We start from the raw sequence: 56,830 nt of genomic DNA, 5'->3' as shown, positions 1-56,830 counted from the left end.
CGAAAGTCGTGGAAAAGAGCGTGCCGGCACCGGCACCGATGGCGGTTGGCACGCTGGAAATCCCTGCTGGCGGCCAGCCTTCGAATTACGAACCGGCCCATGCCCATATCGATATTCCAGAGGAAACCAAGCCAGTCAAAACACCGGCGGCGCCTTCTTATGCGCAACATACAGAACCTATGGTTGCACCGCTGGAGTTTAATCTGGCCGGCATGAATCTGGATCTGGACAGCGCAGTTCATGCGCATGCTCCAGCGACAAGCGCCGCATTTGCAGCCGTAACGAGTGACGCTGCCGTATCTGCTGCAGCCAATCCCGAAATGGCGACCAAGCTGGACCTGGCCGTTGCGTACAAGGAGATCGGCGACAAGGAAGGTGCGCGCGAACTGCTGGAAGAAGTATTGAAGGGCGGCAGTGAAGAGCAGGTCGATGCAGCGAAGACATTGCTGGCCAAGCTGTAATCGGCACGGAACTGGCATGTAAGCTAGTACAATAACCGTAGCATTTTGCTTTCGACGGGCGCAGCGTTATGCTGGCGCCCGTTTTCTTTTTTAATTAAATGGAGTTCGATTGAAACGTATCGTTCTCGGCGTGCAGTACGACGGCACACCTTGGCAAGGATGGCAGACCCAGCCTAACGGCAAGACCGTGCAGGACCGGCTGGAAGCGGCTTTGCAAAAATTCACGCAAGGCCCGGTAGATACTATTTGTGCCGGCCGTACCGACTCCGGTGTGCATGCGCTCGAGCAGGTGGTGCATTTCGATACGCATCTGTCGCGTGAAATATCTTCCTGGGTGCGCGGCTTGAATGCCTTCCTGCCGTCATCGATCGCCGTGCGCTGGGCGCATGAGCTACCTGAGCTGCCTGCGCCTGTTGAAGGAGATGTGGCGGATCGCGGAGCCAGGGATCAATTCCACGCGCGCTTTAGCGCCACTGCCAGAACTTACCACTACGTGCTGTACAACAATCCGGTCCGCTCACCGCTGCTGGAAGGCAAGGCAGGTTGGGTGTTCCGGCCGTTGGAACTGGAGCTGATGCGACAGGCTGCGCAGCATTTGGTCGGTACCCACGATTTTTCGGCGTTCCGCGCAGTGGAGTGCCAGGCCAAGTCGCCGGTACGCACGATGGACGAAGTTCGCATCGAGCGGCGCGGCGACCTGATCGTATTCAGCTTGCGCGCCAACGCTTTCTTGCATCATATGGTGCGCAATATCATCGGCTCCCTGATCTATGTCGGCAACGGGAACAAACCGCCGGAATGGATTACAGAGTTGCTGTTGCAGCGCGATCGCGGACTGGCCGCGCCGACTTTCATGCCCGACGGCTTGTATCTGGCGCAAGTGGCTTATGATCCGAAATGGCAGCTACCCCAGCAGGCGACCGGGTTGACGCCCTGGTTATAGGTGTTCACGATTGAGTTGTTAAATTATTATGTTCTCAAGATGATATATTGGGCATAGCATCAATGATGTTTTTTTGATTAGACAAAACCCTATGAACCACCGTACCAGAGTCAAAATCTGCGGCCTGACCCGGGAGCAGGATGTACAAGCCGCCATCGCTGCAGGCGCGGACGCCCTTGGTTTCGTGTTCTACCCGAAGAGCCCGCGCTACGTCACCCCGCAGCAGGCCGCCAGGCTGATTGCGACGGTGCCGCCGTTCATCACCACGGTAGGTCTGTTTGTCAACGCCGAGCCGGCGCAGTTGCAAGAGATAGTGGCGCAGGCGCCGGTATCGCTGTTGCAGTTCCATGGCGACGAAACCGTGGAGCGCAGCGATTCCCTGGCGCAATCGGTAAACCGGCCATTTATACGTGCCATGCGGATTGGTAGTGCTACTGTGGCTGCCGATTTGCTAGAATACGCTCAGGCGTATCGTTCCGGCAGCCGTTTGTTTGCCGGACTGCTGCTGGATACCCTGGTTGAAGCTTATGGTGGCAGTGGAAAGGTATTTGATTGGTCTCTCATCCCAAAAGAACTCGCGCCTCAGGTCGTTTTAAGTGGTGGCTTGAGCGTGCACAATGCGACTGACGCGGTAAAGCGCGTACGTCCCTTTGCGGTCGACATCAGCAGTGGCGTCGAGCAAGACAAGGGCATCAAGGACGCCGCCAGGATTCGCGCATTTATTGACGCGATACGACAGGCGGACGCCGATCACGATCAGTTAGGTTAGAGAGATACACCATGAAAGAATTCACCCCCCTCGAGCAATATGCCGAGCGCCAGCCGCTCGCCAGTACCTCCTTGCATCAAAGCGCCCAGTACAACTTGCCTGACGCCAAAGGCCATTTCGGCATGTACGGCGGCAGCTTCGTATCGGAAACCCTGACCCTGGCGCTGAGCGAGTTGCAACAGGCTTACGCCAAATATCAAAACGAGCCGCAATTCCTGGCTGAATTTCACAGCGAGCTGAAACACTATGTCGGCCGCCCCAGTCCGGTTTACCACGCCAAACGCTGGTCCGAGCAGATGGGCGGCGCGCAGATCTATTTCAAGCGCGAGGATTTGAATCATACCGGCGCCCACAAGATCAACAATGTGATCGGCCAGGCGTTGCTGGCCAAACGCATGGGCAAGCCGCGCGTGATCGCCGAAACCGGCGCCGGCCAGCACGGCGTTGCAACCGCCACCATCTGTGCGCGCTTTGGCCTAGAATGCGTGGTCTACATGGGCAGCGAAGACGTCAAGCGGCAAATGCAGAACGTGTATCGGATGAACCTGCTGGGCGCCAAGGTGGTGCCGGTCGAATCCGGTTCGAAGACCTTGAAAGACGCGTTGAATGAAGCCATGCGCGACTGGGTCACCAATGTTGAAGATACTTTTTACATCATCGGCACGGTCGCCGGCCCGCATCCGTACCCGATGATGGTGCGCGATTTCCAGTCGGTGATCGGCAATGAATGCCTGACGCAAATGCCGGAAATGACCGGGCGCCAGCCTGACCATGTGATCGCCTGTGTCGGTGGCGGTTCGAATGCGATGGGGATTTTCTATCCCTACATCGATCATCACGACGTTGCCCTGGTAGGTGTGGAAGCTGCCGGCGAGGGACTTGCCAGCGGCAAGCACTCAGCCTCGCTGACGCTGGGTTCGCCGGGTGTGCTGCATGGCAATCGTACTTATCTGCTGCAGGATGCGAATGGCCAGATCATCGAAACCCATTCGATTTCAGCCGGTCTCGATTATCCGGGAGTCGGGCCGGAACACGCATGGTTGAAAGATACTGGCCGCGCTACTTATGAAACCGTGACCGACGATGAAGCGCTGGCGGCATTTCATACCTGTTGCCGCATTGAAGGCATCATCCCGGCGCTGGAGTCCAGCCATGCCTTGGCCTATGCGGCCAGGCTGGCTGCGACCCTGCCAAAGGATAAGATCATCCTGGCCAATTTGTCGGGCCGCGGCGACAAAGACATGCATACCGTTGCCGAACGGTTGAAGCTGGCTTAACAAGGTTAGCCGAGATTCCGTCCGCAGCAGTCAGGTCTGCTGTGGACGGGCAAACAACCACAACGCATTCCCTCGCATTTCCTATCTATAGATCCTATGTCACGAATCCAGACCACCTTCGCAGCACTCGCCGCAAGCAATAAAAAAGGGCTGATCCCTTTCATCACCGCCGGCGATCCGGCGCCGGAACTGACCGTGCCGCTGATGCATGCGCTGGTCAGGGGCGGCGCCGATATCCTGGAACTGGGAGTGCCGTTTTCTGATCCAATGGCGGAAGGCCCTGTGATCCAGCGTGCTTGCGAACGGGCGTTGAAATTCGGCGTGAGCTTGCATGACGTACTGGGTTATGTGCGCGAGTTCAGGCAAACCAATACCGGCACGCCGGTGGTATTGATGGGTTACGCCAATCCTTTGGAGCGGATGGGCGTCGATGCCTTTATCGCCGCCGCCAAGGAGGCAGGGGTTGACGGCAGTATCGTGGTTGATTATCCACCGGAAGAGTGCGAAGAATTTGCCGAAAAAATGCAGGCTAACGGCATGGATCCGATTTTCCTGCTGGCGCCGACCTCGACTGAAGAGCGCATAGCGCAGGTAGCAAAGGTCGGCAGCGGATTCACGTATTATGTTTCATTGAAGGGCGTCACCGGCGCCGCCAATATCGATACCGGCGAAGTCGCAGCCAAAGTGGCGGCGATCCGCAAACATGTCAAATTGCCAATCGGCGTCGGTTTTGGCATTCGTGATGCGGTAACTGCCAAGGCCGTGGCACAAGTATCGGATGCGGTAGTGATCGGTAGCCGGATCATCCAGGAATTGGAAAATACGCCGCGTGAGCAGGCTGTGGCGGCGGTAGAGAGCTTCTTGTCAGGGATACGGAAAGCGCTGGACGAGTAATTTAGATGTCGAAATGAAAATATTCCCCGAATCAACTGGTTTGATTAGCTATTTCGCTGATTTGGGGATGAAGGTACAATTCGGCAAGAAAAAAATCTGAAGGAGGTCACTCTATGAGTTGGCTAGAAAAATTACTACCCCCACGTATTCAGCGCAGCGACTCGGCAACCCGTAAATCGATCCCTGAGGGATTGTGGGTCAAATGCCCGTCGTGCGAAGCGGTTTTGTATCGCACCGACCTGGAGTCGAACATTCATGTTTGCCCGAAGTGCGACCATCACATGCGGATCCGTGCGCGTGAGCGCCTGGACGCCTTGCTGGATGCAGGCGGACGCTATGAAATCGGCCAGGAAACCCTGCCGATCGATACCCTCAAATTCAAAGACAGCAAAAAATACCCGGACCGTCTGAAAGCAGCCATGGACGCCACCGGCGAAACCGATGCGCTGATCGTGCTGGGTGGTTCCATCATGACGTTGCCAGTGGTTGTGGCGGCGTTTGAGTTTGAATTCATGGGCGGCTCCATGGGTTCGGTGGTAGGTGAGCGCTTTGTGCGCGGCGCGCAGGTTGCGCTGGAGCAAAAGGTGCCATTTATCTGCATCACCGCTACCGGCGGCGCCCGTATGCAAGAAGGCTTGTTGTCCCTGATGCAGATGGCCAAGACCACTTCGATGCTGACTAAGCTGTCGGAAAAGAAATTGCCATTCATCAGCGTCCTGACCGATCCGACCATGGGCGGCGTTTCCGCCTCTTTCGCCTTCATGGGTGATGTCGTGATCGCTGAACCAAAGGCGCTGATCGGTTTTGCCGGCCCGCGTGTGATTGAGAATACCGTACGTGAAAAGCTGCCTGAAGGCTTCCAGCGCGCTGAGTTCCTGGTCACCAAGGGCGCAGTCGACATGATTGTCGACCGTCGCAAGATGCGCGAAGAAATTGCCCGTTTGTTGGCGTTGTTGCAAGATCAGCCGGCTGAATCCATCGCTTGATGTGAATTTGGTTATGGGCCTGAACTGTTGCCGGTTCAGGCCTTTTGCTTTTAGTTGGATGTCAAAATGTCAAATATTTCCGCCAAGCCTGTGACACTGGCCAACTGGCTCGCTCTGCTTGAGTCACGCCATTTCAAAACCATCGACATGGGCCTGGACCGGGTGGTGCAGGTGAAGGAACGGCTTCAGCTGCAATTCGCCTGTCCGGTTATCATGGTTGCCGGCACCAATGGCAAAGGCTCGACCTGCGCCATGCTGGAATCGATCCTGCTGCGTGCCGGTTACAAGGTCGGCCTGTATATCAAACCGCATTTCCTCGATTTCAACGAGCGCGCGCGCATCAATGGCGAATCGGCATCGGATGCTGCCCTGATCGCCAGTTTCGAGGCGGTAGAGGCGCAACGCGGCGACATCTCCCTGACTTATTTTGAATTTACTACGCTGGCCATCATGCATCTGCTGGCAGCGGCCAAGCTCGATGTAGTGATCCTGGAAGTCGGCCTGGGCGGACGCCTGGATGCGGTTAATATTGTCGATGCAGATGTGTCGATCGTCACCAGCGTCGATATCGACCATACCGAATACCTAGGCGATACGCGCGAGAAAATCGGTTTTGAGAAGGCCGGTATTTTCCGCGCCGGTAAAGCCGCGATCTGCAGCGATCCGGTGCCGCCGCAATCATTGATCGATCATGCCAACGCGATCGGCGCCGATCTTTGGTTGCTGGGGCGCGATTTCAATTATACCGGTGACAAGCAGCAATGGAATTACGGTGGCCGCGGCCAGCGCCGCAATTCACTGGGCTATCCCAGCCTGCGCGGCGCTAACCAGCTGTTGAATGCCTCGGCGGCATTGGCTGCGCTGGAGGCGCTGCGGCAGGAGTTGCCGGTGAGTGCGCAAGAGGTGCGCAGCGGTTTTGTCATGATGGATTTGCCGGGTCGCTTCCAGGTCTTGCCGGGACAGCCACTGGTGATTCTGGATGTCGCTCACAATCCGCATGCGGCAGCGACCCTGGCCCAGAATCTCGACAATATGGGCTTTCATCCGTACACCTTTGCCGTATTCGGCGCCATGCTGGACAAGGATATCGAAGGCATTGTTGCGCAATTGAAGACGCGCATCGATCATTGGTGTCTGACGGCATTACCGTTGCCGCGTGCCGCCACTGGCGAGCAGTTGAAAGAGCGTTTGCTGGAGGCCGGTGTCCATCCGGAAGACGGGTTGAATGCGCAATCCAGCATCGTATCTTTCGATTCTCCCGCAGAAGCCTATGCAAATGCATTAAGTAGAGCAGGTGAGAATGATAGAATTGTGGTTTTCGGATCGTTCCTGACAGTGGCCGGTGTAATGGCGGCCCGAAAGTCTGGATTTCACTGACGATTTATGAGCGGGTATGATTTGTATCCGCCGCTCACTAGCTAGCAAAAAATATCGCATGGGTTTGTTCTCTTTTCTTCGCAAAAACAAGCAGCAAACAGACCCTGACCAGGGCGTTTATCGTTCAAAGGCGGATACCGGATTCGGTCCTGGCGCGGAACAGGGCGAACTGCCCTTGCGCTCGCGCAAAGCCAAGGCAAACAAGGCCGGCAACCAGCCGAATGAAGCGGTCGATCCGGTCTTGCCGGAAAAGAAGCGGGCCCGGCGCCGGCTGGTGGGAGCTGTAGCCCTCGTGCTGGCGGTAGTGATCGTGTTGCCGATGATCCTCGATTCCGAGCCGAAGTCGCTGCCTAACGATATTGCAATTCAGATTCCGTCGCGCGATAAGGTGGATGCAAGCGCAGGTGCAGGCACGGGCGCAAATGCCTCGGCCAGCGCGGCATCGGTCAGCAATAGCAGCGGTCTTGATCAACAGGAAGAAATAGTCGATCCGGCCAGCACTACTCCGGTTGCGCCAACACCGGCACCACCGCCAGCGGCTGTAGCCAAACCTGCCGTGTCCGACAATGCTGGCAATGCGACTGCAACCCCGCCTAAGGTGGTTGCAGCGGTGCCACCGGAGGTCGCGCCTAAACCAGAACCTAAACCAAAGTCAGAAACTAAGCCAGAACCGAAGCCGGAAGCCAAGCCAAAGCCTAAAGCCGAGCCAAGCCAGGTCGCCGATAAACAGGATGACGCAGCGCGGGCGCAAGCGATTCTGGAAGGGCGGGGCGCAGCCGCGCCGGCAGCCGACAAGAAGCCTGGAAAATTCGTGCTGCAGGTAGCCGCACTGGCAACGCAAGACAAAGTCGATGAGCTGCAAGGCAAGCTGAAAGATGCGGGTATTCATTCATATACACAGAAAGTCCCAACCCAGGCGGGTGATCGCATCCGTGTCCGCGTTGGCCCGTTCAGTAGCAAGGAAGAAGCTGAAAAAACGCGCGCCAAGCTGGCCAAGCTGGGTTTGAGCGGCAGTTTGATTCCTGGTTGATAACGAGCTGGCGGACAAGTGGCTTGATTTTGGCCGTATCCGGCGCCATATAGGTCACTGATCAAAGATATGCAGACAACGATGCGGACAGCGTGACAATTTTCGATTATCTGGTGTTATTCGTACTGATCTGCTCGGTCGTGATCAGCACTTTGCGCGGCTTGGTAAAGGAAATCCTGTCATTGGCAAGTTGGGTCGTAGCCTTGGTGGTCGCCAACGCGTATGGTGAAAATCTGGCAAAATTGCTCCCCGAAGTGATTCCTGGAAATGTAACGCGTTTAATTGTGGCTTTCCTGGCATTGTTTATTGGCGTAAGGTTATTAATGATGTTGTTGAGCATGGCGCTGGAAGCCGTGATCAAAGCCAGCGGTTTGGGACTGGTGGATCATGGACTGGGTGTCTTGTTCGGCGTGGCGCGTGGCCTGGTGATTGTGTTGGCGGTGGTTTTGGTATGCGGTGCTACAGCAATTCCGCAACAGCCTTTATGGCGCGATGCGCTGCTGAGCCCGATGGCGGAGACTGCTGCACGGACTGTCATACCCTATTTGCCGGGTGAGTTCGCCAGCCATCTGAAGTTTTGAATTTGCTTTACGGGATTTGTGCAGGATTTCGCCGGCACGGTATGGCGAAGTTGCATAAGTCCCATTGAGTAGTCCCGGATTGTTTATTGTTTAGGAGTCCACCATGTGTGGCATAGTCGGCATCGCTTCCCACAACCCCGCTAATCAGCTCATTTATGACGCCTTGTTGCTTTTGCAACATCGTGGTCAGGATGCGGCGGGGATCGCTACCAATCACGGCAACGGATTTTTCATGCATAAGGCCAACGGCCTGGTGCGCGACGTCTTCCGTACCCGCAACATGCGCTCGCTGCCAGGTAATTTTGGCATCGGCCAGGTGCGTTATCCGACCGCAGGCACCGCCAGCGCGGAAGAGGCGCAACCGTTTTACGTCAATGCGCCGTTCGGCATCATCCTGGCGCACAATGGCAACCTGACCAACGCCGAGCAGCTGAAAATCGAGATGTTCAAAAACGATAGACGGCATATCAACACCGATTCCGACACAGAAGTGTTGCTGAACGTTCTGGCGCATGAAATCCAGCAAGCAACCATCGGCTACTCGCTCGATCCTGGCGTCTTGTTCAAGGCCGTGGCAAGCGTCCACAAACGTGTGCGCGGTTCCTACGCCGTGGTGGCGCAGATTGCCGGCCATGGTTTGCTGGCATTCCGCGATCCGTACGGGATCCGGCCGCTGTGCATCGGCCTCAACGAAACCGACAAGGGCACCGAATACGTCATCGCCAGCGAGTCCGTCGCACTGGAAGGCCTGGGTTTCCGCTTCCTGCGCGATGTGATGCCGGGCGAAGCGATTTTCATCGACATCGACGGCCAGATGTATAACCAGCAATGCGCTGACAATCCGACCCTGAATCCTTGCGCCTTCGAATTCGTGTACCTGGCCCGTCCTGATTCGATCATCGACGGCGCATCGGTGTACGCAACCCGCCTGAAAATGGGCGAGTACCTGGCCGACAAGATCAAGCGTGAATTTCCAGGCGGCGACATCGATGTGGTCATGCCGATTCCCGATTCGTCCCGTCCTGCGGCAATCCAGCTGGCGCTCAAGCTGAATATCGAATACCGCGAAGGTTTCATCAAGAACCGTTACATCGGCCGCACCTTCCTGATGCCTGGGCAGGCAATCCGCAAGAAATCGGTACGCCAGAAGCTCAATGCGATCGGCTCCGAGTTCAAGGGCAAGACCGTGCTGCTGGTCGACGATTCGATCGTGCGCGGCACTACCAGCCGTGAAATCGTGCAAATGGCGCGTGATTCCGGCGCCAAGCGCGTGATCTTTGCCTCGGCAGCGCCACCGGTCAAGTTCCCCAACGTCTACGGCATCGACATGCCGACCCGCGGCGAACTGATCGCCTACGGTCGCACCGATGAGGAAGTTTGCCGCGAAATTACCGCCGATGCATTGGTGTATCAGGATATCGACGCCCTCAAGCGTTCGATTTCCGACGTCAATCCTATGCTGCGCAATTTCGAAGCATCCTGCTTTGACGGCAACTACATCACCGGCGACATTTCGCGCGACTACCTCGACCGTATCGAGTTCGCACGCAATAATCCAAAGCCGGAAAGTGAAGATGCGGTGCGTTCACAGTTGAATCTGAGCCTGGCGCAAGTCGACTGATTGTCCGGTAGTGAAGTAGGGTGGGCACAGCATGCCCATCCTGCGCGCCAAAGCTCTTAAATAAGCATTGATCAAATATGACTTCAAGATACGGCTTCACCACCACCATCCTGCACAGCGACCGGCAAAAAACCATCGAGCACGGCGCACCGCACAAGCCCATCCACACCTCGGTAACCTGGGGGTACAGCGATGCGCGCCAGCTGGCCGAAGTATTCCAGGGCAAGCAGTCCGGCTACCGCTATGGTCGCCAAGGCAACCCGACCGTCGCCGCGCTTGAAGACAAGGTAACCAAAATGGAAGGGGCTCTCGCCACCATCTGTTTCGCTTCCGGCATGGCGGCAATCGGCGTGCTGGTGCAAGCCTTGCTGCGCGAAGGCGATCACGTGGTGTCGTCGGTATTCTTGTTCGGGAACACTGCCAGCCTGTGGCAAACGTACGTTGGCCAGGGCGGTAAAGTGAGCATGGTCGACGCTACCGATGTGGCGCAGATGGAAGCCGCATTGACGCCGGCGACACGCATGGTGTTTGTTGAAACCATCGCCAATCCACGCACTCAGGTTGCCGACCTCAAGCGCATCGGCGATTTGTGTCGCGAGCGTGGAATTTTATTCGTGGTGGATAACACCATGACCTCACCCTATCTGTTCCAGCCGAAATCGGTGGGCGCCGGACTGGTGGTCAATTCCCTGACCAAATCGATCGGCGGCCATGGCAATGCATTGGGCGGTGCGCTTACCGATACCGGCTTGTATGACTGGAGCTGCTATCCCAACATTCTGGATGCCTACAAACGCAATCCGCAGCCGCAATGGGGCATGGCGCAGATCCGCGCCAAAGGCTTGCGCGACTTTGGCGCATCTCTCGGGCCAGAAGCTGCCCACCATATCGCCGTCGGCGCAGAAACCGTGGCGTTGCGGATGGAGCGTAGCAGCGCCAGTGCACTCGCTGTGGCGCAGATGCTGGAAGCCGATCCGCGGGTAGCGGCAGTACACTACCCGGGCTTGAAATCACATCCGCAGCACGCGTTGGCAGCCGATCTGTTCCGCGCATCGGGTTATCTGTTCAGTTTTGAATTGAAGCCGGAGATCGATTGTTTCGATTACCTGAACCGGTTGAGGCTGGCGATTTCCGGTACCCATCTGGGTGACAACCGCACCCTGGTCATCGCCGTTGCCCATACCATTTTCTATGAGATGGGGGCAGAGCGCCGCGCTGCCATGGGCATCAGCGAATCGCTGATCCGGGTATCGATCGGGATTGAAGATACGGCAGACCTGGTGGAAGATTTCCGGCAAGCGCTGCAGGCTTGATCTGGCAGGACTATAAAGCGGGGTGGGCATATTTTGTCCACCCCGTTTGCATTTCAGATGGTGTTGCGGTCCAGCCATTTCGGCACGTGTTGCGGCACAAACGACCTGAATCGTTGCAGCAGGTCCACAGGCTGCGCTTCCGCTATCAGGATTTCCGCCTGTTCGCCTTTCAGGAAGCGTTGCGACACCATGTGCTGGATGAACTGCAGCAAACCGTCGTAAAAACCGTCGACGTTCAGCAAGCCGATCGGTTTCTGGTGGAAGCCCAATTGGGCCCAGGTAAATACCTCAAACAATTCTTCCAGCGTGCCGACGCCGCCCGGCATCGCGATAAAGCCATCGGACAGGTCGGCCATCGTCGCTTTGCGCTCATGCATGTCCTTGACGATATGCAGCTGAGTCAGACCTTTATGGCCGAGTTCTTTTTTCAGTAGTGCCTCCGGGATCACGCCGGTGGCCTGGCCGCCCAGGCGCATGACTTCATCGGCAATGATTCCCATCAGGCCGACATTGCCGCCGCCGTATACCAGCGCGATATCCTGTTCGACCATGGCTTGCGCCAGCCCGCGCGCTGCTTGTGCATAGACCGGCGTAGCGCCGGGAGAAGAGCCGCAATAAATACAGAGAGATTTCATCAGACGTTGTTTTGCAAATATTTGGTTTTCAATTGTTCAAAATGGACCAGCGTTTCGCCGCGCAGATAGGGCTGCATCAGCGCCAGCACCTGGTAACAGCCGCTGGCCAGAGCATGTTCGACTACAGCTTGTTCCGTATATTGGCGAGGATTCAGGACGTACTGGTATGACAGCCAGTAACTGGCAACCACCACCATGTTGGACGCCAGGGCGTCGATCTCGGCCGGAGTGGCATGTAGCGCCTTATCTTCATGCAAGCCATGGCACAGCTCTTTGACCACCGCAATCTTGTGACCGAAGATTTCCTTGAAATGGAGCTCCAGGGTGCGATTGCGGGACAACAGGTCGTTGAGGTCGCGATAGAAGAAGCGATAGCGCCAGATCAGCTGGAACATGTGGTGCAGATAATGCCAGACGTCGATCATGGTAGGGCGCTGACCTTGCGTCATTGCCAGCATGCGGCTGATTTCTTCCTCGAACGTGACGAAAATCGAATTGACGATATCGTCCTTGTTGCGGAAATGGTAGTACAGGTTTCCCGGCGAGATCTTCATCTCGTCGGCGATGATGGTGGTCGTGATATTGGGTTCGCCGAACTCGTTGAAGAGTCGCAGCGACAGATCCATGATTTTTTCGCGGGTGCGACGCGGCGCCTTTTGCTCCATGACTTATTTTCTTTCTGATATCCAGTCCGCAATGCTGTTTTACCAATTGGTAAATAGCTTCAGTGAAGATTGTATATTGCTTCCTGCCTATCGACGTAATTTGCGTTGCTGAAATGATAGTAATCATATTTACTTGACTAGGCGTGGATCTTTGTTTCTTCCATTTCTTGACGTGCCTAATCATCGCACCCATCCTTCTGCTGTTATAAAATGGAGCGCCTGGTGCCAATATCCGGGCAACGCTTTACATATTAAAAGGTCAGCATGTCAGAGTCTCCTCCGCAACGTCCCGATACCCCATGCGTGGCGGTTTGTTCCACCACTTTCGACGACGTCTGTCGCGGTTGCGGCCGTACCGTCAACGAAGTTGCCCACTGGGTCTTCATGACCGAGGAAGAGAAAACCAAGGTCTGGCAACGAATTACCGCCGAAGGCTATCCACGCCGGCAAGGATAGCTGCAGATCTTGACTGCTTGCGGCGGATTGGCGCCGTTATCGACGAGTCGCATCGATGCCATTCGCCGCAGGCGATCGACAGCAATGCCATCCCTTAGTCGATCTGATCAAAATCGATCTTGTCTTCTCTGTAATATTTTGCGCCAGTCACCAGGATTATGTTGTTTTCGATCACCAATATGACTGTAACTGAATGAAAATGATCCGGTTTACGCCGTTCTTTATGTTAAAACTTGCTGTATATTTCGGCGTAAAACAAGCTCTGTCATAAGGGATTGCAAGAAAAGGTTACCGATAGTGATAGGGCATGGTTAATAATGTTTCTCTGCGGCATATAGCCGTGTATGGCTTATAATGCCGCGCGAAATGCAGGGCTTATGATTGAAATTACGACTGGAATTGCCATCGGCTCAACTCCCAAGATTGCTGGCAGGACAGGAATCGATTTGATGGGTGTTGGAGAATGGTGAGATGAAACTCAGGGGTGTCAGGTTTTCAATTGTATCTGACGCGGCATGGGCGCCTGGACTGGATACGGCTGCAGCATGGCTGACGTGGGCCAACGATCCATACGTCATTGCCGGCAGTGGCGAAGCCGCCGTTTCCGCCATGCCTGCCATGTTGCGCCGGCGTGCGGGCGCCATGGGCAAAATGGCATTGGAAGCGGCTTACCGTTGCCTCGATGGCAAGGCCGATGTGCCAACCGTATTTTGTTCTCGCCACGGAGAATGCGTGCGTTCGGTAGAGTTGCTGGCCGATCTGGCGCAAGGTCAACCTCTGTCTCCCACCTCTTTCAGTTTGTCAGTCCACAATGCTGCTGCCGGCTTGTTTTCCATTGCCCGTCAGGATCAGGCCAGTCACGCGGCCCTGGCGGCCGGCCACAGTGGCGTGGAGCATGCCGTAATTGAAGCCTGCGGCTTGCTTGCGGACGGTGCGGCCGAGGTGTTGCTGGTGGTTTATGACGGTTTTTTGCCGGAGATATTTGAAGAATTTCAGGATTGCCAGGAGCAGCCATTTGCCTGGGCCTGGTTAATACAATCAGCAGAGCTGGCAGGCACGGAATCGCGGAATACCCGTGGTACCCGTAGTACCATTTCTCTGTCCTGGAGCGGGCAGGCTGGAGTTGAAACGGATGCAATGGAACAGAAACCAGCAATCGGCCGGCAACCCGCCGGTTTGGAAGTGTTGGCTTTTTATCTGCGTCAGGACCCCGAGCTGATCCGCACGGTCGATGGCCGCCGATGGTGCTGGAGGCGTCTTGGTTAAGCGTGCAAATCGCTATTGGCGCGTGCTGGCAACCGGTTTCAGCTTTGTGCTGTTTGCAGTTGGCGGCCTGCTTTTGCGTGTCACGGTTTTCCCGGTAATGAATCTGTTGATTTGGGAGCGGCAACTGCGCATAGTGGCAGCGCGCCGTGTGATTCGGCTGGCATTTCGCGGCTTTGTTGGATGCATGCGATGGCTGGGTGTATTGAACTACGAAATCAGCGGACTGGAACGATTGGAGCGGCAAGGTTTATTGATCCTGGCAAACCACCCGACCTTGATTGATACCGTGTTCCTGATGGCTTTTGTCAAACGTGCGGATTGCATAGTCAAAGGCCGGCTCTGGGATAATCCGTTTACGCGCGGACCGGTCAGAGCCGCCGGCTACATCAGCAACGACCGCGGCAGCGAACTGATCGAAGATTGCATCAGCTCCTTGCGGCGCGGCAGCAACCTGATTGTTTTCCCGGAGGGCACCCGCACTGCCGGTGACGGCCAGATCAGCTTGAAACGCGGCGCGGCGAATATCGCCGTGCGCAGCTTGTCAAATGTGACGCCGGTAATAATCCGTTGCCTGCCGCCGACTTTGGGCAAGGGCAGCAAGTGGTGGCAGGTGCCGCCGGTAGCGGCGCATTTCAGCATTGAAGTGAAAGAGGATATAGAAGTACACGAATTTTTGGTAAAAGCCGGTAGCGAAGTATTGGCAGCAAGGCATTTAACTGCCCATCTGCAAGATTATTTTAGGAAAGAAAGCCAGGGCTATGCAGCAGCTTGAAGAAGAAGTGAAGCAGATCATCATCGATGTTCTGCAGTTGGAAGATATCACTACGGCCGATATCGTCACCGACGCGCCGTTGTTTGTCGACGGTCTCGGGCTGGATTCGATCGACGCGCTGGAATTGGGCGTGGCGATCCAAAAGCGCTACGGCATTTCATTGTCGGCAGACTCGGCGGAGACGCGTAACCATTTTGCATCGGTACGCGCGCTGGCTGCGATGATTGCCAGCAATAGAAAGAAGTGACGGTGTGAAATGATATTGACCAACTCCATGAGCAAGGAAGAAATTTACCTGTGGCTGGTGAATGTGTTGCATGAAATGTTCGAAGTCGACAAGGACCAGGTGACGCCGCAAGCCAATCTGTATACAGATCTGGATATCGATAGCATCGATGCGGTAGATCTGGTGGTCAAGCTCAAGCAGCTTACCGGCAAGCGTTTGCAGCCGGACGTGTTCAAGGCCGTCCGTACCGTGCAAGACGTGGTCGACGCGCTGGCCGACCTGCTGGCAGAGGATGGCAAGTAAGATTGCCAGGGATCTTCAGACAGGATGCAGAATATACCCGATACCAGGCTCAAGTTCAGACTTAGGCGCTTCGTCCCCACACTGGTGAGCTTGCTGGTCACCTTGCTCTATCCGCTCGCGATCTGGTTCGGACACGGGCGGGTCGAGCCGCGCTTGCTGGCGCTGTTGCTGGTGGTGGCAGCTGCCACCCGCCTGCCGACCCTGAAACTGAATCGCGCCAGCCGCTGGTGGCTGGCCGGCGCCTTGCTGTTGGCGGCGCTGGCGATATGGAACAATGCGCTGCTGCCGTTGAAGCTATATCCGGTGCTGGTCAATCTCGGTATGCTGGCGGTGTTCGGCTACAGTTTGTATGCGCCGCCATCGGTGATCGAACGCATGGCCCGCCTGAGCGATCCGGCTTTACCGGCCTACGTGATTGCGTATACACGCCGGGTTACCCAGGTATGGTGCGTCTTTTTCGTCCTCAATGGCACGTTGGCCCTGCTGACAGCCATTTGGGCCTCTGCCGCCGTCTGGTCGTTCTATAACGGCGTCCTGGCTTATGTGCTGATGGGCTGCTTGTTTGCCGGTGAATATCTGGTGCGGAGCATTATCCGGCGCCGTCATCGTCGACTCGATGCACAACAGGCCCGGCAAGCGGATGGGCAACATGTTTAATCCTCCTGATTTGCTGACGTTACTGAGTGCGCCATCCGATCGCAATCCGGGGCAGGGCCAGGATCAGGAGCGCCCGTTCGCATGGCGCGACGGCAAACCGCTCAGCCATGCCTGGCTGGTTGCGCAGGTTGCCGCGTGGCGGCGCTTGCTGTCACGCCAGGCAGGATCGCGCTTCGCCCTGTATTCAAGCGATAGCGCCACCTTTTCCTGCATCTTGCTGGGCGCATGGCAAGCCGACAAGACGATTTATTTGCCGGGCGATGTGCTGCCTGCCACCTGCGCCAATCTGAGCACGCTGGTAGATGGCTACCTGGGTGAGTTCCCGCCCCAATATGCGCCGTTGACCCTCGATATCGACGACGCTAATGCTAACGATAGCCACAACCATAGCCACGCAGAACCCGAATTCAAAGCGTTGCTGCCGGATTTTCCCGGATTGGTGATCTATACCTCGGGTAGCACCGGCGAGCCGCAAGCCGTACCAAAATTTTTGTCTCAGCTAGCCACCGAAGTGGCGTCTCTGGAACAGTTGTTTGGCGCCAGAATCGGCAACGCCGATGTCGTCTCCACGGTCTCGCACCAGCATATTTACGGATTACTGTTCAAGATACTGTGGCCCTTGACCAACGGCCGTGCAATACACGCGCAGCAAATCGCTTATCTGGAAGAGCTTCAGCCGCAGCCCGATGACAAACCGGTCATCCTGATATCAAGTCCTGCCCACCTGAGGCGGCTACCCGCTACGTTTACACGGGATCAGGTTGCTTCGATAGGCGTTATATTTTCATCTGGCGGTCCGCTGGAGGCAGAGGTTGCCGTGGCTGCCGGAGCGCTGTTGGGATCGATCCCGGTTGAGGTGTTCGGTAGTTCTGAAACCGGTGGCGTGGCCTGGCGCCAACGTGTCGCCGGCGCAGACGACAGCTGGCAAGTGATGCCTGCGATTACCTGGCGCGTCGGCGTTAACGACGACGTGCTTGAAATCTGCTCGCCGCATTTGCCCAACTCCGATTGGTACGCATTGGCCGATCAGGTGCAGCTTATCGACCCGCAGCGTTTTCGATTGAAAGGGCGCGTCGATCGTATCGTCAAAGTTGAAGAAAAACGCATTTCTCTGGATGGGTTGGAACGGCAGCTGAAGACAATGACGCAAGTGGCAGATGCGCGCGTTTTGTTGATCGGGCAGCCAGAGTCGCAACATAAGTCGCAACAACGGCAGCGGATTGCCGCCTTCGTTGTGCTGTCCGCTGCTGGCCTGCAAGTTCTGGCAACGCAGGGCAAGCTGGCCTTGAACCGTATGCTGCGCAACGGCATGGCGCATGCGGTGGAAGCGGTTGCGTTGCCGCGTAGCTGGCGTTATCTGGACGCGATGCCGGTCAACACACAAGGCAAGATCACCCGCGCCGATTTGCTGGCGCTGCTGGAATCGTCGGCGCCGGCCAGCCCAAGCGCGGCCGGGCTTCCGCGCAAGCCGCACGTGCGTCTGCTGGAACAGGAAACCGATCGCGTATTGCTGGAGTTGACCGTGCCAGCCGATCTCCTGTATTTCAATGGCCACTTTGATGGCGCACCGATTTTGCCTGGCGTAGTGCAACTCGATTGGGCGATCAGTTATGGACGCCAGTATTTTCCATTGGCGCCGCATTTCCTCGGCATGCTCGGCTTGAAATTTCAACGTGTGATTTTGCCGGGTGCGGTGGTGCAACTGGAGTTGCTGCACGATACTCAAAAAAGCAGTCTGGCGTTTCGTATGATGTCGGCAACCGGGCCGCATGCCAGCGGCCGCATCACGTTTGGAGCAGGCCATGCAGCAAGCTGAATTCAGGCCATGCGCGGTAATCCCGGTCTACGACCATGAACATGCCATCGGTACGGTGCTGACGGCGGTACTGGCGCATGGCTTGCCTTGCGTGCTGGTGGACGATGCCAGTTCGGCCTCGTGTGCGGCGGTGCTTGACGCATTGGTAGCCGCTCATCCGGGACAGGTCACCTTGTTGCGCCATGCCGTCAATCGCGGCAAGGGCGGCGCTGTGTTGACGGGGGTTCGGCATGTTGCCGCCGCAGGTTATACCCACATGCTGCAGATCGATGCCGACGGTCAGCACAACACCGACGATATCCCGCGGTTTTTGCAGCAGGCCGCTGCCCAGCCGCAAAGCGTGATCGCCGGTTGTCCGCAATATGACGATAGCGTGCCGTCGGTGCGTTTTTATGGACGCTATCTGACGCACGTCTGGGTCTGGATCAATACCTTGTCGTTGGATATCAAGGATTCGATGTGCGGATTCCGCGTCTATCCCTTGCCGTCCTTGATGCACCTGGTGCGGCATAAGCGCATCGGCGAGCGGATGGATTTCGATACCGATGTACTGGTGCGTCTGCACTGGGATGGCGTGCCTGTCGTCAATCTGCCGACGCGTGTGACTTATCCCATGGACGGGGTGTCGCATTTTCGCCTTGGCCGCGACAATTTGCTGATAACACGTATGCACGCAACCTTGTTCATTGGCATGCTGATACGTGCGCCGCGCTTGCTAGGGCGTCGTCTGTGGTTGGCGCGAGGCCGATCTTGAGCGCCAGCCAGCAGCATTGGGCGGAGATCAACGAAGCCAGCTTCGTGGGTGGCATGCGGCTGTTGTTCGCGATCTACCGGATCGCCGGCCGCTGGCCGTTTCGCCTGGTGCTGTACCCGGTGCTAGTCTGGTATTTGCTGAGCAAGCCGGCCGCCCGTCGCGCTTCCATGCTTTATTTGCAGCGGCTTTGCGATTTTAATCCGGTCGTAGCCAGGCTCAACCGGATTCGACCGGACTGGCGCGGGGTGTTCCGGCATTTTGCTGCTTTTGCCGAAAATATCCTCGACAAGATGTTGTTGTGGGGTGGCTTGTTCAAGACTGCCGACGTGGTTTCGTTCGGCCGTGAGCAGATGCAGGAAAGCATAGAGGCGCAGCGTGGCGGTCTGCTGATTTGCGCGCATCTGGGCAATCTTGAGTTGTGCCGGGTGCTGTCGCGCCAGCGTCACGCGTTGCGAATTACGGTGCTGGTGCATACCAAGCACGCCCAGGCGTTTAACCGGCTGCTGGCAAAACTTGATCCGGACAGCCAGTTGAACCTGATGCAGGTTACCGAGATGACACCCGCTACCGCCATGCTGCTGGCGGAGAAAGTAGGGCGCGGCGAGTTTGTCGCGATTGCCGGCGACCGCATCCCGGTGGCGGCCGTGCCACGCGTCGCATATGCCTCGTTCCTGGGTGAAACGGCGGCCTTCCCGGTTGGCCCTTATGTATTGGCCAGCCTGTTGCAATGCCCCGTCTACCTGCTGTTCTCGATGACAAAAAACGGCCGCTCCGAATGTCATTTCGAATTGTTTCGGGAAACGATTCAACTACCGCGCAAGAGCCGCGACGAAGTCCTCCATGAACTGGCCGCCGCCTATGCGGCAAGGCTGGAGTATTTTTGCTTGAAAGCTCCGCTGCAATGGTTCAATTTTTACGATTTTTGGCATTTATCCGGGTATAAAGATGCATCTCGCTGAACTGAAAGACACGTCTGCCATAGCATCGCAGGCGGCGACACCACGCACCGTCCGTTTCGACCAGGGCCGGTTAACGGTCGAAGACATTGTCGACATCGCTTCGGGATCGGCCAAGGTCGTGTTGTCCGACGAACCGGCATTCCGCGCCGCGATTAGCCGCGGCGCCGACTTCCTCGATCGCCTGCTACGTGAAGACGGCACCATCTACGGCGTAACCACCGGCTACGGCGACTCCTGTACCGTCACCGTCCCGCCCGAACTAATCGCAGAATTGCCGCATCATTTGTACACCTATCATGGCTGCGGTTTGGGCGAATTGTTTACCCCGGCGCAAACCAGGGCCATCATGGCGGCGCGGCTGGCGTCGCTTAGCAAGGGATACTCCGGCGTCAGTGTCGGCCTGCTGGAACAGATAGCCCGCTTGCTTAAAGAGGATTTGCTGCCCTTGATCCCGTCAGAAGGATCGGTCGGCGCCAGTGGCGACCTGACGCCGCTGTCATACTTGGCTGCCGTACTGTGCGGCGAGCGGGAGGTTTGGCGCAATGGCGCTAAGGTAGGCGCCGCCGAGGCCCTGGAGGTAGCCGGTATTACGCCACTGCGCTTGCGGCCGAAAGAAGGCCTTGCGATCATGAACGGCACCGCGGTAATGACCGCCCTGGCTTGCCTGGCTTATGACCGCGCGCAATACCTGGTGCGTATCGCTACCCGGATTACCGCGATGGCTAGTTTCGCTTTGGATGGCAACGCCCATCATTTCGACGCCACTTTGTTTTCCGTCAAACCGCACGCCGGCCAGCAGCAGGTGGCTGCCTGGCTACGCCAGGATTTGCCGGTAGACGACGCACCGCGCAATCAACAACGGTTGCAGGATCGCTACTCCATCCGTTGCGCACCGCATGTAATCGGCGTGTTGGCGGATGCTTTGCCGTGGATGCGCGAGTCGATTGAAAACGAGTTGAATAGCGCCAACGACAATCCGATCATCGACGCTGAAAATGAGCGCGTTCTGCACGGCGGCCATTTCTACGGCGGCCATATCGCGTTCGCCATGGATAGCATGAAAAACGCTGTCGCGAATGTCGCCGATTTGCTTGACCGGCAGATGGCTTTGCTGGTCGATAGCCGTTACAACCATGGTTTGCCGGCCAATCTGTCTGGCGCCGAAGGACCGCGCGCCAGCATTAACCACGGTTTGAAGGCGCTGCAAATCAGCGCCTCTGCCTGGACCGCCGAAGCGCTCAAGCAGACCATGCCGGCCTCGGTGTTTTCGCGTTCTACCGAATGCCACAATCAAGACAAGGTCAGCATGGGCACGATTGCCGCCCGCGATTGCCTGCGCGTGTTGCAATTGACCGAACAGGTAGTGGCCGCGCTATTGATCAGCGTACGCCAGGGTGTCTGGCTGCGCTCCCGGCTGGATGGCGCCGTGCAACCGCAACAGAACGTGCAGCAGATGATGGAAGCGCTGGCGGCCGACATTGCCGTAATACAGGAAGACCGCATGCTTGAACCGGATCTGCGTCGCTTGCTGGAACGCATCCGCCTCAAGCAGTGGCAGCTGTATGTGTAACGCCGTGAGTGAAGTCATGACTAGCCTGCACACCAAATTACCTGTCAAGGAGCACTGGTCCGCAGAGGTAGCGTTGCAAGTGCAATTCTTTGATCTCGATCCGATGCAGATCGTCTGGCATGGCAACTATGTCAAATACCTGGAAGTAGCGCGCTGCGCGCTGCTGGATAAGCTGGATTACAACTATCCGGCAATGCAGGCTTCCGGCTACTCCTGGCCGATCATCGATTTGCACTTGCGCTACGCCCATCCGGCTGCGTTCGGGCAGCGCATCAAGGTGCGCGCCAGTGTTGTCGAATGGGAAAATCGCCTCAAGATCGCCTACGTGATTACCGACAGCGTCAGCGGCCAGCGCCTTAGCCGTGGCACTACTACGCAGGTCGCGGTAAATATGGCGACGCACGAAATGTGTTTTGCGTCGCCGCCAGTGTTGTTTAAAAAATTAGGAATTGAGCAAGTATGAAACGAAGTCTCACAGCCATCCTTTCAGCCGTGCTTTTTACCGGCACCACCGTGTCCGCGCTAGCTGCCGCACCCGTTGAAAAAATCCAGTCGATGCTGGCGCGGCCGCCGATCTTGTGCGGGCGCTTCGATCAAACCAAGCAACTGGTCGGCATCAAGAAACCGTTGCTGTCGAATGGACGGTTTTGCGTGGTGAACGGCAAGGGTGTCCTGTGGCGCACCTTGCAACCGTTTCCCAATACGCTACGCCTGAAGCGCGACGAAATCGTGCAAATGCAAGGTGACCGGGTTGCCATGCGCATGGATGCCAAGCAAGAACCGGTCGTGAGGATGATTAACAGTGTGCTGTTTTCATTGCTGGCGGGTGATCTCGGTCAGTTGGAAACCCTGTTTCAACTCGACGGCAGCGTGCAGGGCAATAGCTGGAAAGTAGCGTTGACAGCGCGCGAACCGGCGCTGGCCAAGGCAATCGGTACGTTGGCGTTGACTGGTGGTGCTTACGTCAAGACCGTAACGATTAATGAGGCGAGCGGCGATCACACGGAAATCAATTTCTCCACCCTGCAAAGCGGCAGCAGCGCGATGACTGCTGAAGAAGGGGCGGCATTTGAGTGATCCCGGTAATGACAGCAGCTTAAAAACCAGCTGGCCGAAGCGCATGGCGCTGATATGGGCCTTTGCGGTTGCTTTGCTGTTGGCACACAACGGCTATCTGTGGCTGGTCAAAGGCGTAGTGCCGGATACCGACATCATGGCGCTGTTACCGGTCGAGCAGCGCGATCCGGTGCTGCAACAGGCATTCACGCATATGGTCGACGCCGCCCAGCAACGTGTGATCGTGCTGGTCGGCGCCGACGACTGGGAGCATGCCCGCGCCGCCGCCGATGCCTACAACGCGGTGCTGTCCAAACATCAGGAACTGCTACAGACCGGGGTTCAATTGTCGGAGCAGAACCAGCAAGACTGGCTGGCGCCGTCGCAGCAGATGCGCCTCAGCTTGCTGACGCCAGCCCAACAAACAATGCTGCGTGAGCAACCGCCCAGGTACTGGGTCGACACCGCGCTGCAACAGTTGTACAGCCCGTTTTCCGGCCCCAAGCTGGGTGCCTGGCAAGACGATCCGTTTGGCTTGTTCAGCGGCTGGGTGCAAGCCCGTGCGCAAGAAACGCCGGTGCGTCCGCGCGACGGGTATCTGTTCGTCGAGAACAAGGGCCGCCCTTACATAATGCTGCTGATGAATTTGCAACAGCCGGCATTCTCGATGGCGACCCAGCAGGCAGTGTTGCCGTTGCTGGAACAGGCTGGCAAAGCTGCGCGGCAAGCAGTGCCGACGGTCGAGCTGATCAGCGCCGGTGTGGTCCTGCATGCAGGAGCCGGCAGCGCGCAAGCCAGCCGCGAGATGTCGACCATCGGCATCGGCTCGTTGTTGGGCATCGTGTTGCTGATGTGGCTGACCTTCCGTTCATTGCGGCCGATCGGGTTGATCATGCTGTCGATCGGCATCGGTTGCATGGCCGCTTTTTCTCTGTGCTGGATGATATTCGGGCAGGTGCATTTGCTGACGTTGGTGTTCGGCGCCAGCCTGATCGGCGTGGCCCAGGATTACGGCATATATTTCTTGTGCAGCAGGGTTTCGGTAGATCCGTCGCTAGGATCATGGCAATTGTTGCGGCGCCTGTTGCCCGGCCTGGTGTTGACGTTGGCCGCCGCGGTGATCGGTTACGTTGGGCTGGCGCTGACGCCGTTTCCCGGGTTGCGGCAGATGGCCTTGTTCTCGGTGCTGGGTTTGGTGTTTGCCTGGTTGACCGTGATTTTCTGGTTTCCAGCGTTGTTGACTGCGAATACTCTGAAAAGTTCTTCCTTTGCCGGTTGGGTCGGCCAGACCCGCCGGCATTGGCCGTTGCTGGGTTTGAACCGCGGTTCTGCAATGGCGGCGCTATTGTTCGGCATTTTTGCCGTGGCCGGCATAACGCGGTTGACGGTGAACGACGATATCCGGTCCTTGCAGACACCACCGAAAGCACTGCTGGCGGATCAGATCAAGCTGGGAAAGCTGCTGGATGCGCCGACACCGGTGCAGTTTTACCTGGTGCGCGGCGCCAGCGCGGAACAGGTATTGCAGCGCGAGGAAGCGCTCAAGCGGCGGCTGGAGCCTTTGATTGCCAAACACATTATCAGCGGCTATCAGGCGATGTCCAACTGGACACCTTCGATGCAGGAACAAGCCGCGAATCGCGCTTTGGTCACGCAGGCCTTGCTGGGTGCAGACGGCCCGTTGAAAGCACTCGCCGCACAACTCGGTGAAGATGACAGCTGGGTCGCGCAAATGCGCAGCCGGGCACTTAGCGCGGCGGCTGACGCCAACGGCGGCCACGATCTTACCCCGGCCGAGTTTTTGAAGAGCGCGGCCAGCGAGCCGTCGCGCCATCTCTGGTTGGGAAAGGTGGAGGGCGCAAAAGGCAGCGTCTACGCCAGCATCGTCGCTCTGCGCGGGCTTGATAATTACGGCTACCTGCCCATCCTGAAGCAGGCTGCCCGACAGCTGGACGGTGTGTCTTGGGTTGATAAGGTTAGCGAAATATCGTCAGTGCTAGGCCATTACCGGCAATATATGGGGTGGGTATTGCTGGGCGCCTATGCGGCAATCTACCTGCTGCTGTTTACCCGTTATCGTAGTGCGGCCTGGCGCGTGCTGACGCCGCCGGCCGTCGCCAGCATTGCTACTCTGGCCATGCTCGGCCTGTTGGGGCAGCCTTTGCAATTGTTTCATGTGCTGGCGCTGATGCTGATTCTCGGCCTTGGCGTGGACTACGGGATTTTCATGCAGGAACAAAGCATGCAACGCGATCGCTTCGCCTGGCTTACGGTCGGTTTGTCGGCTGCGAGCGCCTTGTTATCGTTCGGTCTGCTGGCGTTGTCCGGCACGCCGCCGCTGCATGCATTCGGATTCACGATGTTAATTGGAATTGCCATTGTCTGGTTGATTGCGCCATGTTTTAGCCAGGATTCAGGTCCAGACCCACAACAGGAAAAAGAAGAAAAAAATGCAAACAAGAATTGAACAATGTGATGTGCTGGTAATTGGCGCAGGCCCGGCTGGTTCGGTGGCGGCGGCGTTGTTGTTGCAGCAAGGCCGGCAAGTGCTGGTGCTGGAACGGGAGCAGTTTCCGCGGTTCAGCATCGGCGAAAGCTTGCTGCCGCAAAGCATGGAATATCTGCAGCAGGCCGGTATGCTGCAAGCCGTGGTGGAAGCCGGTTTCCAATACAAGAACGGCGCGGCTTTTGTGCGCGGAGAGCGCTATACGGATTTCGATTTCCGCGACAAGCATTCTGCAGGCTGGGGCACTACCTACCAGGTACAGCGCGCCCGGTTTGACCAGGTGCTGGCCAATGAAGCTGAGCGCCAGGGCGCCCAGGTGCGCTATCAGCACACCGTCACGGCGTTTGATGCGAATGCTGGAAAACCGCGGGTTACTGTTCGCCATGCCGACGGCTCGGAATATATTGTGGAAGCGGGGTTTGTACTGGACGCCAGCGGTTTCGGGCGCGTATTGTCGCGCTTGCTGGATTTGGAAACGCCATCGAATTTTCCGGTGCGCGGCGCCATTTTCACCCACATCGAGGATGGGATCGACGCCGCCGCAGCTGGTTTTGATCGCAACAAGATCCGCATTACCGTGCATCCGGAACATTGCAATGTCTGGTACTGGTTGATTCCGTTTGCCGGCGGCCGCTGTTCCATCGGGGTGGTCGCCGAAACCGCTTTCCTGGATCAATTCAAAGGTAGCGAGACCGAACGCCTGCAGACGCTGGTAATGCAAGATCCGGCATCGCGCGCCTTGCTGAAGAATGCGAACTGGGATACGCCAGCCCGCCAGATCGTTGGTTATTCGTCCAACGTCAAGTCGCTCTGGGGCCAAGGTTATGCCTTGCTCGGCAATGCAGGGGAGTTTCTCGATCCGGTGTTTTCTTCCGGCGTCACGATCGCAGTCAAGTCCGCCAGCCTGGCCGCCGCCGCGTTGCAACGTCAGTTTGCCGGTGAAGCGGTCGATTGGGAAAAAGAATATGCCATTCCGCTGAAAAAGGGCGTCGATACATTCCGTACCTTTGTAGATTCCTGGTACTCGGGTGGATTCCAGAAGGTCATTTTTTATGAACAACAGCAGCCTGAGATACGTCGCATGATTGCCGCGATCCTGGCCGGCTATGCCTGGGACGACAGCAATCCGTATGTAAAGGAAAGCAAGCGTCGCCTGAGTACCCTGGAGGAGATATGCAGTTGAATTTGCCCGGTCGCCGCAGTTGGCTGAGCGTTGGCTTGCGTGCTTGCGTGCTGTTGGCGGCGCTTGCATTGGCCGCTTGTACAACTACGCCGGCATTGCAAGCGCCGGCGCGGCTGGGATTGAAGCTGGCGCCCGCGAGCCTGGGCGCCAATATCAGTTTGCAACAGCATTTGACGGTCGAGAGAAATGGCCGCATCGACCAGCTCGATGCAGCAGTGGAAATCGATCCGCAGCACTTCAATATGGTCGGGCTGGCGTTTGGCCAGCGGGTCCTGAGCCTGCAGTATGATGGACAGACTTTACAGTCCTGGCGTCATCCCATGCTGCCGTCGCAGGTACGCGCTGAAGATGTGCTGGAAGACACGCAGTTGACATTATGGCCACTGGCGGCGATCCGCCAGGCGCTGCCCGCAGGCTGGACTATCGAGCAACATGGATTGCAGCGCACGCTGCTGCTGCAAGGAGAGCCGGTAATGGTGATCAACTACAGCACGCCGACGCCATGGGATGGCAAGGTGGAACTGAATAACTTGCGCTATCACTATCGCCTGACGATTGAATCGGTCAGCGATACAGCTGCTGACGGCCCGGCTTCAGCTGCTCCCGGCGTACCTGTTGTGGCGCCATAATCATGCTTTATCTCAACCAACTCGGCATGATTTGTCCGCTTGGCGAAAGCCACGCGGAGATCAGCCGCCGCCTGTTCGCCGGCGATAGCGGGGTTGCCATGACGTCGCGTTATTCGCAGTCGCAGGGGGCAGAGTCACAACCAGAGCGTGAACTGGCGCTGGGTTGCGTGGATGCTGTTCTGCCCGATATCAGCATGCTGCCGCTAGGCCAGCGCAGCCGTAATAACCAGCTCGCTTTGGCGGCGCTGGCGCAGATCCGGCCGCAAGTGGACGCGGCCATCCGGCAGTTCGGCGCGGATCGGGTGGCGATCGTGCTCGGCACCAGCACCTCGGGCATCGCTCAAAGTGAAGCGGCGTTCCGCTATCGCCTGGAAAATGGCGAGTTCCCGGCGGACTTTGCCTATGAGCAACAGGAAATGGCCTCGCCGGCGGCGACACTGGCATCGGTGCTGGGCGTGACCGGGCCTGCTTATGTGCATTCCAGTGCTTGCGCGTCGAGCAGCAAGGCTATGGCCAGCGCGGCCCGTTTGATTAACATGGGGTTATGCGATGTGGTGCTGACCGGCGGCGTTGATTCTCTGTGCGCCTTCACCGTGGCCGGCTTTGCGGCACTGGAGTCGGTCAGTGCAACGCGCTGCAATCCGTTCAGCGCCAATCGTAACGGCATCAATATCGGCGAAGGTGCGGCCTTGTTCTTGATGAGCAAGGCTGAGGCAACCGTGAGCTTGCGCGGCTGGGGTGAGTCTTCGGATGGGTATCATATTTCTGCGCCGGACCCGTCAGGCGCGGGTGCTCGCAGTGCAATGGAACAAGCTCTGGCGCGCGCGGGCGTGGCGCCGAAACAAATCGACTATATCAACCTGCATGGCACCGCTACCGTGCAAAACGATGCAATGGAGGGACGGGCGATTGCCGCCGTGTTCGCCGACCACATCGCGCTAAGCTCGACCAAGCCTTTTACCGGCCATGCGCTGGGAGCGGCCGGTGCAATCGAGGCGGGTTTATGTTGGATGGCAATGCAAGACAGTAACCCGCAGGGCCAGCTGCCGCCGCATTTGTGGGATGGCGTTAGCGATCCTGGTTTACCGCAACTTAACTTGCAGCCTGTCGGCGCTCGCCTCGGGCGGCCATTGCGTCTGGCGTTGAGTAATTCTTTTGCATTTGGCGGCGCCAATGCAAGTTTGCTGCTGGGGCGTGAATGATGAGTCAATCAGGCATAGATCAGTCGAACCCGGTCGAGACCCTGGATATCCGACGCTTTCTACCGCACTCCGGCGTCATGGTCTTGCTGGACCGGTTGCTGGAAGTCGGGCCGGAAGAGTTGCTGGCCGAAGTGGCAATCCGCCCGGACAGCCTGTTCTGCGACGGCCGCGGCGTGCCAGGCTGGGTCGGCGTTGAATATATGGCGCAGGCAATTGCCGCCTACGCCGGTTATACCGCACAGTTGCGTGGCGAGGCAGTTAAAATCGGTTTCTTGCTGGGCACCCGGCGCTATGAAGCCAGTTGCCCCTGTTTTGCTGTTGGCAGCCTGCTGACAATACATGTGCATAGAATACTGCAGGCAGACAATGGAATAGGATCGTTCGAATGCCGGATCCATGCGGGCCGTGAGCAATTGGCTAGCGCCACCATTACTGTATTCCAGCCGGCTGATGCGGCTGTTTTTCTTGAGGGAAGTACTGAATGACGTTGGAATTGAACAAGAGCGTGCTGGTTACCGGTTCCAGCCGCGGGATCGGCAAGGCGATTGCATTGCGGCTGGCGCGCGACGGTTACGATATCGTCTTGCATTGCCATCAACAGCGAGAAGCGGCCGATGCCGTGGCGCAGAGCGTGCGTGAACTGGGCGTGCAAGCGCGGGTCTTGCAATTCGACATTGGCGATCGCCAGGCCAGCGCCGCTGCCTTGCTGGCAGATGTCGAGCAGCACGCTTGTTACTATGGCGTGGTGTGCAATGCCGGTGTCGCGCGCGACAACGCTTTCCCTGCCATGCCGGGAGAGGATTGGGATCTGGTGCTGAAGACCAACCTGGATGGTTTTTACAATGTCCTCAATCCATTGGTAATGCCAATGGTGCAGCGTCGCGCGCCTGGCCGTATCGTGACGCTGGCTTCGGTATCGGGATTGATAGGAAATCGCGGCCAGGTCAACTACAGCGCCGCCAAGGCGGGGATTATCGGCGCCACCAAAGCGTTGGCGATCGAGCTGGCCAAGCGCAACATCACGGTCAATTGTGTCGCACCCGGCTTGATAGAAACCGACATGATCAGTGAGGTACCGTTGGATGAAGCACTCAAACTGATCCCGGCGCGCCGGGTCGGCAAACCGGAGGAAGTAGCGGCGACAGTGGCGTTCCTGATGCATGCCGACGCTGCATATATCACGCGCCAGGTGATTTCGGTCAACGGAGGCATGGCATGAGTGCGAGCAAGACCGCGGCAGAACGTCGGGTAGTGGTGACCGGCATGGCCGGCATCAGCCCGATCGGTAACGACTGGAGCAGCATCCGGGCGCATCTCGGGAGCTATCGCAACGCCATAGTACGGATGGAAGAATGGGCCGGTTACGATGGTTTGAACACCCAGTTAGGCGCCCCCGCTGCGGAATTCACTTTGTCCGATCGCTATAACCGCAAGAGCATGCGCAGTATGGGACGGGTGGCGTTAATGGCGACCAGGGCGAGCGAGCTGGCCTTGATCGACGCCGGCTTGATTGACGATCCCGTGCTGAAAAGCGGCGCTTGCGGAATCGCCTATGGTTCATCTGCCGGTACGCCACAGGCGATTGGCGATTTTGGCCGGATGATGGACGAACGCAGCACGCGCGGTATCAACGCCACCACCTATATCAAAATGATGGCGCATACGGCGCCCGTCAATATCGGTGTGTTTTTCGGCATTACCGGCCGGGTTATCACCACTTCCAGCGCTTGCACGTCCGGCAGCCAGGGTATCGGTTATGCCTACGAGACGATTCGCAGCGGCCGCCAGCAAATCATGGTCGCTGGCGGCGCCGAGGAATTATGCGCTACCGAAGCGGCGGTATTCGATACATTGTTTGCCACCAGCGTGCGCAATGACACGCCAGCCATGACACCGCGTCCATTCGACTGCGCCCGCGACGGCTTGGTGATCGGCGAGGGCGCCGGCAGCCTGATTCTGGAAGATTTCGACCATGCGCGCGCCAGGGGGGCAAAGATGTATGCCGAAATCGTCGGTTTCGGCACCAATAGCGATGGCTGCCATGTCACCCATCCGAATGCGGAAACCATGCAGGTCGCGATGACGCTGGCACTGGCCGATGCCGCATTGCCGACAGCGGCGATCGGTTATATCAATGCGCATGGCACCGGCACCGAACAGGGAGACATTGCGGAATCCCATGCGACCGCTGCCGTATTCGGCCGACGTACGCCGATCAGCTCGCTCAAGAGTTATACCGGGCACACGCTAGGCGCCTGCGGCGCCCTGGAAGCCTGGGTTGGCATCGAAATGATGCGGTCCGACTGGTTTGCTCCGACCATCAACCTGACGCAAGTGGACCCGCAGTGTGCCGAGCTGGACTACATAGTCGATGAGGGCCGCAATTTACAATGCGAATACTTCATGTCGAATAATTTTGCGTTTGGCGGCATCAATACATCGTTGATTTTCAAACGCCTGGATTAACGCTCCCGATGCCATCCGCGGTCATCCTGTTGCACAACGCCAATCAGTTGACGGACGATGACCGCAACCGCTTCCTTGCCTGTTTAAGTACAGAGGAACTGTTGCGTTACCAACGGTTTCAGCGGCCGGTGCGCCAGAGTGAATTTTTGCTCGGGCGGATCTTGTTGCGGTTTGCGGTCGCCCGCCTTGCCGGCGTCGCAACTGATGCCGTGTGCGTCACCGAGCGTAAGAACCAGGCGCCATTGGTGCAACTGCCCGCCACCAACGCCACGCTCCCTTACTTCAGTTTGTCGCACAGCCGCGGCTGGGTAGCTTGCGCCGCAAGTAACGATACGGCGCTGGGTCTCGATATTGAGACACTGGATGCCGAGCGCGACGTCGATGCTATCGGCCGCGCCGCTTTTTCCGAGGCCGAAAGCAATTGGTTGTCCAGCCGTCCCGCAGACGATAAAGTGGCGGACTTTTATACCATGTGGAGCAGCAAAGAGGCACTGTTCAAACTGATGTCGGCTCAGGAGCGTGCCGCCCCTCCACCAGAGCAAGTAGCCGTCGGTGTACGCTTGCGATCGGGGTCGGATTGGCATGCCCGCACTTGGTCGACGCAAGGTTTGGCGATGACGTTATGCAGTCGTGATCGCTTGCAATCAGTAGCACGGATTTATCTGCATGGCGCTACGCCGTCGGCTTGGTCGCAGCAATTAAGCCGGCACTGAGCACCGCCTGATTTTCTTCCGTAGATTGCGTAGCTAGTCGCTTCCTCATCGACGGTATTTAAGCAGGCTTGATAAGCGGGCTTAATAACGCTGTCAAATAGCAATATTTGTAACCTATTTCTCTCAGAGTTTCTTCAAACGTTTTGCGTTGGCTGTCGCCCGTGCGTGGATCGGATGCAATCCGGTTTGGGCGATGTTCGCCAGTGAAGTGTTGAACTGCGATACCGCCTCGGCAGAGTTGCGGATGGCGTCATGCGCCAGCTTGCTCTGCCGGCGCCCGGATTGATGCAGCGTGCTGCTGCTGGCCACCGACATCAGGTTGGTGGCGCCGTCCAGCATGTGTTGTATTGCCAGGCTGGCAGCTTCCTGATGCGAGCTCATTATCCGAATTGCCATGGCGTGCGCCGACTCCGCGGCCACTTCCATTTTTTCCTGGCTCATCAGATTGAATTCATTACGGTCGCGCTGGTTAGGCGTCGGTCCGGCTAGCGCCATCCGGGCGGTGCGGTGGCCGATCACTTGCGCAGAGGCGCTCATCATTTCCCCCGCTTTGAACAGCAAGTCGGTCCAGGCGTTCAGCGGGGCGGCGCTAATGGGGGGAGTGTTGCGGATTCGGTACGATGTCATGGGGGGGCTCCTTGATCGTTTAAACAGGTGAGGTGATTGAACGGCGGTCTTGCCGCAGAACGTTGTTCCTGTCAGATGCAGGCCGGCGGCGGTTCGGCTTTAACGCATTCGGCGTTAACTCGTGTGCCGGTTGGAGACACTTGCTAATGTAATCTTGATAGCGCTAACAATACCTGTTTTTACGCGTATATTGTGAATTTTGTGCGGCGCTGCAACATAATTTTACAAACGCGTGGCTTACATGCTCAAAAGGCAACCAAACCTTTCTCTTGTGCGTCTATAGGATGCAGCTGGATAAATTTCAAAAATCTTCATAAATCAGTAACATTGCTTCGGGTAAAATCAAAATATGAAAATATTGATCAGCAACGACGATGGTTACCTGGCGCCGGGCATTATCGCTCTGGCGAATGTACTGACACCGATTGCCGAAATAGTGGTGGTAGCCCCGGATAGCAATCGCTCCGGTTCTTCCAACTCGCTGACGCTGGATCGGCCTTTATCTGTGAAGCGCGCTGACAACGGGTTCTATTTTGTGAATGGGACGCCATCTGATTGCGTGCACATAGCCTTGACCGGTTTGCTCAATTTTCGGCCGGACCTGATCGTCTCCGGTATCAATCAAGGTCAAAACATGGGCGATGACACGCTTTATTCCGGCACCGTGGCGGCGGCCACCGAAGGTTTCCTGTTTGGCATTCCGGCCATCGCTTTTTCGCAACTGCACAAAGGCTGGGATGAGTTGGAGGCGGCGGCCACGGTGGCGCGTGAAATCGTCGAGCGCCGCTTTGACAATCTGCCGCAACCCTATTTGCTGAATGTGAATATTCCCAACCTGCCTTACGATCAACTGAAAACCGCAGTCGCGACCCGGCTGGGAAAGCGGCATGAATCTGAAGCTGTCATCAAGGACAAGGATCCGCATGGCCGCGATATTTACTGGATCGGGCCGGCAGGCGCCGCGCGTGATGCCGGCGAGGGCACCGATTTCCATGCTACCGCCAACGGCCACGTTTCGATCACGCCATTGCAGATTGATTTGACGCATTCGGCGCAATTGGCTGCGCTGAGGAAAGACTTGTCATGACCGACAAGGCCAAGCGTTTCCCGCTGACGCTGTCGTCGGTAGTCGACCAAAAATCCAAAACCGATCATAGCAAGCGTAGTGTCGCCACCCCGCAGACCGCAACCAAAAATGCGGCCTGGGAGAGCTCACGGCCGGTACCTGTGCCTCGGACCGCGTCAGGTGCTGCGCCAGCGCCATCGGTAAACAGGTCGATGGCGCGTCCGGCGCAAACGGCAAGTCATGTCGAGCGCTCCGACTCCATGGTGTCCGATGGCGTGCGCAAGGCCATGGTGGATCGGGTTGCCAGGCAGGGGGTGAACGACGCCAGGGTGCTGGCGGCCATGGAAGCGGTGCCACGCCATATGTTCATGGAGCCGGGCTTGTCCAGCCAGGCATACATAGATGCCTCGTTACCGATCGGCCATCATCAGACTATTTCGCAGCCGTATATCGTGGCGCGCATGATAGAGATCATGCGCGATAACCAGCAAGGCGGCGTCTTGAATCGGGTGCTGGAAATCGGCACCGGTTGCGGTTACCAGGCGGCGGTGTTGTCTCTGGTTGCGAAGGAAGTGTACTCGATAGAACGGATCAAACCCTTGCACGAACTGGCGAGAAGCAACTTGCGTCCGCTGCGGATCGCCAATATCCGCTTGCATTATGGAGATGGTATGCTTGGCCTGCCCCAAGTTGCCCCTTTCGACGGTATCATACTGGCTGCAGCCGGCCTCGAAGTACCGCAAGCTTTACTGGACCAATTGACGATCGGCGGCCGTTTGGTGGCGCCGGTCGGTTCCCGTCATCAAGTACTGCAGCTCATCCAGCGAACAAGTAAATTTGATTGGACCAGTACCACACTGGAAGACTGTCATTTTGTGCCTTTGCGTGCCGGGACGGTTTGAGTGATGCCGGTGTGGTTTGAGGAATGGATTGGCGAATAAATTAACGAACAAATTGACGAATATATCGACGAATATATCGATGAATAATCAGCGACTTTGTCGCACATACAAATAAATGTAATGAGAATGAAGAAAACTCGCTTTATAGCTTTGGGATTAATGGTAGGTACGCTTGCCGCATGCACCACTCCGCGTACTCCCGCTCCGGTTGTGGAGCGGCGCCCGGCTGGCAACGTAGCCGGCACGGCAGCACCCGATACATCACGCGCGGCGGAAGGGCGCGGTTCTTATACCGTCAAACCGGGCGATACCCTGTACAGGATTGCGCTTGAATTCGGTCAAAGCTATCGCGATATCGTGGCCTGGAACAAGCTGGAAAACGCCAATGACATCAAAGTCGGTCAGGTTTTGCGGGTCCAGCCACCGGATGGCAGCTCAGGATCTGCCGGTGGCGCGCAGATTGGCAATGTGGCGTCCGGCTCGGGGGTTGAAGTAAGGTCGCTGTCGGCGGCGCCGTCCACTGCTGTGGCAGGCAATTCCGGCAATGCCGGCAACAAGAGCGGGCCGCGTGGCGACAAGCGTCCGTATTCCGATAGCGCGCTGGCGGAGTTGCAAAAGCCGGACGCGCCATCGTCGAGCGAGGTGTCGAAGGCGGCGCCGGCAGCCGTCGCCCCGGCTACTGCTGCTACCGCAGCAGCCAGTGCCGCGGCCAATACTGCAGCCTCGGCGGCGCCGTCGTCCGGCGATGAGGATCGTGTGGACTGGATGTGGCCGGCAGAAGGCAAGCAGGTCGCCTCTTTCGATCAAGGCAAGAAAGGCATCGATATTTCAGGCAAGGCCGGGCAGTCCGTGGTTGCGGCAGCTGGCGGCAAGGTGATGTATGCGGGTAGCGGTATTCGCGGTTATGGTAATTTGGTTATCATCAAACATACCAGCAACTTGTTGTCCGCTTACGCGCATAATAAGACTATCTTGGTGAAAGAGGGGCAGACGGTGAGCAAGGGCCAGAAGATTGCCGAAATGGGGAATTCGGACAGCGATTCAGTCAAGCTGCACTTCGAAATTCGCCAGCAAGGCAAACCTGTCGATCCATCGAAGTTCTTACCTAATCGATAAATGAGCAAACGGCCGACAGATCATCAGGATGACGAGCATGATGCTTCGTCGGAGCAGCTTGCCGACGACGATCAGGAGGATATCGATGCTGCCGTCGCCGGACAGGATGCAGACGACGAAGTCGTGGTCGATGGCGTCGTCGTCGTGGTTGATGGTGTCGAAGAACTGAAGAAAGTGTTGGCGGCCGAGCTGTCGACCGACACCACGCAACACTACCTGAATCAGATCGGCACCCGGCCGCTGTTGTCGGTGACGGAAGAGGTGCATTTCGCGACCTTGGCGAAACAAGGCAATTTTGAAGCCCGGCAGAAAATGATCGAGCACAATCTGCGCCTGGTGGTGTCGATTGCCAAGCACTATATCAACCGTGGCGTAGCCTTGCTCGATTTGATCGAGGAAGGCAATCTCGGCCTGATGCGGGCTATCGACAAGTTCGAGCCTGAGCGCGGCTTCCGGTTTTCTACTTATGCCACCTGGTGGATACGCCAGAGTATCGAACGCGCCATCATGAACCAGGCGCGCACTGTCCGCTTGCCGGTGCATATGGTGCGCGAATTGAACCAGATCCTGCGCGCCAAATACCACCTGGAAGCGCAGCACCACGACGGCAAGGATGCCAGCGCTGAAGATATCGCCCATCTGGTGGACCGTCCGGTGGAAGATGTGCAGGATGTACTGGCGCTGTCGGAGCATGCGGCATCGCTGGATGCGCCGCTGGACCAGGATCCGCTCGCCAGCCTGATGGATCTGTTACCGAGCGCGACTGAGGAAAATCCCGATTCGCGCGCCGAACAGCAGGAAATGTCGATCCTGGTACGGGTCTGGCTGGAAAAGCTGACGGACAAGCAGCGTAACGTGATCATGCGTCGTTTTGGCCTCGATAATGACGATCCTTCGACGCTGGAAGAGCTGGCGGCTGAAATAGGCGTTACGCGCGAGCGGGTGCGGCAGATTCAACAAGAGGCATTGATCAAGCTGAAACGCTTGCTGGGCGCCAAAGGTGTCGGCAAGGACTCCTTTTTGTAGGGCGGGCTTAGGTTGCGCATAGGGTAAATATTGGGTGCCCGCTCGGGTAAACATGGCGCCGCTGCTTTTTTCTCATTTTTTTCTCGTTTTTTTTCTTTATAATCCACCCCTTCATCTGATCAGCCAGGGACAGCATAATTCGCCACAAGGCGCACCGTGGCGGCTCTTGAACACTTTCCCGCAATTCTAGAATTTTCTATGCAACAAGATACTATCGATATCAAATCCCTCGACATGGATGCGCGCGGGATCGGCCATCTGCAAAATGAAGACGGCAGCCAGGGCAAGGTCATTTTTGTCGAGGGCGCTTTGCCGGGCGAGCGCGTCAGTTTCGTGTCGTATCGCAAGAAACCGAAATGGGAAGCGGCCACCATGACCGCCTTGCACAACGAATCGGTATTGCGGGTAAAGCCGCGCTGCGCGGTATTCGGCCTGTGCGGCGGCTGCGCCATGCAGCATCTGGAGCCGACTGCGCAGGTAGCCATCAAGCAGCGGGTGCTGGAAGATAATTTGTGGCATATCAGCAAGGTCAAGGCGGAATCCATGTTGCGCCCGATTTACGGACCGACCTGGGGATATCGTTACCGCGCTCGTATTTCGGTGCGTAATGTGCCAAAAAAAGGCGGGGTGCTGGTCGGTTTTCATGAGAGAAAATCATCTTTCATCACGGACATGAAAGCCTGTGAAGTCTTGCCGGCGAATGTCTCGGCGATGCTGGTGCCGTTGCGCCACCTGATCGGTTCGCTGAGCCTGATCGACCATATTCCTCAGATCGAACTGGCGATCGGCGAGGGGCCGCAAGGCAAGGTTACGGCACTGGTATTGCGTATCATGGCGGCGTTGACGGCAGACGACGAGGTCAAGCTGAAAGCGTTCGCCGACCAATATCAAGTCAACTGGTGGCTGCAAACCGCTGGCCCGGACAGCGCCTATCCGTTTTATCCCGAGCAGAGCGAGTTGTATTACACCCTGCCGGAGTTCGGCGTGCGCATGCCTTTCAAGCCCACCGATTTCACCCAGGTGAACCACCAGATCAACCGGGTAATGGTGGCGCGTGCCTTGCGTTTGCTGGATGTGCAGCCGCATGAGCGAGTAGCCGATCTGTTTTGCGGGCTGGGAAATTTCACTTTGCCCTTGGCTACCCAGGCCCGGGAAGTAGTCGGTATCGAAGGCAGTCAAGCCCTGATTAACCGTGCGGGCGAGAATGCCGCAGTGAATCAGCTGGGTGGCAAAACCACTTTTTATTGCCGCAATCTGTTTGAGGCGAGCGCCGAGGATTTTGTCGCACTGGGTAAGTTCGACCGGATGCTGATCGATCCGCCGCGCGATGGCGCAGCGGCAGTATGCGAGGCGATCGTTGGCCTGGCGGCAATTGACCAGGCGTCGATGATGCCAAAGCGAATTGTGTACGTTTCTTGTAATCCTTCAACCTTGGCGCGTGATGCCGGCTTGCTGATGGCTGGCGGCTATCGCTTGAGCCAGGCGGGGGTGGTGAACATGTTTCCGCATACTGCGCACGTGGAGTCGATGGCGGTGTTTGATTTACCCTGATCAAGGGTTTGAAGCTATAAATAAAAAACCGGCCAAAAGGCCGGTTTTTTGTATGAACAACAGGTTTTGCTCAGTTCCGGTTGCCGCCGAAAATGCCTAACAGGGACAGCAGATTGACAAAGATGTTGTAGACATCCAGGTACAGGCTCAGTGTTGCCGAGATGTAATTTGTCTCGCCGCCATTGATGATGCGTTGCACGTCATACAAGATGTAGGCTGAGAAAATCGCGATGGCAATTACCGATACCGCCAGGTAAAGCGCTGGTATCTGCAGGAAAACATTTGCCAGAGACGCCAGCAGCAGCACGACTACGCCGGCAAACAGCCATTTCCCCATGTTCGAGAAATCGCGCTTGCTGACCGTTGCGATACTTGCCATAACAACAAAAACACTGGCTGTGCCGCCGAAAGCCATCATGATCAGTGTGGCGCCGTTGGAGAAGCCAACCAGCGTATGGCCGATCAGGCGTGACAGCATCAGGCCCATAAAGAAGGTGAAGCCGAGCAGAAGCAATACGCCCCAGCCGCTGTTTTTGGTCTTTTCAATTGCATAGAAGAAACCAAACGCCACAGCCATGAAAGCCATGAAGCCGATCAGCGGACTGTTTCTAAAGAAACTGAAATCCATCTGTACCCCAAGCCAGGCGCCGGCAATCGTCGGCAGCATGGATATTGCCAGCAACCAGTATGTATTGCGCAGTACGCGGTGCTGCACGCTCAGCGCGGTGCTGCCTGGCGAGTAGGTCGATCGCAGATTTTGATCCATCAGGGACTCCTTTGAAAATTGCAAAAGTATTAAACTGTTGCGATCATAGCATTTGCCGACACATCTTTACATCAGACAGCAAAGCCGCAAAGTGGTTCTCTGCGGGTTTTCCAGGCTGCTTAATGATGGGCAACTTGCGTTTTGGCTGGTTTTGACGATTCTATATAGGTGTTTCGTGTTAAAATCAAAGGTTGATTGAATTAGCTTGAATTCATTTTGAATCATTAGGCGATCATTTAAATAAGCACCTTAACCCTTTCTTTTTATTGGAGTTTTTCAGATGGCAATTGAACGCACCCTGTCGATTATCAAACCGGACGCAGTCGCAAAGAACGTAATCGGCCAAATTTACACCCGTTTTGAAAACGCCGGCCTGAAAATCGTTGCTGCCCGCATGACACATCTGTCGCGCGCAGAAGCTGAAGGCTTCTACGCTGTTCACAGCGAGCGTCCTTTCTTCAAGGACCTGGTTGATTTCATGATCTCCGGTCCAGTGATGATTCAAGCACTGGAAGGCGAGAACGCAGTACTGAAGCACCGCGACCTGATGGGTGCAACCGACCCTAAGAAGGCAGAAAAAGGCACTATCCGTGCTGATTTCGCTGATTCGATCGACGCTAACGCAGTACACGGTTCGGACGCAGTTGAAGCGGCAAAAGTTGAAATCGCTTATTTCTTCCCAGCTGCTTAATTGTCGTAAGTAATTGCTGTAAGTAAGTGTCGTAAACAAGTGCTGCCGGCAAGTCAAAATAAGTCAAAACTTGTTTGTGGCTTGCCGTGCAAACTGATGTAATTGCTTTAAATGTTTTGCTTAGTTGGGGGCAAGGTAATTCGCCGCACTTAGGCGGCTTTTGAACTCTGTCCCACAATTATTTTAAATTGGAAATGCCATGACTGCTCTCACCAACCTGCTGGATCTGGATCCCGCACAACTGACCGCTTATTGCGGCGAGTTGGGTGAGAAGCCGTTTCGCGCAAAGCAATTGCTGCGCTGGATTCATCAATTCGGCGCACACGATTTCGATGCAATGACCGATCTTGCCAAGTCATTGCGTGACAAGCTCGCTACCCGGGCGATGATCGCCGCTCCCGCTGTGATCAGCGATCACACCTCGACCGACGGCACCCGCAAGTGGTTGCTGGATGTTGGTCAGGGCAATGCGGTGGAGACGGTGTTTATTCCTGAAGAGAACCGCGGCACCCTGTGTATTTCCACCCAGGCCGGCTGCGCGGTGAATTGCCGTTTTTGTTCTACCGGCAAGCAAGGCTTCAGCCGCAACCTGACGGTCGGTGAAATTATCGGCCAGTTGTGGATGGCTGAATTTGAATTGCGCAAATCCAAGGGTGTCGAGCCGGGCCATAAAGGCGAACGCCAAATCACCAACGTGGTGATGATGGGCATGGGCGAGCCCCTGTTGAACTACGAGCCGACAGTGACAGCGCTCAAACTGATGCTCGACGATAACGCCTACGGTTTGTCGCGTCGCCGGGTAACGTTGTCCACCAGCGGCGTGGTGCCGATGATCGACAAGCTGTCGCAGGATTGTGCGGTGGCGATGGCGGTATCGCTGCATGCTTCCAACGATACCTTGCGCGACGGCCTGGTGCCGCTGAACAAGAAATATCCGCTGCGCGAACTGATGGCTGCCTGCAAGCGCTATCTGGAATTTGCGCCGCGCGACTTCATTACCTTCGAATATTGCATGCTGGATGACGTCAACGATACCGACGCCCATGCACGCGAATTGATCGCCCTGGTGCAGGGCCATGCAGGCGGGCCTGCGGTTCCTTGCAAATTCAACCTGATTCCATTCAATCCGTTCCCGGAATCCGGTTTGAAGCGCTCGAATAATCCGCGCATCAAAGCCTTTGCCCAAATCCTGATGGACGCCGGCATCGTCACCACCGTGCGCAAGACGCGCGGCGATGATATCGATGCTGCCTGCGGCCAGCTTGCCGGCGAGGTGCAGGACCGGACAAAGGTCCAGGAGCGCATGCAGAAAATGACCGAATATCAACAAAAATTCGGCAAGAATTTTGGTCGCATCATCGAGGTGTCTCAGTGATAAAACAAGTAGGTAGCAAGCTGGGGAGCTGGCGTAGCCGGCTGCTGTTCGCCGCGGCGAGTTTGTCGCTATTAACCGGCTTGAGTGCTTGTGGCAACCAGCCGCTTACTCGTGCCGACGAGGGAGGCTCAAGTCGCGAACTGGCCACCAGTTCGGATCAGACCGAGGCGCAGCGCCGGGCAGGCATTCGTTTGCAGCTGGCGGTCGGTTATTACGAGCAGCACCAGCTGGAAGTCGCACTGGATGAGATCAAGCAGGCGGTGGCGGCAGATCCGGACCTGGCCGATGCCTATAGCGTGCGCGGGCTGATCTACATGGAAATGGGCGAGAACCGGCTGGCCGACGATAATTTTCAGCGTGCCTTGCGGCTTTCCCCGAGCAATCCGGACTTTGCCAATAACTATGGCTGGTTCCTGTGCCAGACCGGGCGGCCGAAGGAGTCGATTGCGCATTTCGAGACAGCTCTGAAAAGCCGTAATTACCAGTCGCCGGCAAAAGCGTTGACGAATGCCGGTGTTTGCAGTCTCAAATTCAACGACACCGTGGCGGCGCAACGCTATCTGTCGCAAGCCTTCCAGTTTGACGCCGGCAACCCTCTGACGAACGCCAAGTTGGCGCAGCTGGCGTATGACCGCAACGATTATGAACGGGCTCGGTTTTATATTGGTCTCGTATTAAAAACCGATGTGCAAAATGCGGAAGCATTATGGACAGCAATCAAAGTGGAGCGAAAGTTGGGTGACACAGCTGCAGAGGCAAGTTTGGTAACGCAATTACGCCGTCGGTTTGGCAGCTCCTCGGAGTTCGCGGCATACCAGCGCGGAGCATTCGATGAGTGAGCCTGGGCAACTGAAAACCGAACATGTCGAGCCGGCAGACGTGGAGTATGCGATGCCCCATGCAGCTTCTGAAACTGCTTCCGAATCGGCTAGTGCCGGCCAGCTCTCGCTCGGTGCGCAACTGGCCAGCAGGCGCGAGCAGTTGGGCTGGTCGGTGCCGGATGTGGCTAGCCACCTGAAGCTGGCGCCACGTCAGATCGACGCCATCGAAGCCGATAATTATGCTGCTTTGCCGACCATGGTGATGACGCGCGGTTTTATCCGTTCCTACGCAAAATTGCTGGGCCTGGATGCGACCGCTTTGCTGGCAACCATTTCACCTGGAGTTGCCGCGCAACCGGCGGCCAACCCGATCCATAGCCAGTTGTCGACGCCTTTCTCCGAATCGCCTTTCCATTTGATGGGGCGTAGCAAATTTGCCTATAAATGGCTGGCGGTGCTTGCTGTGTTGCTATTGCTGCTGGCGGTGGCGATACGGATGGACGTAGTGCCCGGTTTGCAGAAAGCGATACAGTCGCTGAGTGAAAAATCGGCTGCTTCGGCAACCGATGGCGGAGATAGTAAGGCCGGTTTGCCTGCAATCACAGAATTACAAGCTGCCGATGCCGCAGCTAACGCTGCTTTGACTGCCGCGCCAGTTGCGCCGGTAAATGGCGGAGCTGTTCCTGAGGCTGGCGTGAATGTTGTGCCGGCAACCACTGCAACCAACACGGTAGCCAACGCTGCGGCAGCCAATCCGGCTACCGCCAGTGGCGGCGAACTGGTCTTGAACTTCCGGCAAGATTCGTGGGTCGAAATCAAGCGCGCCGACAACACTGTGCTGATTTCGCGTCTGGTCAAGGCTGGCAGCACTGAATCGGTTGATATGTCGCAACCGGTCAACGTCATCATCGGTAATCTTGCCGGTGTCGACGCTTCGCTGCGCGGCGCCCCGCTGGATCTGAAGGCCGGTTCCAAAACCAATGTGGCCCGAGTGACGTTGAAATAAGCGTGATCGAAAGAGATAAGCGAGAAAAGCCCATGACGGATACAAATCTGCCGATCGGTTCAGGTCCCAGCGTGCGCCGCCTTAGCCGCAGCGCGCTGATCAGCTATGGCGAGCGCAAGATAATGGTTGGCGGCGGTGCGCCGGTAGTGGTGCAGTCCATGACCAATACCGATACCGCCGACGCCATCGGTACCGCGATCCAGATCAAGGATCTGGCGCGTGCAGGTTCCGAGCTGGTGCGCATCACGGTAAATAATCCGGAAGCGGCAGCAGCAGTGCCTGCGATCCGCGAGCAGCTGGACAAGATGGGTATAGATGTACCTCTGGTCGGCGATTTCCACTACAACGGCCATACACTGTTGAATGACTATCCGGACTGCGCCAGGGCGCTGTCGAAATATCGGATCAATCCGGGCAATGTCGGTAAAGGCGCCAAGCGAGATACGCAGTTTGCGCAAATGATCGAGGCCGCCTGCAAGTATGGCAAACCGGTACGGATCGGCGTCAACTGGGGTAGCCTGGACCAGGCTCTGCTGGCCCGTATCATGGATGAGAATGCCTTGCGCAGCCAGCCGTGGCCGGCGCAAGCGGTGATGTATGAAGCGCTGGTTACCTCGGCGATAGAGAACGCGCAAAGGGCGGAAGAGCTGGGCCTGAAGGGGGATCGCATTATCTTGTCTTGCAAGGTATCCGGCGTGCAGGATCTGATCGCTGTTTATCGCGAGCTGGCGCGGCGCTGCGACTATCCGTTGCATCTCGGTTTGACTGAGGCCGGCATGGGCAGCAAGGGCATCGTCGCTTCGACTGCGGCCTTGTCGGTGCTGCTGCAAGAGGGTATTGGCGACACCATACGGATTTCGCTGACTCCTGAGCCGGGTGGCGATCGCACCAGGGAAGTGATTGTCGGGCAAGAGATCCTGCAAACCATGGGCTTGCGAAAATTCGCGCCGATGGTAATTGCCTGCCCTGGTTGCGGCCGTACCACCTCGACGGTGTTTCAGGATCTGGCTGACAAGATTCAAACCTATTTGCGCGAGCAGATGCCGGTCTGGAAAAAAGCCTATCCCGGCGTCGAAGGCATGAATGTGGCGGTGATGGGTTGTATCGTGAATGGCCCTGGCGAATCGAAGCACGCCAACATCGGCATCAGTTTGCCAGGCACCGGCGAATCGCCGGCGGCGCCGGTGTTCATCGACGGCGAGAAAAAATTGACGCTGCGTGGCGACAAGATTGCCGAAGAGTTCCAGGCGGTGGTGCTGGATTACGTGAAAAGCCATTACGCGCAGCCCGCAGCCTGACGTTGAACTGTCGAAAATTAATCACGAAAAATTAATCACTATTGGTGAATTGAAAAAGAATGTCTGAAAATAAGAAAGCCGACAAGATCGTCGGCGTAAAAGGAATGAACGATATCCTGCCGGCCGATGCGGCCTTGTGGGAATTGTTTGAGAACACGGTACAGTCGGTGCTGAAGAGCTACGGCTTTCAAAAAATCAGTACGCCTATCGTCGAGTCCACCGCCTTGTTTGCGCGTGGCCTCGGCGCAGTGACCGATATCGTCGAAAAGGAAATGTATTCGTTCACCGATTCGATGAACGGCGACAACCTGACCTTGCGCCCCGAAAGCACGGCCGGCGTGGTACGCGCCGCGATTGAACACAATCTGACTTACGACGGCCCCAAGCGGCTCTGGTACAGCGGTCCGATGTTCCGCCATGAGCGCCCGCAACGCGGCCGTTACCGGCAGTTTCATCAGGTTGGCGCCGAAGCCATCGGCTTTACCGGCCCCGATATCGATGCCGAGTTGATCATGCTGTGTCAGCGGCTGTGGGACGATCTCGGCTTGCAGGACGTGAAGCTGCAATTGAATTCGATCGGCGATGCCGAGGAACGCAACCGTCACCGCGCCGACCTGATCGCTTATTTTGAACAGCATCAGGCTTCGCTGGATGCTGATGCGCAACGGCGTTTGCATAGCAATCCCTTGCGTATTCTGGATACCAAGAATCCGGCCATGCAGGAAATGGTCAACGGTGCGCCGCAATTGCTCGACTACCTGGGTGAAGAGTCGCGCGCCCATTTCGAGGGTGTGCAGAAAATCCTGAACCACAACAACATTCCTTTCACCATCAATCCACGGCTGGTACGCGGCATGGATTACTACAACCGCACCGTGTTCGAATGGGTCACCGATCAACTCGGTTCGCAAGGTACGGTGTGCGGCGGCGGTCGTTATGATCCGCTGGTGGAAATGTTTGGCGGCAAGCCGACGCCGGCCTGCGGTTTTGCGATGGGCATCGAGCGTTTACTGGAATTGATGCGCGCCAATGGCGAACAAGCCGTGCGTAACGAATGCGATGTCTATCTGGTGCACCAGGGCGAGGCGGCGCAGCTGCAATCGTTCGTGCTGGCTGAACGTTTGCGTAATGCCGGGCTGGATGTTGTGCTACATTGCGCCTCGTCCAATGCCAGTGGCAGCTTCAAGTCGCAGATGAAGCGCGCGGACGCCAGCGGCGCCGCCTACGCCATCATCATCGGTGAAGACGAAGTGGCTAACCATACCGCTACCGTCAAGACGATGCGCGCCGAAGGCGACAGCGATGGTGAAAAAGCTAGTGCCGGCAATCAAAGTGTCGTACCTTTCGATGCTGTCAGCGATTATCTGGTTGATCAGATCGTCGGCGCCGGCGGCGACCATGATCATGACCATGGCGATCATGAACACGTTCATTATCATCACTAAAGGCACCACTAATTGCAGCACTGATTTCATCACCGAAATTACCACTACCTTCATCACTAAAAACTAAAATCATATGGCATTCGATCTCGACGAACAGGAACAACTGGCAACGCTTAAGGATTGGTGGAATAAATACGGCAATTTGACGACCTGGGTGGTGATTATCGCCCTGGGCGCTTACGCCGGCTGGTCTGGTTGGAATTACTACCAGCGTAGCCAGTCATTGCAGGCGTCGCAGCTTTACGACGAGCAGCAAAAGGCCGTGGCGAGTAAAGACAATGCCAAGGTACAGCGCGCCGCTACCGACATTGAGCAGAAATTCGGGCGTACCGCCTATGCCGGCATGGCTGCGCTGTCGGCGGCCAAAGTCGCTTTCGATGCAAACGATCTGAACACAGCGAAAGATCAGTTGCAGTGGGTGGTCGATCATGGCCGCAGCGAAGACTACAAGGCGCTGGCCAGAATCCGTTTGGCCGGCATCCTGTTGGACCAGAAGGCTTATGACGATGGCTTGAAAGTACTGGCGGCAGATCTGCCGGCGCCTTTCGCCAGCGCTGCAGCTGATCGCAAGGGTGACATCCTGGTAGCCCAGAACAAGCTGGACGAAGCGCGCGCCGCTTACCAATTGGCTTTGGATAAGATGGGCAGCAAGAATCCTGGCAAGGAATTGATTCAATTGAAACTTGATGCGATTGGCGGAGCTCCCGCCAAAGCTGCCGCCTGATAATTCGGAAAAAGGAAGAATATGCGTGTGAAGACTATGCGAGCGGTTACTGCGGTTGTTTATGCTGGCGCCTTGTTGGTATTGGGCGGCTGTTCCCTGTTCAGTGGTAAGAAACCGAGTAATCCGCCGGCGCCTTTGGTCGAGTTTACGCAAAGCCTCAAAGTACACACCGCCTGGACCCAGTCGATAGGCAAAGCCTCCATCTTCACTTTCTCGCCTGTTGTTGCCGGCGATAGCGTCTACGCAGCGGCGGCCGACGGTACTGTTACGCGTATCGATGCCGCCACCGGCAAGGTTGCCTGGAGCATCAAGGCCGGCATGAATCTGACCGGCGGCGCCGGCAGCGACGGCACTACAGTTGCGGTGGCGGGCGAAAAAGGTGTCGTACTGGCGTTTGACGCCCAGGGCAAAAAACTGTGGCAGGCACAAGCTTCCAGCGAGATATTGTCCGCTCCGGCGGTCGGCCAGGGCTTGGTTATCGTACGCAGCCAGGATAATCGGGTTGCCGCTTATGATGTGGCAACCGGTGAACGTCGCTGGGCCGTGCTGCGTACCTTGCCGACACTGACTTTGCGTTCGGCGCCGGGTATCCTGGTTGTGCCTCAAGCAACTTTCCTGTCCTTGCCGGGCGGCCGTCTGTCAGCGTTGAACCTGACTAACGGTGGTCCATGGTGGGAGATGGCAATTGGCGATCCACGCGGCACCACAGAGCTGGAGCGGATTGCCGATGCTTCCGGCACGCCGGTGATTGTCGGACGTGACGTCTGCGCTGTTGCCTACCAGGGCCGGGTTGGCTGCTTTGATGCCGGCAGCGGCACCGCGCACTGGGTCAAGCCGTTCTCCAGCGGTGTTGGCGTCGGTAGTGATGGCAAGAACGTGTATGCCGCCGACGAGCATGGCGCCGTATCGGCGTTCACCGTGGACAGCGGTGCGGTAGTATGGCAAAACAAACAGCTCGCCAACCGTGTGCTGACTACTCCGGTAGTATTAGGCAATACGGTAGTCGTGGGTGATTTTGAAGGTTATATTCACTTCTTGTCACGTGACGACGGCGCACTGAAAGCACGTATTCGTGCAGATAGCAGCCCGGTTCTGCCAAATCCGGTGGTGGCAGGCTCTAATGTGATTTTTCAAACAAAATCCGGAACACTAATTGCTGTTACTTCCGAGTAATGGTTTGGAACCTGTTTAGGATCTGTAGCCTCAGCAAACTGCGCTGACCTGGGATCAGTAGGTGATAAACGGCGCGGAGAAACCGGAATGTACTTCGGTACATGAGGATTTCGAGCACCGTTTAACGCCAAATCACGCCCGCGCAGTAAGATCATAAATAAGTTCTTAGTGAAAATAACTTAGTGAAAACAACTTAATGAAGCCAGTAATTGCACTTGTAGGACGTCCCAATGTCGGCAAATCGACGTTATTCAATCGTCTGACGCGTTCCCGTGACGCGTTGGTCGCCGATTTGCCCGGCTTGACTCGCGATCGCCATTATGGCGAAGGGCGGGTCGGCGAACGCCCGTTCCTGGTGATCGATACTGGTGGTTTCGAGCCGGTTGCCAAAGACGGCATCATGCACGAGATGGCTAAGCAGACCAAGCAGGCGGTAGCTGAAGCCGATGTGGTGATCTTTATCGTCGACGGCCGTCAAGGTTTGACGCCGCACGACAAGACCATCACCGATTTTTTGCGCAAATCCGGCCGCTCCGTAATGCTGGTGGTGAATAAATCCGAGGGCATGAAATACACCTCGGTCACCGCCGAATTCTATGAGCTCGGCATGGGTGACCCGTACGTCATTTCGGCTGCCCACGGCGACGGCGTCACCGATCTGGTGGAAGAGTCGCTGGATCTGGCGTTCGCACAGCGGCCGCCGGAAGTCGACGAGCCAGAGGGCAAAGAAGATCGCGGCATCAAGATCGCTATCGTCGGTCGCCCGAACGTCGGTAAATCCACGTTGGTGAATACCTTGCTGGGTGAAGAGCGCGTGATTGCGTTCGACATGCCCGGCACCACGCGCGACTCGATTGAAATTCCGTTCGAACGCGACGGCAAGAAATATACGTTGATCGATACTGCCGGTATCCGGCGCCGCGGCAAGGTTTTCGAAGCTATCGAAAAATTTTCCGTGGTCAAGACCTTGCAATCCATTTCGGAAGCCAACGTAGTTTTGCTGTTGCTCGATGCGCAGCAGGACATTTCCGAGCAGGATGCCCACATCGCCGGCTTCGTGCTGGAGACAGGGCGTGCATTGGTGGTCGGCGTTAATAAGTGGGATGGCCTGACCAGCGATCGCCGTGATGAAATCAAGATGGATATGGATCGTAAATTGAATTTTCTTTCATTTGCGAAATTCCATTTTATTTCTGCGCTGAAATCAACCGGCATCACGCCTTTGATGAAATCGATCGATTCCGCCTATGCAGCGGCCATGTCCAACCTGACTACGCCGAAGCTCACGCGCGCCTTGATCGAGGCAGTAGAGCATCAGCAACCTCGTCGCAAGGGCTCTATCCGTCCGAAGCTGCGCTATGCCCACCAGGGCGGCATGAATCCACCTATCGTGGTCATCCATGGCAATGCCCTGGAATCGATCGAAGATAACTATAAGCGTTATCTGGAAAAACATTTTCGAGAAACTTTTTCGCTGGTTGGGACTCCATTACGCATCGAGTTCAGATCCAGTCGGAACCCTTACGCGCGCCAGGAAAAATAATCTTTTAAAAACACTTTTTTCTGAGCAGTAAATCCGAAAATCGTTTACATTCGTAAAACACCCACCGAGTCATTCGCTAGAATCATATTGGTTCTATATTTAATTTGCATTTGACTTCTAATCACAACAACACAGTGGAGTAGCCATGAGTAATAAAGGGCAATTGTTACAAGACCCGTTTTTGAACGCCTTGCGTAAAGAGCACGTCCCGGTTTCCATCTATTTGGTCAACGGCATCAAGCTGCAAGGCCATATCGAATCCTTTGATCAATACGTAGTTTTATTGCGTAATACCGTTACCCAAATGGTATACAAACACGCCATCTCAACCGTAGTTCCGGCACGTGCTGTCAATCTGAATCTTGAATCTGAAGCAGAATAACTATTTGAAGCAGAATAACTATTTGCTATCGGCAAGGGCCGCAGCTACTACACGAATGAACCCATGCGCGCAGCGCTAGTCGGAGTGGACTTCGGCAAAGGTGACTTTGCCGCAAGTCTCGAAGAGCTGTCATTGCTGGCCAAGTCAGCCGGCGCGGTTCCGCTTGCCACCATTACCGGCAAGCGCAGCAGCCCGGACGCCGCCTTGTTTGTCGGTTCCGGCAAAGCACAGGAAATAGCCGACGCCGTGTTTGATGATGAGCTTGAAATCGTCATTTTCAATCATGCCTTGTCACCGGCTCAGCAACGCAATCTTGAACGCGTTCTAAAAGTCAGGGTTCTGGATCGCACCAGCCTCATACTCGACATCTTTGCCCAAAGAGCCAAAAGCCATGAGGGTAAAGTGCAGGTGGAGCTTGCGCAGTTGCAACATCTGGCAACGCGGCTGATACGCGGCTGGACTCACCTGGAACGGCAAAAGGGCGGTATCGGTTTGCGTGGTCCTGGTGAAACCCAGCTTGAAACCGACCGTCGTTTGTTAGGCGATCGGGTCAAAGCCTTGCGCGCCCGGCTGGACAAGCTACATCGGCAACATGCAACGCAACGGCGCGCACGCGGGCGCAGTGCGACTATTTCGATTTCGCTGGTGGGCTACACCAATGCCGGCAAATCAACCTTGTTCAACGCGCTGGCGAAAGCCGGTGTATATGCAGCGGACCAGTTGTTTGCAACACTGGACACCACTTCCAGAAGGGTTTATCTGGGCGAGGCGGGCAGTGTGGTGATTTCCGATACGGTCGGATTCATTCGCGAATTACCGCATCAACTGGTTGCTGCATTCAGGGCGACACTGGAAGAAACCATCCATGCCGATTTGTTGCTACACGTGGTGGATGCAGCAAGTCCGGCGCGTATGGAGCAAATCGAACAGGTGAACCTGGTGCTGAAAGAAATCGGCGCCGATCATATTCCCCAGATTCTGGTGTGGAACAAGATCGACGTTGCAGAACTGGAGCCGGGGGTAGAACGTGATGAGTATGATAAAATTCAGCGAGTTTTTGTTAGCGCGCAAAAGGGCCAGGGTCTGGATTTGTTGCGGCAGGCTATTACCGAATTCGTAACCGGCAATCCGGTGGCAACGGCATATTCACTGCCAGCCATCGAAAGCACACAGCAGGTGTAAAACCGTTCTAAATTAAATAAAAGTAAACGCCTCTAACGAGCATTCCAACCTATTTGTTTTATTTACTTAAAGATAACGATCGAATGCTTGGCACCTTATTCAAAAAACTTGGCTTGAAATTTTCGTTGAACGATCCGCAATGGGGTCGGAATTCACAAAATGACAACAAGCAAAACAACGATGGCAAAAAGCCAAACAGCGGCCCTCCGGATCTGGACAAGCTTTGGCAAGATTTCAATCAACGCCTGACACGCTGGCTGGGTAACAAGAGCGGCGGCGGTAGCGATTCAAATGGCGGCGGTTTCAATCCGGGCATGAAAGGCGCCGGAGTCGGCGCCGGCGCGATTGCAGTCGTGGTGGCCCTGTTGTGGCTGGCCAGCGGTTTCTTTACCGTCCAGGAAGGCCAGACCGGTGTTGTGATGACTTTCGGCAAGTACAGCCATTCGACCACCCCGGGTTTCAACTGGCGCTGGCCGTACCCGATTCAGAGCCATGAAATCGTCAACGTTTCGCAGGTGCGTACGGTTGAGGTCGGCTATCGCGCCAATGCCAAGAACAAGCAACCAAAAGAAGCCCTGATGCTGACCGATGATGAAAACATCATCGATATCCAGTTTGCCGTCCAATACACATTGAAGAGTGCATCCGACTGGATTTTCAACATTCGCGATCCGGAAGAAACCGTGCGCCAGGTGGCCGAAACTTCGATTCGTGAAATCGTCGGTAAAAACAAGATGGATTTCGTGCTGTATGAGGGCCGGGAGAAAGTGGCTCTGGATACCAGCCAGTTGATGCAGCGGATTCTGGATCACTATCAGGCCGGCGTGCAAATCACCAATGTCACGATGCAAGGCGTGCAACCGCCGGAGCAGGTGCAAGCTGCGTTTGACGATGCGGTAAAAGCCGGACAGGATCGCGAGCGTCAAAAGAATGAAGGCCAGGCTTATGCCAATGACGTGATTCCAAAGGCACGCGGTGCGGCGTCGCGTTTGCTGCAGGAAGCGGAAGCGTACAGCGCCCGAGTGACTGCCAACGCCGAGGGTGATGCTTCGCGTTTCAAACAGGTTCTGACCGAATACCAGAAAGCGCCTGCAGTAACGCGAGACCGGATGTATCTGGATACCATGCAGCAAATTTTTGCGAATACGACAAAAGTAATGGTTGATGCTAAGAGCGGGAGTAATTTATTGTATTTGCCATTGGATAAGCTGATTGCACAATCGGCGGCAGCTGCCGTGCCGGGTGCCGGTTCAGGTAGCGCAGCAAGCGGTGCGGCCCCTTCAGTGATGAAGGATGGCGCCAGCACGATTGAATCGCGGCCGCAGACGGATGATCGTTCGCGTGATAGCCGGGACTCTCGTGATCGGGAGGGCAGATAATGAATCGCCTTATCTCGTTGCTGATATTCGTCTTCGTCGCGCTGTGGCTGATGCTCTCCACCATCTTTGTGGTTGACCAGCGCCAATATGCAATCTTGTTCGCTTTTGGTGAAGTGAAGCAGGTAATTAGCCAGCCTGGCTTGCATTTCAAACTGCCGCCGCCGTTTCAAAACGTGCTGTTCCTGGATAAACGGGTCTTGACTATCGATCCGCCGGATACAGACCGTTTTATTACTGCGGAAAAAATGAATATCCTGATCGACGCCTTTGTAAAATGGCGGATTACCGATCCGAAATTGTATTTCGTCAGTTTCGGCGGTGATGAAAAACGTGCTCAGGACCGCATGTCGCAAATCGTCAAAGCCGCTTTGAACGATGAAATTACCAAGCGCACCGTGCGTGAAGTGATTTCCGGCCAGCGCGGCAAGGTGATGGATTCGATTCGTCAAAAGGTGCAGGATGAATCCAAGCAGATCGGTGTCGATATCATTGATGTCCGCCTGAAACGGGTGGATTACGTCGACCAGATCAATGCCTCGGTTTATGATCGCATGAAGTCGGAGCGTTTGCGGGTAGCTAATGAATTGCGTTCGACCGGTTCTGCCGATTCGGAAAAGATTCGTGCCGATGCTGATAAGCAACGTACGGTGATTCTGGCGGAAGCCTATCGCGATGCAGAAAAGATGCGCGGTGAGGGCGATGCCAAAGCTTCGCAGATTTATGCCCAGGCATTTGGTCAGAACCCGGAGTTTTACAAGTTCTATCGTAGCCTCGAAGCTTATCGTGCCAGCTTCAAGACCCGTCAGGACTTGATGGTGGTTGATCCGAATTCGGAATTCTTTAAATATTTCCGGAGTCCGGCCGGCGGCGGAGCTGCGGTATCCGCAAAAAAATAAGTCTTTTTCTGCAAGACTGAAGTTGTCCGGGAATGGCGCACTCGCTTGAGGCGCCATTCCTTATTTTCGACGGCCGTATATTTGTGTTGTTTTTTTATTAAAAAAACAATCGATTGATTGATTAATTTATCAAATTAATCAAATCCTCAGCCTTTAGCCGAATTGATTCACAAAAGTAATTTTCCCTAGATTCATTTTTAATATGCCGAATTGGCTTCTCCCTGAAAATATTGCCGATGTCTTGCCGTCGGAAGCGCGCAAGATTGAAGATCTGCGTCGCCTGATACTGGATAATTTCCGTTTGTATGGCTACGAACTGGTCATGCCGCCGATGCTGGAATATCTGGAGTCCTTGCTGGCCGGCGCCGGCCAGGATACCGATCTGCGGACCTTCAAACTGGTTGACCAGCTGTCCGGCCGCACGCTCGGTATTCGTGCCGACATGACCACCCAGGTTGCCCGTATCGATGCGCATTTGCTGAATCGCGAGTCGGTTACCCGTCTGTGCTACGTCGGCAGCGTCTTGCATACCCGCCAGATCGGCTTGCACGCCACCCGCGAACCGTTGCAGATCGGCGCCGAGATTTACGGCCATCTGGGGCTTGAAGCCGATGCCGAAATCCAGGAACTGGCGCTGGCGACCCTGGCCTTGGCCGGAATTACCCAGGTGCGGCTGGATTTGTGCCATGTCGGTATTTTGCGCACAATTATCGGCGGCGACGATGCCGCCAAAGTGGATGAAAGCGAATTGGTCGCGTTGCTGGAAGCAAAGGATTTGCCTGGCTTACGCACCATCAGCGTCAATTACAAGCCACAGACCCGCGCCGCCTTGCTGGCGCTGCCCGGTTTATATGGCGATGCCAGCGTATTGCAGCAGGCGCGGCAGGTGTTGCCGGCTTTGCCAGCCATCGCCAAGGCGCTGGACGAACTGGAAACCCTGGCGGAAGCCGCCGGGAAAGATTGCGTTACCGTCGATTTAGCCGACTTACGCGGGTATCATTACGAAAGTGGTTTGATTTTCGCCGCCTACGTGCCCGGTTTGCCGAACGCCATATTGCGCGGCGGCCGTTACGACGTCGGTGCGGCATTCGGCCGTTCGCGTCCGGCCACCGGCTTCTCGATGGATTTGCGCGAGCTGGCAAGACTGATTCCGGTAGCAATCCGCAAGCGCGCAATTCATGCGCCTTGGGGAGTTGAAGCAGGTTTGAAGGAAAAGATCGTTGAGTTGCGCAAGGCTGGGGAAGTTGTGATCCAGAGTCTGCCCGGCCACGAAAACGATCAAGACGAGTTCGATTGCGACCGCGCGGTCGTACTCGAAAATGGAAACTGGATTATCAAAAATTTGGACTAAGTGATGTTACAGAAAAGCACCGCAAAAAACGTCGTTGTGATTGGCACCCAATGGGGCGACGAAGGAAAAGGCAAGATCGTTGACTGGCTTACCGATCACGCACAAGCAGTTGTGCGTTTTCAGGGTGGCCATAACGCTGGCCATACATTGGTCATCGGCGGTCACAAGACGGCGTTGCAGCTGATCCCGTCCGGTATCATGCGGCCCGGCGTGGCCTGCTATATCGGCAATGGCGTCGTGCTGTCGGTTCCCGATTTGCTGCGCGAGATCGATAAATTGGAGGCCGTCGGGGTGGAAGTCGCTTCGCGCCTGAAAATCTCCGAAGCTTGCCCGATCATCCTGCCGTACCACACCGCTCTCGATGCGGCGCGTGAAGCGGCGCGCGGCGATGCCAAGATCGGCACCACCGGCAAAGGGATCGGCCCTGCCTACGAAGACAAGGTAGCACGCCGCGCGATTCGCGTTGCCGACCTGCTAAACGAGAAGCGCTTCGCCGAAAAGCTGGCAGCCAATCTGGAATATCACAATTTCGTCCTGACCAATTACCTGAAGGCGCCAGCTGTCGATTATCAAAAGACGCTGGACGATGCACTGGCAACTGTGGAACGCCTGCGGCCGATGGTGGCAGACGTGTCGAGCGACCTGTACGCAGCCTACAACGACGGCGCCAGCCTGTTGTTCGAAGGCGCGCAAGGCAGTCTGCTGGACGTTGACCACGGCACTTATCCGTTCGTCACATCGAGCAACTGCGTAGCGGGTAATGCCGCCGCCGGTAGCGGTGTCGGTCCCAACATGCTGCACTACATCCTGGGCATCACCAAGGCTTACACTACTCGTGTCGGTTCCGGCCCGTTCCCGTCCGAACTGGCGACCGACCAAGGCGTTGGCAAGCATCTGGCGAGCGTTGGCCATGAATTCGGTACCGTCACCGGTCGCGCCCGTCGTTGCGGCTGGTTCGATGCCGCGCTGCTGAAGCGTTCGGTGCAGATCAATGGCGTGTCCGGCATGTGCCTGACCAAGCTGGACGTGCTGGATGGCCTGGAAACACTGAAATTGTGCACCGGCTATACACTCAACGGCAAGACGGTCGATATCTTCCCGGTCGGCGCTGAAGAAGCTGCATTGTGCCAGCCAATCTATGAAGAAATGCCAGGCTGGACCGAGTCCACCGTTGGCGCCAAATCCATGGATGCCTTGCCGGCGACTGCCCGTGCCTACATCAAACGTATCGAAGAATTGGTAGGCGTGCCTATCGATATGGTCTCGACCGGTCCTGACCGTGAAGAAACCATCGTTTTGCGCCATCCATTTAAATAATTGCAAAATAATTGCAAAATAAGAGCAATATGAACAAATCAGATGATAAAGACCTGTGGGTCTCGTGGGATGAATATCACCGCATAATTGAAAAACTGGTATTGAATGTCCATGCCTCCGGCTGGCAATTCGACCAGGTGCTGTGCCTGGCGCGTGGCGGTTTGCGTCCGGGCGACGTGTTTTCACGTATTTTCGATGTGCCGCTGGCGATCTTGTCGACCAGCTCGTACCGCGAAGATGCCGGCACGGTTCGCAGCGAACTCGATATCGGCAAACACATCACCATGAGCCGCGGCGCCTTGTCCGGCCGGGTTCTGGTGGTGGATGACCTGGTCGATTCCGGCGTTACGCTGGACAAGGTCTTGCATCACCTGAAAGAAAACTATGCGCCGGTAACCGAGGTGAAGTCAGCGGTAATCTGGTGGAAGGCATGTTCTTCGCTCAAGCCGGATTTTTACGTCGATTACCTGCCGACCAATCCATGGATTCACCAGCCTTTCGAAGAGTACGATAGCCTGCGTCCACATCAGCTGGAAGCATGGAGTAAAAAGGGCGTATCGAGATAATCGAGCGCGCTTGCAAAGAAAGCCTCGTTGCTCACACAACGAGGCTTTTTTACGTCCCTATTGCGGCAGGTCGACCCAGCTCGAATCCTGCGCGTGGCTGCGCAGTACGGCCTCGATAAATTTCATTCCCGATACGCCGTCCTTGACAGTCGTCAGATAGCGGCTGCTGTCGGGCAGGGGCTGCCCGCCGCTCAGCGCGGCGATTTGCGCAGCAGCGTCTACGTACAGCTGGGCAAACGCTTCCAGGTAACCTTCCGGATGCCCGGCCGGCACACGCGTGGCGTGCGCCGCCGCCTGGCCTGACGCACGGCCGCGCGTGATGCATTGCGCCTGGCCGCCTTGTGGCGTGAACCATAGCTGGTTCGGGTTTTCCTGGTCGAAGGCCAGGCTGGCTTTGCTGCCATACAAGCGCAGCCGTAGCGCATTTTCGCAACCGGTGGCTACCTGGCTGGCCCACAAGGTTCCGCGCGCGCCGTTGGCGTAGCGCAGCATCACCTGAACATGATCGTCGACCTGTCGTCCCGGCACAAAGGTGTGCAATTCGGCCAGCAGTTGCGTCGGTGTTGCGCCGCTGATGTATTGCGCCAGCTGATAGGCATGGCTGCCGACATCGCCCAAGGTGCCGGCCGGGCCGTTACGGGCTGGATCCGAGCGCCAGCCGAGTGCGCCTGGATCTTGCGCGCCGCTTGCGGCAGCTGCGGCGGCCGCAGGTATTTCATCTGCCAGCCAATCCTGGGAGTATTCCACCTGCAGCAGCCGCAGTTCACCTAATGCGCCGGACTCTACCAATTCCTTTGCATGGCGCACCAGCGGGTAGCCGGTATACGTGTGGGTCAGAGCGAACACCAGGTTTTTCTGTTGCGCTAGCGCCGCCAGTTCTTGCGCCTCTTGCAAGGAAATGGCCAGCGGCTTGTCGCAGATGACGTGGATGCCTGCCTCCAGAAACGCCGTGGCGACCGGTGCGTGCAAATGATTGGGCGTGACAATGGCCACCACGTCGATGCCGTCGGCGCGTGCCTCTTCCTGGCGTGCCATATCAACGTAACTGGTATAGCTGCGAGCCGGGTCGAGTCGAATTGCAGCAGCGCTTGATGCCGCGCGCGCCGGGTCGCTGGATAAAGCGCCGGCGACCAATTCATAATGATCGTCCAGGCGCGCTGCCATGCGATGCACGGCACCGATGAAGGCGCCGTCGCCGCCACCGACCATGCCTAACCGTAAACGCTGCAGACGCCCTGGTAGCCTGGTTTCCTGTTTGCCGTGATTGATTCCCATGGTTAGTCCAATCCTAATATCTTTGCAATTTGCGCCGGCTGTACCTGGCCATCGGCAAAATCGTCAAAGGCCCGCTCACTGACGCGGATAATATGGCTGCGGATAAATTCTGCGCCCTCGGCTGCGCCATCTTCCGGATGTTTCAACGCGCACTCCCATTCCAGCACGGCCCAACCGGGAAAATCGTACTGCGCCATTTTTGAAAAAATTGCCTTGAAATCGATCTGGCCATCGCCCAGAGAACGAAAACGTCCGGCGCGATCCTG

General features: G+C 56.5%; 58 protein-coding genes (2 of these 58 only partly in view). 52 read left to right on the top strand and 6 right to left on the bottom strand.

The annotated features are described in order from the left end of the window. The 11 genes from BM205_RS14575 to BM205_RS14525 all read left to right on the top strand — a co-directional run. Positions 1-461: the 3' portion of a motility hub landmark protein FimV gene (locus tag BM205_RS14575; RefSeq protein ID WP_092415602.1), read on the top strand. 2,485 nt of this gene lie to the left of the window's left edge; 461 of the gene's 2,946 nt are visible here — the last part of the coding sequence; its start codon lies off the left edge, out of view; its stop codon occupies positions 459-461. 109 nt (positions 462-570) lie between these two features. Beyond that, positions 571-1,404: a tRNA pseudouridine(38-40) synthase TruA gene (gene truA / locus BM205_RS14570; protein WP_092415601.1), complete on the top strand. Its 834-nt coding sequence runs from the start codon at positions 571-573 to the stop codon at positions 1,402-1,404. Between the two features lie 91 nt (positions 1,405-1,495). Further along, complete coding sequence (locus tag BM205_RS14565; protein WP_092415600.1) at positions 1,496-2,173, top strand: phosphoribosylanthranilate isomerase; 678 nt, start codon at positions 1,496-1,498, stop codon at positions 2,171-2,173. Positions 2,174-2,184: 11 nt separating this feature from the next. After that, positions 2,185-3,450: a tryptophan synthase subunit beta gene (gene trpB / locus BM205_RS14560; protein WP_092415599.1), complete on the top strand. Its 1,266-nt coding sequence runs from the start codon at positions 2,185-2,187 to the stop codon at positions 3,448-3,450. Between the two features lie 96 nt (positions 3,451-3,546). Next, the gene (gene trpA / locus BM205_RS14555) at positions 3,547-4,344 is read left to right on the top strand and encodes a tryptophan synthase subunit alpha (RefSeq protein ID WP_092415598.1); all 798 of its coding nucleotides are present in this window, start codon (positions 3,547-3,549) and stop codon (positions 4,342-4,344) included. A 113-nt stretch (positions 4,345-4,457) separates the two neighbouring features. After that, on the top strand, positions 4,458-5,330 hold the full coding sequence (gene accD / locus BM205_RS14550; protein WP_092415597.1) for an acetyl-CoA carboxylase, carboxyltransferase subunit beta: 873 nt from the start codon (positions 4,458-4,460) through the stop codon (positions 5,328-5,330). A gap of 66 nt (positions 5,331-5,396) precedes the next feature. After that, the gene (folC, locus tag BM205_RS14545; protein WP_092415596.1) at positions 5,397-6,707 is read left to right on the top strand and encodes a bifunctional tetrahydrofolate synthase/dihydrofolate synthase; all 1,311 of its coding nucleotides are present in this window, start codon (positions 5,397-5,399) and stop codon (positions 6,705-6,707) included. 58 nt (positions 6,708-6,765) lie between these two features. Then, entirely contained in the window at positions 6,766-7,737 is a 972-nt protein-coding gene (locus BM205_RS14540; protein WP_092415595.1) for an SPOR domain-containing protein, read from the top strand. Positions 7,738-7,829: 92 nt separating this feature from the next. After that, the gene (locus BM205_RS14535; RefSeq protein ID WP_092415594.1) at positions 7,830-8,318 is read left to right on the top strand and encodes a CvpA family protein; all 489 of its coding nucleotides are present in this window, start codon (positions 7,830-7,832) and stop codon (positions 8,316-8,318) included. Positions 8,319-8,421: 103 nt separating this feature from the next. Next, complete coding sequence (purF, locus tag BM205_RS14530; protein WP_092415593.1) at positions 8,422-9,939, top strand: amidophosphoribosyltransferase; 1,518 nt, start codon at positions 8,422-8,424, stop codon at positions 9,937-9,939. A gap of 77 nt (positions 9,940-10,016) precedes the next feature. Beyond that, positions 10,017-11,252, top strand: a complete 1,236-nt coding sequence (locus BM205_RS14525) for a cystathionine gamma-synthase family protein (protein WP_092415592.1) — start codon at positions 10,017-10,019, stop codon at positions 11,250-11,252. A 53-nt stretch (positions 11,253-11,305) separates the two neighbouring features. Here BM205_RS14525 and BM205_RS14520 read toward each other — a convergent pair whose 3' ends face one another. Together BM205_RS14520 and BM205_RS14515 are read right to left on the bottom strand one after the other, a co-directional pair. Next, positions 11,306-11,887, bottom strand: a complete 582-nt coding sequence (locus tag BM205_RS14520; protein WP_092415591.1) for an LOG family protein — start codon at positions 11,885-11,887, stop codon at positions 11,306-11,308. Next, complete coding sequence (locus tag BM205_RS14515; protein ID WP_092415590.1) at positions 11,887-12,552, bottom strand: TetR/AcrR family transcriptional regulator; 666 nt, start codon at positions 12,550-12,552, stop codon at positions 11,887-11,889. Before BM205_RS14515 ends, BM205_RS14520 begins: the two co-directional genes overlap by 1 nt. A gap of 264 nt (positions 12,553-12,816) precedes the next feature. On the opposite strand from BM205_RS14515, the gene BM205_RS14510 reads away from it, so the two are divergent. The 20 genes from BM205_RS14510 (at position 12,817) to BM205_RS14415 (ending at position 31,086) form a co-directional block, all read left to right on the top strand. Next, positions 12,817-13,008, top strand: coding sequence for a DUF1289 domain-containing protein (locus BM205_RS14510; protein ID WP_092358171.1), 192 nt, complete (start codon positions 12,817-12,819; stop codon positions 13,006-13,008). Positions 13,009-13,479: 471 nt separating this feature from the next. After that, the gene (locus BM205_RS14505) at positions 13,480-14,274 is read left to right on the top strand and encodes a beta-ketoacyl synthase chain length factor (protein ID WP_175511268.1); all 795 of its coding nucleotides are present in this window, start codon (positions 13,480-13,482) and stop codon (positions 14,272-14,274) included. Beyond that, positions 14,240-15,046 (top strand): lysophospholipid acyltransferase family protein, encoded by an 807-nt coding sequence (locus tag BM205_RS14500; protein ID WP_092415588.1) that lies wholly within the window; start codon positions 14,240-14,242, stop codon positions 15,044-15,046. Before BM205_RS14505 ends, BM205_RS14500 begins: the two co-directional genes overlap by 35 nt. Continuing rightward, on the top strand, positions 15,033-15,293 hold the full coding sequence (locus BM205_RS14495) for a phosphopantetheine-binding protein (protein ID WP_092358167.1): 261 nt from the start codon (positions 15,033-15,035) through the stop codon (positions 15,291-15,293). Before BM205_RS14500 ends, BM205_RS14495 begins: the two co-directional genes overlap by 14 nt. A 27-nt stretch (positions 15,294-15,320) precedes the next feature. Further along, positions 15,321-15,575 carry an acyl carrier protein gene (locus BM205_RS14490; protein ID WP_175511274.1) on the top strand — a complete coding sequence of 85 codons (255 nt, stop codon included), beginning with the start codon at positions 15,321-15,323 and terminating at the stop codon, positions 15,573-15,575. Between the two features lie 24 nt (positions 15,576-15,599). After that, the gene (locus BM205_RS14485; protein ID WP_175511267.1) at positions 15,600-16,232 is read left to right on the top strand and encodes a COG4648 family protein; all 633 of its coding nucleotides are present in this window, start codon (positions 15,600-15,602) and stop codon (positions 16,230-16,232) included. Next, complete coding sequence (locus BM205_RS14480; protein WP_254783897.1) at positions 16,225-18,048, top strand: ApeI family dehydratase; 1,824 nt, start codon at positions 16,225-16,227, stop codon at positions 18,046-18,048. Before BM205_RS14485 ends, BM205_RS14480 begins: the two co-directional genes overlap by 8 nt. Continuing rightward, positions 18,035-18,802: a glycosyltransferase family 2 protein gene (locus BM205_RS14475; protein ID WP_092415585.1), complete on the top strand. Its 768-nt coding sequence runs from the start codon at positions 18,035-18,037 to the stop codon at positions 18,800-18,802. The genes BM205_RS14480 and BM205_RS14475 overlap by 14 nt, the downstream gene beginning before the upstream one ends. Beyond that, entirely contained in the window at positions 18,799-19,761 is a 963-nt protein-coding gene (locus tag BM205_RS14470) for an LpxL/LpxP family acyltransferase (RefSeq protein ID WP_092415584.1), read from the top strand. Before BM205_RS14475 ends, BM205_RS14470 begins: the two co-directional genes overlap by 4 nt. Next, complete coding sequence (hutH, locus tag BM205_RS14465; RefSeq protein ID WP_092415583.1) at positions 19,748-21,331, top strand: HAL/PAL/TAL family ammonia-lyase; 1,584 nt, start codon at positions 19,748-19,750, stop codon at positions 21,329-21,331. The genes BM205_RS14470 and hutH overlap by 14 nt, the downstream gene beginning before the upstream one ends. 16 nt (positions 21,332-21,347) lie before the next feature. Next, positions 21,348-21,794: an acyl-CoA thioesterase gene (locus BM205_RS14460; protein ID WP_092415658.1), complete on the top strand. Its 447-nt coding sequence runs from the start codon at positions 21,348-21,350 to the stop codon at positions 21,792-21,794. Further along, on the top strand, positions 21,791-22,408 hold the full coding sequence (locus tag BM205_RS14455; RefSeq protein WP_092415582.1) for an outer membrane lipoprotein carrier protein LolA: 618 nt from the start codon (positions 21,791-21,793) through the stop codon (positions 22,406-22,408). Before BM205_RS14460 ends, BM205_RS14455 begins: the two co-directional genes overlap by 4 nt. 43 nt (positions 22,409-22,451) lie before the next feature. Beyond that, the gene (locus BM205_RS14450; RefSeq protein ID WP_092415659.1) at positions 22,452-24,854 is read left to right on the top strand and encodes an MMPL family transporter; all 2,403 of its coding nucleotides are present in this window, start codon (positions 22,452-22,454) and stop codon (positions 24,852-24,854) included. Continuing rightward, positions 24,838-26,076, top strand: a complete 1,239-nt coding sequence (locus tag BM205_RS14445; RefSeq protein WP_092415581.1) for an NAD(P)/FAD-dependent oxidoreductase — start codon at positions 24,838-24,840, stop codon at positions 26,074-26,076. Before BM205_RS14450 ends, BM205_RS14445 begins: the two co-directional genes overlap by 17 nt. Further along, a complete protein-coding gene (locus BM205_RS14440; RefSeq protein ID WP_092415580.1) occupies positions 26,067-26,705 on the top strand; it encodes a DUF3261 domain-containing protein in 639 nt (212 codons plus the stop codon). Before BM205_RS14445 ends, BM205_RS14440 begins: the two co-directional genes overlap by 10 nt. A gap of 2 nt (positions 26,706-26,707) precedes the next feature. Then, the gene (locus BM205_RS14435; RefSeq protein WP_175511266.1) at positions 26,708-27,907 is read left to right on the top strand and encodes a beta-ketoacyl-ACP synthase; all 1,200 of its coding nucleotides are present in this window, start codon (positions 26,708-26,710) and stop codon (positions 27,905-27,907) included. After that, positions 27,904-28,392 carry a hotdog family protein gene (locus BM205_RS14430; protein ID WP_371326495.1) on the top strand — a complete coding sequence of 163 codons (489 nt, stop codon included), beginning with the start codon at positions 27,904-27,906 and terminating at the stop codon, positions 28,390-28,392. The genes BM205_RS14435 and BM205_RS14430 overlap by 4 nt, the downstream gene beginning before the upstream one ends. Next, entirely contained in the window at positions 28,389-29,126 is a 738-nt protein-coding gene (fabG, locus tag BM205_RS14425) for a 3-oxoacyl-ACP reductase FabG (protein ID WP_092415577.1), read from the top strand. Before BM205_RS14430 ends, fabG begins: the two co-directional genes overlap by 4 nt. Beyond that, on the top strand, positions 29,123-30,373 hold the full coding sequence (locus tag BM205_RS14420) for a beta-ketoacyl-ACP synthase (RefSeq protein ID WP_092415576.1): 1,251 nt from the start codon (positions 29,123-29,125) through the stop codon (positions 30,371-30,373). The genes fabG and BM205_RS14420 overlap by 4 nt, the downstream gene beginning before the upstream one ends. Before the next feature lie 8 nt (positions 30,374-30,381). Beyond that, positions 30,382-31,086, top strand: coding sequence for a 4'-phosphopantetheinyl transferase family protein (locus tag BM205_RS14415; protein ID WP_092415575.1), 705 nt, complete (start codon positions 30,382-30,384; stop codon positions 31,084-31,086). Between the two features lie 123 nt (positions 31,087-31,209). Here BM205_RS14415 and BM205_RS14410 read toward each other — a convergent pair whose 3' ends face one another. Continuing rightward, positions 31,210-31,713 (bottom strand): polyhydroxyalkanoate granule-associated phasin, encoded by a 504-nt coding sequence (locus BM205_RS14410; RefSeq protein ID WP_092415574.1) that lies wholly within the window; start codon positions 31,711-31,713, stop codon positions 31,210-31,212. 349 nt (positions 31,714-32,062) lie between these two features. Between BM205_RS14410 and surE the strand changes: the two genes are divergently transcribed. The 5 genes from surE (at position 32,063) to rlmD (ending at position 37,374) form a co-directional block, all read left to right on the top strand. After that, positions 32,063-32,800, top strand: a complete 738-nt coding sequence (gene surE, locus BM205_RS14405) for a 5'/3'-nucleotidase SurE (protein ID WP_092415573.1) — start codon at positions 32,063-32,065, stop codon at positions 32,798-32,800. Further along, positions 32,797-33,681 carry a protein-L-isoaspartate(D-aspartate) O-methyltransferase gene (locus BM205_RS14400; RefSeq protein WP_092415572.1) on the top strand — a complete coding sequence of 295 codons (885 nt, stop codon included), beginning with the start codon at positions 32,797-32,799 and terminating at the stop codon, positions 33,679-33,681. The genes surE and BM205_RS14400 overlap by 4 nt, the downstream gene beginning before the upstream one ends. Before the next feature lie 126 nt (positions 33,682-33,807). Further along, on the top strand, positions 33,808-34,797 hold the full coding sequence (locus tag BM205_RS14395; RefSeq protein ID WP_092415571.1) for a peptidoglycan DD-metalloendopeptidase family protein: 990 nt from the start codon (positions 33,808-33,810) through the stop codon (positions 34,795-34,797). Beyond that, positions 34,798-35,823: an RNA polymerase sigma factor RpoS gene (gene rpoS, locus BM205_RS14390; protein ID WP_092415570.1), complete on the top strand. Its 1,026-nt coding sequence runs from the start codon at positions 34,798-34,800 to the stop codon at positions 35,821-35,823. It begins immediately after the preceding gene. Positions 35,824-36,021: 198 nt separating this feature from the next. After that, positions 36,022-37,374 (top strand): 23S rRNA (uracil(1939)-C(5))-methyltransferase RlmD, encoded by a 1,353-nt coding sequence (gene rlmD / locus BM205_RS14385; protein ID WP_092415569.1) that lies wholly within the window; start codon positions 36,022-36,024, stop codon positions 37,372-37,374. Positions 37,375-37,444: 70 nt separating this feature from the next. Here rlmD and BM205_RS14380 read toward each other — a convergent pair whose 3' ends face one another. Beyond that, positions 37,445-38,140 (bottom strand): Bax inhibitor-1/YccA family protein, encoded by a 696-nt coding sequence (locus tag BM205_RS14380; RefSeq protein WP_092415568.1) that lies wholly within the window; start codon positions 38,138-38,140, stop codon positions 37,445-37,447. A 280-nt stretch (positions 38,141-38,420) separates the two neighbouring features. Between BM205_RS14380 and ndk the strand changes: the two genes are divergently transcribed. The 16 genes from ndk to BM205_RS14300 all read left to right on the top strand — a co-directional run bounded on the left by ndk (position 38,421) and on the right by BM205_RS14300 (position 55,289). After that, positions 38,421-38,831 (top strand): nucleoside-diphosphate kinase, encoded by a 411-nt coding sequence (gene ndk, locus BM205_RS14375; protein WP_092415567.1) that lies wholly within the window; start codon positions 38,421-38,423, stop codon positions 38,829-38,831. Positions 38,832-39,030: 199 nt separating this feature from the next. Next, positions 39,031-40,206 (top strand): dual-specificity RNA methyltransferase RlmN, encoded by a 1,176-nt coding sequence (gene rlmN, locus BM205_RS14370; protein ID WP_092415566.1) that lies wholly within the window; start codon positions 39,031-39,033, stop codon positions 40,204-40,206. Further along, positions 40,203-41,045 (top strand): type IV pilus biogenesis/stability protein PilW, encoded by an 843-nt coding sequence (gene pilW, locus BM205_RS14365; RefSeq protein WP_092415565.1) that lies wholly within the window; start codon positions 40,203-40,205, stop codon positions 41,043-41,045. Before rlmN ends, pilW begins: the two co-directional genes overlap by 4 nt. After that, a complete protein-coding gene (locus BM205_RS14360) occupies positions 41,038-42,033 on the top strand; it encodes a helix-turn-helix domain-containing protein (protein ID WP_092415564.1) in 996 nt (331 codons plus the stop codon). The genes pilW and BM205_RS14360 overlap by 8 nt, the downstream gene beginning before the upstream one ends. A gap of 32 nt (positions 42,034-42,065) precedes the next feature. Further along, positions 42,066-43,331, top strand: a complete 1,266-nt coding sequence (ispG, locus tag BM205_RS14355) for a flavodoxin-dependent (E)-4-hydroxy-3-methylbut-2-enyl-diphosphate synthase (protein ID WP_092415563.1) — start codon at positions 42,066-42,068, stop codon at positions 43,329-43,331. Positions 43,332-43,390: 59 nt separating this feature from the next. After that, positions 43,391-44,776, top strand: a complete 1,386-nt coding sequence (hisS, locus tag BM205_RS14350; protein ID WP_092415562.1) for a histidine--tRNA ligase — start codon at positions 43,391-43,393, stop codon at positions 44,774-44,776. Between the two features lie 73 nt (positions 44,777-44,849). Further along, entirely contained in the window at positions 44,850-45,500 is a 651-nt protein-coding gene (locus tag BM205_RS14345) for a YfgM family protein (protein WP_092415561.1), read from the top strand. Between the two features lie 21 nt (positions 45,501-45,521). Further along, positions 45,522-46,673: an outer membrane protein assembly factor BamB gene (gene bamB / locus BM205_RS14340; RefSeq protein ID WP_092415560.1), complete on the top strand. Its 1,152-nt coding sequence runs from the start codon at positions 45,522-45,524 to the stop codon at positions 46,671-46,673. A gap of 196 nt (positions 46,674-46,869) precedes the next feature. Then, positions 46,870-48,216 (top strand): ribosome biogenesis GTPase Der, encoded by a 1,347-nt coding sequence (der, locus tag BM205_RS14335; RefSeq protein WP_092358105.1) that lies wholly within the window; start codon positions 46,870-46,872, stop codon positions 48,214-48,216. A 145-nt stretch (positions 48,217-48,361) separates the two neighbouring features. Next, a complete protein-coding gene (gene hfq, locus BM205_RS14330) occupies positions 48,362-48,598 on the top strand; it encodes an RNA chaperone Hfq (protein ID WP_019141241.1) in 237 nt (78 codons plus the stop codon). A 63-nt stretch (positions 48,599-48,661) separates the two neighbouring features. Further along, on the top strand, positions 48,662-49,780 hold the full coding sequence (hflX, locus tag BM205_RS14325) for a GTPase HflX (RefSeq protein WP_092415559.1): 1,119 nt from the start codon (positions 48,662-48,664) through the stop codon (positions 49,778-49,780). Positions 49,781-49,863: 83 nt separating this feature from the next. Beyond that, entirely contained in the window at positions 49,864-51,159 is a 1,296-nt protein-coding gene (gene hflK, locus BM205_RS14320; protein ID WP_092415558.1) for an FtsH protease activity modulator HflK, read from the top strand. After that, a complete protein-coding gene (gene hflC, locus BM205_RS14315; RefSeq protein ID WP_092415557.1) occupies positions 51,159-52,055 on the top strand; it encodes a protease modulator HflC in 897 nt (298 codons plus the stop codon). The genes hflK and hflC overlap by 1 nt, the downstream gene beginning before the upstream one ends. Before the next feature lie 202 nt (positions 52,056-52,257). Next, positions 52,258-53,406, top strand: a complete 1,149-nt coding sequence (locus BM205_RS14310) for an ATP phosphoribosyltransferase regulatory subunit (RefSeq protein ID WP_092415556.1) — start codon at positions 52,258-52,260, stop codon at positions 53,404-53,406. Between the two features lie 3 nt (positions 53,407-53,409). Then, a complete protein-coding gene (locus BM205_RS14305; RefSeq protein WP_092415555.1) occupies positions 53,410-54,723 on the top strand; it encodes an adenylosuccinate synthase in 1,314 nt (437 codons plus the stop codon). Positions 54,724-54,752: 29 nt separating this feature from the next. Beyond that, a complete protein-coding gene (locus BM205_RS14300; protein WP_014005912.1) occupies positions 54,753-55,289 on the top strand; it encodes a phosphoribosyltransferase in 537 nt (178 codons plus the stop codon). A 57-nt stretch (positions 55,290-55,346) separates the two neighbouring features. On the opposite strand, the gene BM205_RS14295 is transcribed toward BM205_RS14300, so the two are convergent. Together BM205_RS14295 and BM205_RS14290 are read right to left on the bottom strand one after the other, a co-directional pair. Continuing rightward, positions 55,347-56,564, bottom strand: a complete 1,218-nt coding sequence (locus BM205_RS14295; protein ID WP_092415554.1) for a Gfo/Idh/MocA family protein — start codon at positions 56,562-56,564, stop codon at positions 55,347-55,349. A gap of 2 nt (positions 56,565-56,566) precedes the next feature. Then, on the bottom strand, positions 56,567-56,830 hold the 3' end of the coding sequence (locus BM205_RS14290) for a sugar phosphate isomerase/epimerase family protein (protein WP_092415553.1). Its footprint extends 789 nt past the window's final position; 264 of the gene's 1,053 nt are visible here — the last part of the coding sequence; the start codon falls outside the window, past its right edge; its stop codon occupies positions 56,567-56,569.

Origin of the sequence: Collimonas sp. OK307 (genome assembly GCF_900113705.1) — a bacterium.
In the GTDB taxonomy this organism is placed as follows: Bacteria; Pseudomonadota; Gammaproteobacteria; order Burkholderiales; family Burkholderiaceae_D; genus Collimonas.
The sequence above is the reverse complement of the archived record's forward strand: the minus strand, read 5'-3'. Positions and strand labels throughout refer to the sequence as shown.

Excerpts from the sequence above, each read along its gene's own strand:
- hutH (WP_092415583.1), top strand. The coding sequence starts at position 19,748 with ATGCATCTCGCTGAACTGAAAGACACGTCTGCCATAGCATCGCAGGCG.
- rlmN (WP_092415566.1), top strand. The coding sequence starts at position 39,031 with ATGACTGCTCTCACCAACCTGCTGGATCTGGATCCCGCACAACTGACC.
- BM205_RS14475 (WP_092415585.1), top strand. The coding sequence starts at position 18,035 with ATGCAGCAAGCTGAATTCAGGCCATGCGCGGTAATCCCGGTCTACGAC.
- BM205_RS14415 (WP_092415575.1), top strand. The coding sequence starts at position 30,382 with ATGCCATCCGCGGTCATCCTGTTGCACAACGCCAATCAGTTGACGGAC.
- BM205_RS14295 (WP_092415554.1), bottom strand. The coding sequence starts at position 56,564 with ATGGGAATCAATCACGGCAAACAGGAAACCAGGCTACCAGGGCGTCTG.
- trpA (WP_092415598.1), top strand. The coding sequence starts at position 3,547 with ATGTCACGAATCCAGACCACCTTCGCAGCACTCGCCGCAAGCAATAAA.
- folC (WP_092415596.1), top strand. The coding sequence starts at position 5,397 with ATGTCAAATATTTCCGCCAAGCCTGTGACACTGGCCAACTGGCTCGCT.
- BM205_RS14400 (WP_092415572.1), top strand. The coding sequence starts at position 32,797 with ATGACCGACAAGGCCAAGCGTTTCCCGCTGACGCTGTCGTCGGTAGTC.
- BM205_RS14435 (WP_175511266.1), top strand. The coding sequence starts at position 26,708 with ATGCTTTATCTCAACCAACTCGGCATGATTTGTCCGCTTGGCGAAAGC.
- BM205_RS14525 (WP_092415592.1), top strand. The coding sequence starts at position 10,017 with ATGACTTCAAGATACGGCTTCACCACCACCATCCTGCACAGCGACCGG.
- hflK (WP_092415558.1), top strand. The coding sequence starts at position 49,864 with ATGCTTGGCACCTTATTCAAAAAACTTGGCTTGAAATTTTCGTTGAAC.
- BM205_RS14440 (WP_092415580.1), top strand. The coding sequence starts at position 26,067 with ATGCAGTTGAATTTGCCCGGTCGCCGCAGTTGGCTGAGCGTTGGCTTG.
- BM205_RS14515 (WP_092415590.1), bottom strand. The coding sequence starts at position 12,552 with ATGGAGCAAAAGGCGCCGCGTCGCACCCGCGAAAAAATCATGGATCTG.
- BM205_RS14520 (WP_092415591.1), bottom strand. The coding sequence starts at position 11,887 with ATGAAATCTCTCTGTATTTATTGCGGCTCTTCTCCCGGCGCTACGCCG.
- hflX (WP_092415559.1), top strand. The coding sequence starts at position 48,662 with ATGCGCGCAGCGCTAGTCGGAGTGGACTTCGGCAAAGGTGACTTTGCC.
- accD (WP_092415597.1), top strand. The coding sequence starts at position 4,458 with ATGAGTTGGCTAGAAAAATTACTACCCCCACGTATTCAGCGCAGCGAC.
- BM205_RS14420 (WP_092415576.1), top strand. The coding sequence starts at position 29,123 with ATGAGTGCGAGCAAGACCGCGGCAGAACGTCGGGTAGTGGTGACCGGC.
- BM205_RS14500 (WP_092415588.1), top strand. The coding sequence starts at position 14,240 with ATGGCCGCCGATGGTGCTGGAGGCGTCTTGGTTAAGCGTGCAAATCGC.
- BM205_RS14455 (WP_092415582.1), top strand. The coding sequence starts at position 21,791 with ATGAAACGAAGTCTCACAGCCATCCTTTCAGCCGTGCTTTTTACCGGC.
- BM205_RS14300 (WP_014005912.1), top strand. The coding sequence starts at position 54,753 with ATGAACAAATCAGATGATAAAGACCTGTGGGTCTCGTGGGATGAATAT.
- BM205_RS14445 (WP_092415581.1), top strand. The coding sequence starts at position 24,838 with ATGCAAACAAGAATTGAACAATGTGATGTGCTGGTAATTGGCGCAGGC.
- BM205_RS14310 (WP_092415556.1), top strand. The coding sequence starts at position 52,258 with ATGCCGAATTGGCTTCTCCCTGAAAATATTGCCGATGTCTTGCCGTCG.
- bamB (WP_092415560.1), top strand. The coding sequence starts at position 45,522 with ATGCGTGTGAAGACTATGCGAGCGGTTACTGCGGTTGTTTATGCTGGC.
- BM205_RS14480 (WP_254783897.1), top strand. The coding sequence starts at position 16,225 with ATGTTTAATCCTCCTGATTTGCTGACGTTACTGAGTGCGCCATCCGAT.
- rpoS (WP_092415570.1), top strand. The coding sequence starts at position 34,798 with ATGAGCAAACGGCCGACAGATCATCAGGATGACGAGCATGATGCTTCG.
- hflC (WP_092415557.1), top strand. The coding sequence starts at position 51,159 with ATGAATCGCCTTATCTCGTTGCTGATATTCGTCTTCGTCGCGCTGTGG.
- BM205_RS14380 (WP_092415568.1), bottom strand. The coding sequence starts at position 38,140 with ATGGATCAAAATCTGCGATCGACCTACTCGCCAGGCAGCACCGCGCTG.
- BM205_RS14450 (WP_092415659.1), top strand. The coding sequence starts at position 22,452 with ATGGCGCTGATATGGGCCTTTGCGGTTGCTTTGCTGTTGGCACACAAC.
- BM205_RS14430 (WP_371326495.1), top strand. The coding sequence starts at position 27,904 with ATGATGAGTCAATCAGGCATAGATCAGTCGAACCCGGTCGAGACCCTG.
- BM205_RS14510 (WP_092358171.1), top strand. The coding sequence starts at position 12,817 with ATGTCAGAGTCTCCTCCGCAACGTCCCGATACCCCATGCGTGGCGGTT.
- ndk (WP_092415567.1), top strand. The coding sequence starts at position 38,421 with ATGGCAATTGAACGCACCCTGTCGATTATCAAACCGGACGCAGTCGCA.
- BM205_RS14360 (WP_092415564.1), top strand. The coding sequence starts at position 41,038 with ATGAGTGAGCCTGGGCAACTGAAAACCGAACATGTCGAGCCGGCAGAC.
- BM205_RS14345 (WP_092415561.1), top strand. The coding sequence starts at position 44,850 with ATGGCATTCGATCTCGACGAACAGGAACAACTGGCAACGCTTAAGGAT.
- surE (WP_092415573.1), top strand. The coding sequence starts at position 32,063 with ATGAAAATATTGATCAGCAACGACGATGGTTACCTGGCGCCGGGCATT.
- BM205_RS14490 (WP_175511274.1), top strand. The coding sequence starts at position 15,321 with ATGAGCAAGGAAGAAATTTACCTGTGGCTGGTGAATGTGTTGCATGAA.
- ispG (WP_092415563.1), top strand. The coding sequence starts at position 42,066 with ATGACGGATACAAATCTGCCGATCGGTTCAGGTCCCAGCGTGCGCCGC.
- purF (WP_092415593.1), top strand. The coding sequence starts at position 8,422 with ATGTGTGGCATAGTCGGCATCGCTTCCCACAACCCCGCTAATCAGCTC.
- fabG (WP_092415577.1), top strand. The coding sequence starts at position 28,389 with ATGACGTTGGAATTGAACAAGAGCGTGCTGGTTACCGGTTCCAGCCGC.
- trpB (WP_092415599.1), top strand. The coding sequence starts at position 2,185 with ATGAAAGAATTCACCCCCCTCGAGCAATATGCCGAGCGCCAGCCGCTC.
- BM205_RS14395 (WP_092415571.1), top strand. The coding sequence starts at position 33,808 with ATGAAGAAAACTCGCTTTATAGCTTTGGGATTAATGGTAGGTACGCTT.
- rlmD (WP_092415569.1), top strand. The coding sequence starts at position 36,022 with ATGCAACAAGATACTATCGATATCAAATCCCTCGACATGGATGCGCGC.
- BM205_RS14565 (WP_092415600.1), top strand. The coding sequence starts at position 1,496 with ATGAACCACCGTACCAGAGTCAAAATCTGCGGCCTGACCCGGGAGCAG.
- BM205_RS14460 (WP_092415658.1), top strand. The coding sequence starts at position 21,348 with ATGACTAGCCTGCACACCAAATTACCTGTCAAGGAGCACTGGTCCGCA.
- BM205_RS14505 (WP_175511268.1), top strand. The coding sequence starts at position 13,480 with ATGAAACTCAGGGGTGTCAGGTTTTCAATTGTATCTGACGCGGCATGG.
- der (WP_092358105.1), top strand. The coding sequence starts at position 46,870 with ATGAAGCCAGTAATTGCACTTGTAGGACGTCCCAATGTCGGCAAATCG.
- BM205_RS14540 (WP_092415595.1), top strand. The coding sequence starts at position 6,766 with ATGGGTTTGTTCTCTTTTCTTCGCAAAAACAAGCAGCAAACAGACCCT.
- BM205_RS14305 (WP_092415555.1), top strand. The coding sequence starts at position 53,410 with ATGTTACAGAAAAGCACCGCAAAAAACGTCGTTGTGATTGGCACCCAA.
- BM205_RS14410 (WP_092415574.1), bottom strand. The coding sequence starts at position 31,713 with ATGACATCGTACCGAATCCGCAACACTCCCCCCATTAGCGCCGCCCCG.
- hfq (WP_019141241.1), top strand. The coding sequence starts at position 48,362 with ATGAGTAATAAAGGGCAATTGTTACAAGACCCGTTTTTGAACGCCTTG.
- hisS (WP_092415562.1), top strand. The coding sequence starts at position 43,391 with ATGTCTGAAAATAAGAAAGCCGACAAGATCGTCGGCGTAAAAGGAATG.
- BM205_RS14495 (WP_092358167.1), top strand. The coding sequence starts at position 15,033 with ATGCAGCAGCTTGAAGAAGAAGTGAAGCAGATCATCATCGATGTTCTG.
- BM205_RS14485 (WP_175511267.1), top strand. The coding sequence starts at position 15,600 with ATGCAGAATATACCCGATACCAGGCTCAAGTTCAGACTTAGGCGCTTC.